The 54,499-nt window shown below is 64.5% G+C and carries 59 protein-coding genes (1 of these 59 cut by a window edge); 21 read left to right on the forward strand and 38 right to left on the reverse strand.

Features of this window, described 5'->3' with window-relative positions; all coding sequences use genetic code 11:
• Positions 1–869 (reverse strand): exodeoxyribonuclease VII large subunit (gene xseA, locus AC27VQ_RS03560; RefSeq protein ID WP_488715255.1); only part of this gene is annotated, 869 nt, incomplete at its 3' end.
• Positions 870–942: 73 nt separating this feature from the next.
• Complete coding sequence (locus AC27VQ_RS03565) at positions 943–1,719, reverse strand: helix-turn-helix domain-containing protein (RefSeq protein ID WP_488715256.1); 777 nt, start codon at positions 1,717–1,719, stop codon at positions 943–945.
• Positions 1,720–1,845: 126 nt separating this feature from the next.
• On the opposite strand from AC27VQ_RS03565, the gene AC27VQ_RS03570 reads away from it, so the two are divergent.
• The 4 genes from AC27VQ_RS03570 to AC27VQ_RS03585 all read left to right on the forward strand — a co-directional run bounded on the left by AC27VQ_RS03570 (position 1,846) and on the right by AC27VQ_RS03585 (position 5,163).
• Positions 1,846–2,256, forward strand: coding sequence for a hypothetical protein (locus tag AC27VQ_RS03570; RefSeq protein ID WP_488715257.1), 411 nt, complete (start codon positions 1,846–1,848; stop codon positions 2,254–2,256).
• A 139-nt stretch (positions 2,257–2,395) separates the two neighbouring features.
• Positions 2,396–3,421 (forward strand): histone deacetylase family protein, encoded by a 1,026-nt coding sequence (locus AC27VQ_RS03575; RefSeq protein ID WP_488715258.1) that lies wholly within the window; start codon positions 2,396–2,398, stop codon positions 3,419–3,421.
• Positions 3,422–3,520: 99 nt separating this feature from the next.
• Positions 3,521–4,426: an EamA family transporter gene (locus AC27VQ_RS03580; protein ID WP_488715259.1), complete on the forward strand. Its 906-nt coding sequence runs from the start codon at positions 3,521–3,523 to the stop codon at positions 4,424–4,426.
• 74 nt (positions 4,427–4,500) lie between these two features.
• Positions 4,501–5,163 carry a YiaD family glycine zipper/OmpA-like lipoprotein gene (locus AC27VQ_RS03585; RefSeq protein WP_313531584.1) on the forward strand — a complete coding sequence of 221 codons (663 nt, stop codon included), beginning with the start codon at positions 4,501–4,503 and terminating at the stop codon, positions 5,161–5,163.
• Between the two features lie 40 nt (positions 5,164–5,203).
• On the opposite strand, the gene AC27VQ_RS03590 is transcribed toward AC27VQ_RS03585, so the two are convergent.
• A complete protein-coding gene (locus tag AC27VQ_RS03590) occupies positions 5,204–5,983 on the reverse strand; it encodes a C40 family peptidase (protein ID WP_488715559.1) in 780 nt (259 codons plus the stop codon).
• A 164-nt stretch (positions 5,984–6,147) separates the two neighbouring features.
• Between AC27VQ_RS03590 and mbfA the strand changes: the two genes are divergently transcribed.
• A complete protein-coding gene (gene mbfA / locus AC27VQ_RS03595) occupies positions 6,148–7,131 on the forward strand; it encodes an iron exporter MbfA (protein ID WP_488715260.1) in 984 nt (327 codons plus the stop codon).
• Between the two features lie 250 nt (positions 7,132–7,381).
• Here mbfA and pheT read toward each other — a convergent pair whose 3' ends face one another.
• The 6 genes from pheT to infC all read right to left on the reverse strand — a co-directional run bounded on the left by pheT (position 7,382) and on the right by infC (position 13,269).
• Complete coding sequence (gene pheT, locus AC27VQ_RS03600; RefSeq protein WP_488715261.1) at positions 7,382–9,808, reverse strand: phenylalanine--tRNA ligase subunit beta; 2,427 nt, start codon at positions 9,806–9,808, stop codon at positions 7,382–7,384.
• Between the two features lie 24 nt (positions 9,809–9,832).
• Entirely contained in the window at positions 9,833–10,918 is a 1,086-nt protein-coding gene (pheS, locus tag AC27VQ_RS03605) for a phenylalanine--tRNA ligase subunit alpha (protein WP_488715262.1), read from the reverse strand.
• A complete protein-coding gene (locus AC27VQ_RS03610) occupies positions 10,911–11,777 on the reverse strand; it encodes a serine/threonine protein phosphatase (RefSeq protein ID WP_488715263.1) in 867 nt (288 codons plus the stop codon). The genes pheS and AC27VQ_RS03610 overlap by 8 nt, the downstream gene beginning before the upstream one ends.
• 87 nt (positions 11,778–11,864) lie before the next feature.
• Positions 11,865–12,269: a 50S ribosomal protein L20 gene (gene rplT, locus AC27VQ_RS03615; protein ID WP_119257270.1), complete on the reverse strand. Its 405-nt coding sequence runs from the start codon at positions 12,267–12,269 to the stop codon at positions 11,865–11,867.
• 38 nt (positions 12,270–12,307) lie between these two features.
• Positions 12,308–12,511 (reverse strand): 50S ribosomal protein L35, encoded by a 204-nt coding sequence (gene rpmI, locus AC27VQ_RS03620; RefSeq protein ID WP_117367528.1) that lies wholly within the window; start codon positions 12,509–12,511, stop codon positions 12,308–12,310.
• 221 nt (positions 12,512–12,732) lie between these two features.
• Positions 12,733–13,269, reverse strand: a complete 537-nt coding sequence (infC, locus tag AC27VQ_RS03625) for a translation initiation factor IF-3 (protein ID WP_117367530.1) — start codon at positions 13,267–13,269, stop codon at positions 12,733–12,735.
• A 237-nt stretch (positions 13,270–13,506) separates the two neighbouring features.
• Here infC and AC27VQ_RS03630 point away from each other — a divergent pair, with 237 nt between their 5' ends.
• Both AC27VQ_RS03630 and AC27VQ_RS03635 read left to right on the forward strand, forming a co-directional pair.
• Entirely contained in the window at positions 13,507–14,322 is an 816-nt protein-coding gene (locus AC27VQ_RS03630) for an alpha/beta hydrolase (RefSeq protein WP_488715264.1), read from the forward strand.
• A 125-nt stretch (positions 14,323–14,447) separates the two neighbouring features.
• Entirely contained in the window at positions 14,448–15,056 is a 609-nt protein-coding gene (locus AC27VQ_RS03635; protein ID WP_409530419.1) for a transglutaminase-like cysteine peptidase, read from the forward strand.
• A 59-nt stretch (positions 15,057–15,115) separates the two neighbouring features.
• Here the strand turns inward: AC27VQ_RS03635 and AC27VQ_RS03640 are convergent, their stop codons facing one another.
• Positions 15,116–16,114, reverse strand: a complete 999-nt coding sequence (locus AC27VQ_RS03640; protein WP_488715265.1) for an aldo/keto reductase — start codon at positions 16,112–16,114, stop codon at positions 15,116–15,118.
• Between the two features lie 149 nt (positions 16,115–16,263).
• Between AC27VQ_RS03640 and AC27VQ_RS03645 the strand changes: the two genes are divergently transcribed.
• Entirely contained in the window at positions 16,264–17,154 is an 891-nt protein-coding gene (locus tag AC27VQ_RS03645) for a LysR family transcriptional regulator (RefSeq protein WP_488715266.1), read from the forward strand.
• On the opposite strand, the gene AC27VQ_RS03650 is transcribed toward AC27VQ_RS03645, so the two are convergent.
• Positions 17,151–17,594 (reverse strand): GNAT family N-acetyltransferase, encoded by a 444-nt coding sequence (locus AC27VQ_RS03650; protein WP_488715267.1) that lies wholly within the window; start codon positions 17,592–17,594, stop codon positions 17,151–17,153. The genes AC27VQ_RS03645 and AC27VQ_RS03650 overlap by 4 nt on opposite strands.
• A 2-nt stretch (positions 17,595–17,596) precedes the next feature.
• Positions 17,597–18,547, reverse strand: a complete 951-nt coding sequence (locus tag AC27VQ_RS03655; RefSeq protein ID WP_488715268.1) for an aldo/keto reductase — start codon at positions 18,545–18,547, stop codon at positions 17,597–17,599.
• Between the two features lie 158 nt (positions 18,548–18,705).
• Between AC27VQ_RS03655 and AC27VQ_RS03660 the strand changes: the two genes are divergently transcribed.
• The gene (locus AC27VQ_RS03660) at positions 18,706–19,692 is read left to right on the forward strand and encodes a Gfo/Idh/MocA family protein (protein ID WP_488715269.1); all 987 of its coding nucleotides are present in this window, start codon (positions 18,706–18,708) and stop codon (positions 19,690–19,692) included.
• Between the two features lie 16 nt (positions 19,693–19,708).
• On the opposite strand, the gene AC27VQ_RS03665 is transcribed toward AC27VQ_RS03660, so the two are convergent.
• Genes AC27VQ_RS03665 through AC27VQ_RS03675 form a run of 3 tightly spaced genes read right to left on the reverse strand, consistent with a single transcriptional unit; the run spans position 19,709 to position 21,899 of the window.
• Positions 19,709–20,053: an ArsC family reductase gene (locus AC27VQ_RS03665; RefSeq protein ID WP_313530174.1), complete on the reverse strand. Its 345-nt coding sequence runs from the start codon at positions 20,051–20,053 to the stop codon at positions 19,709–19,711.
• Positions 20,054–20,100: 47 nt separating this feature from the next.
• Complete coding sequence (locus tag AC27VQ_RS03670; RefSeq protein WP_488715270.1) at positions 20,101–20,721, reverse strand: YitT family protein; 621 nt, start codon at positions 20,719–20,721, stop codon at positions 20,101–20,103.
• A gap of 8 nt (positions 20,722–20,729) precedes the next feature.
• Positions 20,730–21,899, reverse strand: a complete 1,170-nt coding sequence (locus tag AC27VQ_RS03675; protein ID WP_488715271.1) for an amino acid aminotransferase — start codon at positions 21,897–21,899, stop codon at positions 20,730–20,732.
• Positions 21,900–22,049: 150 nt separating this feature from the next.
• Between AC27VQ_RS03675 and AC27VQ_RS03680 the strand changes: the two genes are divergently transcribed.
• Both AC27VQ_RS03680 and AC27VQ_RS03685 read left to right on the forward strand, forming a co-directional pair.
• Positions 22,050–22,529: an Lrp/AsnC family transcriptional regulator gene (locus tag AC27VQ_RS03680; RefSeq protein WP_488715272.1), complete on the forward strand. Its 480-nt coding sequence runs from the start codon at positions 22,050–22,052 to the stop codon at positions 22,527–22,529.
• A gap of 62 nt (positions 22,530–22,591) precedes the next feature.
• Positions 22,592–23,461 (forward strand): endonuclease/exonuclease/phosphatase family protein, encoded by an 870-nt coding sequence (locus AC27VQ_RS03685; protein ID WP_488715560.1) that lies wholly within the window; start codon positions 22,592–22,594, stop codon positions 23,459–23,461.
• Here AC27VQ_RS03685 and AC27VQ_RS03690 read toward each other — a convergent pair.
• Together AC27VQ_RS03690 and AC27VQ_RS03695 are read right to left on the reverse strand one after the other, a co-directional pair.
• Positions 23,433–24,893 carry a phospholipase D-like domain-containing protein gene (locus tag AC27VQ_RS03690; protein WP_488715273.1) on the reverse strand — a complete coding sequence of 487 codons (1,461 nt, stop codon included), beginning with the start codon at positions 24,891–24,893 and terminating at the stop codon, positions 23,433–23,435. The two genes, AC27VQ_RS03685 and AC27VQ_RS03690, sit on opposite strands and share 29 nt — an antisense overlap.
• Before the next feature lie 130 nt (positions 24,894–25,023).
• Positions 25,024–26,082 (reverse strand): M14 family metallopeptidase, encoded by a 1,059-nt coding sequence (locus AC27VQ_RS03695; protein ID WP_488715274.1) that lies wholly within the window; start codon positions 26,080–26,082, stop codon positions 25,024–25,026.
• A gap of 145 nt (positions 26,083–26,227) precedes the next feature.
• Between AC27VQ_RS03695 and AC27VQ_RS03700 the strand changes: the two genes are divergently transcribed.
• On the forward strand, positions 26,228–26,788 hold the full coding sequence (locus AC27VQ_RS03700; RefSeq protein ID WP_488715275.1) for a methylated-DNA--[protein]-cysteine S-methyltransferase: 561 nt from the start codon (positions 26,228–26,230) through the stop codon (positions 26,786–26,788).
• On the opposite strand, the gene AC27VQ_RS03705 is transcribed toward AC27VQ_RS03700, so the two are convergent.
• The 15 genes from AC27VQ_RS03705 to AC27VQ_RS03775 form a co-directional block, all read right to left on the reverse strand.
• Entirely contained in the window at positions 26,785–27,648 is an 864-nt protein-coding gene (locus AC27VQ_RS03705; protein ID WP_488715276.1) for a sigma-70 family RNA polymerase sigma factor, read from the reverse strand. The two genes, AC27VQ_RS03700 and AC27VQ_RS03705, sit on opposite strands and share 4 nt — an antisense overlap.
• Positions 27,638–28,099: a carboxymuconolactone decarboxylase family protein gene (locus tag AC27VQ_RS03710; RefSeq protein WP_488715277.1), complete on the reverse strand. Its 462-nt coding sequence runs from the start codon at positions 28,097–28,099 to the stop codon at positions 27,638–27,640. The genes AC27VQ_RS03705 and AC27VQ_RS03710 overlap by 11 nt, the downstream gene beginning before the upstream one ends.
• Positions 28,100–28,242: 143 nt before the next feature.
• Positions 28,243–29,805, reverse strand: a complete 1,563-nt coding sequence (guaA, locus tag AC27VQ_RS03715) for a glutamine-hydrolyzing GMP synthase (protein WP_488715278.1) — start codon at positions 29,803–29,805, stop codon at positions 28,243–28,245.
• A gap of 53 nt (positions 29,806–29,858) precedes the next feature.
• Positions 29,859–30,503 (reverse strand): 5'-methylthioadenosine/S-adenosylhomocysteine nucleosidase, encoded by a 645-nt coding sequence (locus AC27VQ_RS03720; protein WP_313530198.1) that lies wholly within the window; start codon positions 30,501–30,503, stop codon positions 29,859–29,861.
• Positions 30,500–30,949, reverse strand: a complete 450-nt coding sequence (locus AC27VQ_RS03725) for a PaaI family thioesterase (protein WP_313530201.1) — start codon at positions 30,947–30,949, stop codon at positions 30,500–30,502. The genes AC27VQ_RS03720 and AC27VQ_RS03725 overlap by 4 nt, the downstream gene beginning before the upstream one ends.
• Positions 30,950–31,028: 79 nt before the next feature.
• Complete coding sequence (locus AC27VQ_RS03730) at positions 31,029–31,484, reverse strand: TspO/MBR family protein (RefSeq protein WP_421592157.1); 456 nt, start codon at positions 31,482–31,484, stop codon at positions 31,029–31,031.
• A 40-nt stretch (positions 31,485–31,524) separates the two neighbouring features.
• A complete protein-coding gene (locus AC27VQ_RS03735) occupies positions 31,525–32,628 on the reverse strand; it encodes a DUF1513 domain-containing protein (protein ID WP_488715279.1) in 1,104 nt (367 codons plus the stop codon).
• On the reverse strand, positions 32,628–33,755 hold the full coding sequence (locus AC27VQ_RS03740; protein ID WP_488715280.1) for an imelysin family protein: 1,128 nt from the start codon (positions 33,753–33,755) through the stop codon (positions 32,628–32,630). The genes AC27VQ_RS03735 and AC27VQ_RS03740 overlap by 1 nt, the downstream gene beginning before the upstream one ends.
• A complete protein-coding gene (locus AC27VQ_RS03745) occupies positions 33,755–35,293 on the reverse strand; it encodes a di-heme oxidoreductase family protein (protein ID WP_488715281.1) in 1,539 nt (512 codons plus the stop codon). The genes AC27VQ_RS03740 and AC27VQ_RS03745 overlap by 1 nt, the downstream gene beginning before the upstream one ends.
• A gap of 44 nt (positions 35,294–35,337) precedes the next feature.
• A complete protein-coding gene (locus tag AC27VQ_RS03750) occupies positions 35,338–36,615 on the reverse strand; it encodes an imelysin family protein (protein WP_488715282.1) in 1,278 nt (425 codons plus the stop codon).
• 199 nt (positions 36,616–36,814) lie between these two features.
• Positions 36,815–38,104, reverse strand: coding sequence for an RsmB/NOP family class I SAM-dependent RNA methyltransferase (locus tag AC27VQ_RS03755; protein WP_488715283.1), 1,290 nt, complete (start codon positions 38,102–38,104; stop codon positions 36,815–36,817).
• 77 nt (positions 38,105–38,181) lie between these two features.
• Positions 38,182–38,544 (reverse strand): septal ring lytic transglycosylase RlpA family protein, encoded by a 363-nt coding sequence (locus AC27VQ_RS03760; RefSeq protein ID WP_421592163.1) that lies wholly within the window; start codon positions 38,542–38,544, stop codon positions 38,182–38,184.
• Between the two features lie 363 nt (positions 38,545–38,907).
• Entirely contained in the window at positions 38,908–39,786 is an 879-nt protein-coding gene (locus AC27VQ_RS03765; RefSeq protein ID WP_488715284.1) for an SDR family oxidoreductase, read from the reverse strand.
• Entirely contained in the window at positions 39,783–40,925 is a 1,143-nt protein-coding gene (gene queG, locus AC27VQ_RS03770; RefSeq protein ID WP_488715285.1) for a tRNA epoxyqueuosine(34) reductase QueG, read from the reverse strand. Before queG ends, AC27VQ_RS03765 begins: the two co-directional genes overlap by 4 nt.
• 10 nt (positions 40,926–40,935) lie before the next feature.
• Positions 40,936–41,628, reverse strand: coding sequence for a glutathione S-transferase family protein (locus AC27VQ_RS03775; RefSeq protein ID WP_257949497.1), 693 nt, complete (start codon positions 41,626–41,628; stop codon positions 40,936–40,938).
• 187 nt (positions 41,629–41,815) lie between these two features.
• Here AC27VQ_RS03775 and AC27VQ_RS03780 point away from each other — a divergent pair, with 187 nt between their 5' ends.
• Positions 41,816–42,622 (forward strand): undecaprenyl-diphosphate phosphatase, encoded by an 807-nt coding sequence (locus AC27VQ_RS03780; protein WP_488715286.1) that lies wholly within the window; start codon positions 41,816–41,818, stop codon positions 42,620–42,622.
• 43 nt (positions 42,623–42,665) lie between these two features.
• Entirely contained in the window at positions 42,666–42,821 is a 156-nt protein-coding gene (locus AC27VQ_RS03785) for a hypothetical protein (RefSeq protein ID WP_488715575.1), read from the forward strand.
• A 241-nt stretch (positions 42,822–43,062) separates the two neighbouring features.
• On the opposite strand, the gene AC27VQ_RS03790 is transcribed toward AC27VQ_RS03785, so the two are convergent.
• The 6 genes from AC27VQ_RS03790 to dnaN form a co-directional block, all read right to left on the reverse strand.
• Entirely contained in the window at positions 43,063–44,043 is a 981-nt protein-coding gene (locus tag AC27VQ_RS03790; protein ID WP_488715287.1) for a complex I NDUFA9 subunit family protein, read from the reverse strand.
• A gap of 119 nt (positions 44,044–44,162) precedes the next feature.
• Positions 44,163–44,450 carry a DUF1330 domain-containing protein gene (locus AC27VQ_RS03795; RefSeq protein ID WP_226920884.1) on the reverse strand — a complete coding sequence of 96 codons (288 nt, stop codon included), beginning with the start codon at positions 44,448–44,450 and terminating at the stop codon, positions 44,163–44,165.
• A 17-nt stretch (positions 44,451–44,467) separates the two neighbouring features.
• Positions 44,468–45,166 carry an orotidine-5'-phosphate decarboxylase gene (gene pyrF / locus AC27VQ_RS03800; RefSeq protein ID WP_421592168.1) on the reverse strand — a complete coding sequence of 233 codons (699 nt, stop codon included), beginning with the start codon at positions 45,164–45,166 and terminating at the stop codon, positions 44,468–44,470.
• A gap of 2 nt (positions 45,167–45,168) precedes the next feature.
• Positions 45,169–45,750 (reverse strand): histidine phosphatase family protein, encoded by a 582-nt coding sequence (locus tag AC27VQ_RS03805; RefSeq protein WP_488715288.1) that lies wholly within the window; start codon positions 45,748–45,750, stop codon positions 45,169–45,171.
• A 9-nt stretch (positions 45,751–45,759) separates the two neighbouring features.
• The gene (pmtA, locus tag AC27VQ_RS03810; RefSeq protein WP_313530235.1) at positions 45,760–46,362 is read right to left on the reverse strand and encodes a phospholipid N-methyltransferase PmtA; all 603 of its coding nucleotides are present in this window, start codon (positions 46,360–46,362) and stop codon (positions 45,760–45,762) included.
• A gap of 216 nt (positions 46,363–46,578) precedes the next feature.
• On the reverse strand, positions 46,579–47,697 hold the full coding sequence (gene dnaN / locus AC27VQ_RS03815) for a DNA polymerase III subunit beta (RefSeq protein WP_313530238.1): 1,119 nt from the start codon (positions 47,695–47,697) through the stop codon (positions 46,579–46,581).
• 227 nt (positions 47,698–47,924) lie between these two features.
• Here dnaN and rsmI point away from each other — a divergent pair, with 227 nt between their 5' ends.
• The 7 genes from rsmI to AC27VQ_RS03850 all read left to right on the forward strand — a co-directional run.
• Complete coding sequence (gene rsmI, locus AC27VQ_RS03820) at positions 47,925–48,857, forward strand: 16S rRNA (cytidine(1402)-2'-O)-methyltransferase (protein ID WP_488715289.1); 933 nt, start codon at positions 47,925–47,927, stop codon at positions 48,855–48,857.
• Complete coding sequence (locus AC27VQ_RS03825) at positions 48,847–49,215, forward strand: YraN family protein (RefSeq protein WP_488715290.1); 369 nt, start codon at positions 48,847–48,849, stop codon at positions 49,213–49,215. Before rsmI ends, AC27VQ_RS03825 begins: the two co-directional genes overlap by 11 nt.
• A gap of 101 nt (positions 49,216–49,316) precedes the next feature.
• A complete protein-coding gene (locus AC27VQ_RS03830) occupies positions 49,317–50,615 on the forward strand; it encodes an extracellular solute-binding protein (protein WP_488715291.1) in 1,299 nt (432 codons plus the stop codon).
• A 69-nt stretch (positions 50,616–50,684) separates the two neighbouring features.
• A complete protein-coding gene (locus AC27VQ_RS03835; RefSeq protein WP_488715292.1) occupies positions 50,685–51,566 on the forward strand; it encodes an ABC transporter permease subunit in 882 nt (293 codons plus the stop codon).
• A 13-nt stretch (positions 51,567–51,579) separates the two neighbouring features.
• Complete coding sequence (gene ugpE, locus AC27VQ_RS03840; RefSeq protein WP_488715293.1) at positions 51,580–52,422, forward strand: sn-glycerol-3-phosphate ABC transporter permease UgpE; 843 nt, start codon at positions 51,580–51,582, stop codon at positions 52,420–52,422.
• A 12-nt stretch (positions 52,423–52,434) separates the two neighbouring features.
• Positions 52,435–53,544, forward strand: coding sequence for an ABC transporter ATP-binding protein (locus AC27VQ_RS03845; protein ID WP_488715294.1), 1,110 nt, complete (start codon positions 52,435–52,437; stop codon positions 53,542–53,544).
• Positions 53,544–54,499 carry the 5' portion of an endonuclease/exonuclease/phosphatase family protein gene (locus AC27VQ_RS03850; protein WP_488715561.1) on the forward strand. It continues 37 nt past the right edge of the window, so only the first 956 of its 993 coding nucleotides appear in the window; the start codon lies at positions 53,544–53,546; its stop codon lies beyond the right edge, outside the window. Before AC27VQ_RS03845 ends, AC27VQ_RS03850 begins: the two co-directional genes overlap by 1 nt.

Consider the following 54,499-nt stretch of genomic DNA (forward strand, 5'->3'; position numbering starts at 1 on the left):
GCAAGCGAGGCGACTTCGGCGTCGAGATCGGCCTTCACGGGCACGGCCATTTCGGCGGCTCCCGTCGGTGTCGGCGCGCGGCGGTCGGCGGCGTGGTCGATCAGCGTCCAGTCGGTCTCGTGGCCGACGGCCGAGATCAGCGGGATTTTCGAGGCGGCGGCGGCGCGCACGACGATCTCGTCGTTGAAGCTCCAGAGGTCTTCCAGACTACCGCCGCCGCGCGCGACGATCAGCACATCCGGGATGCGGATCGGCCCGAGCGGATCGAGCGTGTTGAAGCCCTCGATGGCGGCCGCCACCTCCTGTCCCGAACCTTCGCCCTGCACCTTGACGGGCCAGACGACGACATGGACCGGAAAACGATCGGCGATGCGGTGGAGAATGTCGCGGATGACGGCACCGGTGGGCGACGTGATGACGCCGATGACCTTCGGCAGGAAGGGCAGCGGCTTCTTGCGTTCGGTATCGAACAGGCCTTCGGCGGCAAGCTTGCGGCGGCGCTCTTCGAGGAGCGCCATCAGCGCGCCGGCGCCGGCGGGCTCCAGCGCCTCGATGACGATCTGGTATTTCGACGAGCCGGGGAAGGTGGTGATCTTGCCGGTGGCGATCACCTCCATGCCCTCTTCCGGCTTGAAGCGCAGGCGCGAAAAGCTGCCCTTCCAGATGACGGCGTCGATGCGTGCCTTGTCGTCCTTCAGCGAGAAATAGGCATGTCCCGAGGAATGCTGGCCACGATAGCCGGAAATCTCGCCGCGCACCCGCACCTGATCGAACGCCTGCTCGATGGTGCGCTTGATGGAGCCGGACAGGTCCGACACCGAATATTCGGTGAGGTTGGTCGGCGAATCAGTCTCGGAAAAGAAGCTCATGGCGCGAATGTAGTGCGTTTGGCGCCGCAGGACAGGGTGGAGGCGGCGGCATCCCCAGTCTGTTTGGACGCCTTTACGCGCCCTCGAAATGTGCCCGCGTCTCGGCATCGGCGGGGAAGAAGCTCTCGATCAGCACGCCCTGCACCAGCGCATCCTGCGCCGAGCCGAAGGAGGTCAGCGTGGTGATCCAGTTGAAGCGCTTCGTGCCGATCTTCATCTCGATGGGCAGGATCGGCAGGCGGTCGCCCTCCGGGAAGGTTTCGAGCGCCGCCTTGATGTCGTCCGCGGCGGCGAGCCGCTCGATGCGCTTGAGGAGCGGGCTGCGCGGCCCCTGCAGCCAGGCCTCCGCGCGGATGCGGTGCACGAGATCGGCGGCCGATTGCGCCCAGTTGACGACGATGGAGCGCAGCGGTGTCGGGCCAAGATAGGCATCGAGGAAATTGTCGCCGGGCGAGACGGCGATGCCCGCCATGCCGGCAAGGCCGAGAAAGGCCTGGTTGGCCGTCAGCACATTGTATTCATGATCGAAGACGACGCCCGGATAGGGATCGTGCCGACCGAGGATGAGGCCGATCGCCTCGGCGACGGCGGGCGGCACGGCGGCGAGGCTTTTGGCCGGCGCCGTGCCGAAGCGCGGGCGAAAGCCGGCGGCGGAAAACAGCAGGCCCTGATCGCGCGCGGGAATGTCGAGCACGGCGGAGAGCCGCAGGATCATGCCTTCCGAAGGGCGCGAGCGGCCGGTTTCGAGGAAGGAGAGGTGGCGCGAGGAAATGCCGGCCTCGCTCGCCAGTTCCAGCTGGCTCATGCGCCGGTGGCTGCGCCATTCCTTCAGGTGTTCGCCGAATTCCATCCTAGCCTCCGCTGATTGCCCGCATACTCAACACGAGGCGGGACATGATTTCCATTACCTCTGACGTAATTGGTTTGCCGCACGGCGACCGGCAGGATCGGCGCATCGAAACGAAAGGAGCCCATCATGTTCGCCACCCTCAACCGCAATCTCTTGAAGTCCATCATGCTGTTCGACGGCGTCTTCTCGCTCGCCACCGCCAGCCTGCTCTTCGCCTTTTCCGGCCCGCTCAGCGGCCTCGTCGGTCCGCTCGTTACACCCGGCATTCTCTTGGCCTTCGCCGTGTTCTTCGTCTTCTGGGGCGGTTTTCACCTCGCCGTCGGCCGGCAGGAGCAGCCATCGCCCGCCGCCGTGCGCTTCGTCATGATCGGCGATGCGCTTTGGGTGCTTGGCAGTGTGGCCGTGCTCGTTCTCGGCCATGGCAGCCTGACGGCCGTCGGCATGGGCCTCATCGCCGTCGCCGCCGTCGCGGTTGCCGATATAATGCTGATCAAGCAGATCGGCCTTGGCCGCCAGCGGAAGGCCCTGCTCGCCTGAAGCATGGATCGTCCCGCAATCCGCCCTGCCATCGGCCGGGGCGGATTTGCATTTTGGGCGAAAACCTACCCCGCGGGAGAGATTTCCCTTGCCGGAAAAATGCACTACCGTCGCGTCCAAATGACAATGGGGACTTTTCATGCGCGTTATCTTTTCCGAGGACCACAAGCTCAGGAACGCTCGCAGCGAGCTTTACGGCGGTGAGCTCGTGCCGCCCTTCGAGGCACCGTTCCGGGCCGAATGGATTCTAGCTGCGGTCAAGGAGGCCGGTTTTACTGACATCGCCGCGCCCGAGCGCCACGGCCTCGAAACCGCGCATAAGGTGCATGACGCCGGCTACCTGTCCTTCCTCCAGACCGCCTGGACGCAGTGGCAGGCCGCCGGCTACAAGGGTGAGGCGATCGCCACGTCCTTCCCCGTGCGCCGCACCTCGCCGCGCATCCCCACCCAGATCGACGGCCTGCTCGGCTACTATTGCAACGCCTCGGAAACGGCGATCTCGCCCGGCACCTGGGAGGCGGCGCTCTCCTCGATGCAGACGGCGCTGACGGCGGCCGATATCGTCGCCGGCGGCGCAAAGTCCGCCTTCGCGCTCTGCCGCCCGCCCGGCCACCATGCCGGCATCGATAGTTTCGGCGGCTATTGCTTCATCAACAATGCCGCCGTCGCCGCCCAGCGCTTCCTCGACAAGGGCGCCAAGAAGGTCGCGATCCTCGACGTCGATTTCCACCACGGCAACGGCACGCAGGACATTTTCTACGAGCGCGACGACGTCTATTTCGCCTCGCTGCATGGCGATCCGGCCGAGGCCTTCCCGCATTTCCTGGGTTATGCCGAGGAGACCGGCAAGGGCGCCGGCTTGGGTTCCACGCAGAACTATCCGATGCCGCCGGGCACGCCCTATTCCGTCTGGGAGGCGGCATTGAAGGATTCGCTGAAGCGCATCGAAGCCTTCGGCGCGGAGGTGATCGTTCTCTCGCTCGGCGTCGATACGTTCGAGGAGGATCCGATTTCCTTCTTCAAGCTGACCTCGCCGGATTACATCACGATGGGCAAGGTGGTCGCGGCGACCGGTGTGCCGGTCCTCGTCTGCATGGAAGGCGGCTACGGCGTGCCGCAGATCGGCCTCAACGTCGCCAACACGCTGAAGGGTATTACGGGCTGATATCTTGCATCAAAATTACTGAAGTAAGGCGTCACGATTATCCATTTGTCTGATGGCAGACCCTCCTCTAGGACTGGGTGCCCTAGAGGAGGAGTTATTATGGCAGATCAACAGGCGGCGGCCGGCGGCGGTCTCTCGGGCTCGGGCAATGCGGGGCTCTTCACGGGCATCCTGCTGTGCTTCGGCTCGATGTCGAGCATCCAGTTCGGCTCGGCCTTTTCGGCGACGGCGATCCATGCCTTCGGCCCCTCGACGACGACCTTCCTGCGCCTCGTCATGGCGGCAGTGATCCTCGCGCTGATCGTGCGCCCGCCGATGCGCTCCTACAGCCGCGAACAGTGGAAGAGTGCCGCCCTGCTCGGCGCTACCATGGCGGCGATGACGCTGTGTTTCTTCGCGGCGATCGCCCGCATTCCGCTCGGCCTTGCCGTCGCCATCGAGTTTCTCGGGCCGCTGGCGGTCGCCACCTGGTCGCTCGGCAAGGGCTGGCGGCTGATCTGGCCGGTCGCGGCCTTCATCGGCGTCGTACTGCTCTCCCATGACGGCTCGGGCTGGGTCGGCGATCCCGTGGGCATGATGTTCGCCTGCGGTGCCGGCGTCGGCTGGGGCACCTATATCATCCTCATGAAGAAGACCGGGGCGGTGTTCAAGGGGCTGGAGGGCCTCTCGATGTCGCTTCTCTTCGCCGCCATCGCCGCCGCCCCGTTCGGCCTGCCGCGCGTCGGTGATGCAATGAACCCGGAGGGGCTCGGCATGATGCTCGGCCTTGCCGTTCTCGTGCCGCTCTTTCCCTATGCGCTGGAGATGATTGCGCTGCGCCGCATGCCCATGTCGGCCTTCGGCATTCTGATGAGCCTGGAGCCGGCGCTCGGCGCACTGGCCGGCTTCCTCGTGCTCAGCCAGCCGATGACGCCGCTGCAGATGCTCGGCACGGCGCTGGTCGTGGCGGCGAGTGCGGGTGTCACATCGAGCGAAAACGGCGAAGGCGAGGGGAAAGCCGCCTGAAAACGGCCCCCTTTCATGTTCCTGCCGCAATCGCTAGGTTGAAGCAGAATCATCGACGTTTCCGGGGACATTCCATGTTGAAGAAAGTTGCGCTCGTTGCGCTCGCCGCGACCTACCTTTCCGCCTGCACGACGACGGACCCGTATACGGGCGAGCAGAAGGTTTCCAACACGGCCGGCGGAGCCGCCATCGGCGCCGGTGTCGGCGCGGTCGCGGGCCTGCTCATCGGCAACAACCCCGTGCAGCGCCGCAATGCCGCGCTGATCGGCGCGGGTGTCGGCGCGCTCGCCGGCGGCGCCATCGGCAATTACATGGACAACCAGGAATCGGAGCTGCGCGCGCAGCTGCAGGGCACCGGCGTTTCGGTGACGCGCGTCGGCGACCGCATCGTGCTCAACATGCCCTCGAATGTCACCTTCGCGACGGACCGCGACCAGGTTATCCCGCCGTTCTATCCGACGCTCGATTCGGTGGCGATCGTGCTGCGCAAGTTCGAAAAGACGCTGATCGACGTCGACGGCCATACCGATTCGGTCGGCAATGCCGGCTACAACATGGATCTCTCCAACCGCCGCGCCAATTCGGTCGCCAACTACCTCGCCTCGCGCGGTGTCGATCCGCGCCGCATGTCGGCCATGGGCTACGGCCTGGAGCGCCCGATCGCTTCCAACGCGACGGAAATGGGACGCGCGCAGAACCGCCGCGTGGAGATTGCGATCTCGCCGCTCAAGAACTGAGCCACGACGCTTTCATCGCCGGATGTTGCGAGGGGCCGTTTTACGGCCCTTCTCTGTTTGGCGCCCATTCCAGCCGCTTGTAGTCGAAGCCGTATTCCAGCGTCGGCTTGACGATCTCGAAATAGGGCGAGAGGTCGAAGTCGCGCGGCGTGTAGAGCGAGTGGTGGCGGATGTGCAGGATTTCCTCGCGCGAATAGGTCGAGGTGGCGGCGGCATGGCCGGGGGCGCGCGTCACGTCCGGCAGGATCGGGTAGCGGATGCGCTCGAAGGCTTCGGCGATCAGCGTCGAGCAGATCGCTCGCGTCGGATCGCCCGAGCCGAAGGCGATCATGCGGCGGCGCCAGCGCACCGGGATGGGCGGCGTGGGCAGGAAATAGCGCAGCATGTCGGTGATGTTCTTCAGGTCGTATTTCAGCCCAAGCCGCGAGACCATGAAGGAGACCAGCATGTCGCGGTCGTCGGGCGTCAGGCCGACGGGGCGGCAGATGCGGGTGTTGTAGGTGCGGTATTTGGTGAGCGGCACGGCCACGCAACCTTCGCCGAGATTGACCTCGATGAGCTGCGGCCGTTCGGTTGCGCGCAGGGCGGCCTGGTCGAGCGTCAGCGGCACCTGGTCACCGACGAAGAGGGCGGCGTGCGACCAGGTCGATTGCGTGAGGTATTTGATCGCCGCCGAGACCTTCTGGTTACCCTCGATCAGCAGGATATCGCCCGGTCGCAGCGTGCGCGCCAGGGTCTCGGGGTCTGAAGGCGTGTAGGGCTCGTAGCCGGAGGTCTGGCTTTCCAGCCGTTCGGCAAGTTTTCGGCCGAGACGGTCCATCAGCGTGTCGCGGCCTGCGGAAAGAGGCTTCAGTGCGGCGGTCACGTCTCATCCCTTGCAGTCTTTGCGATGGTCACTCTAGCGTCCCACGCGGCCTCCTGTCGAGGTTGACCAAATCCTATCGCTTGCTATATTTAGAATTATTCTAAACTGGATGTTTGACGATGTTCTCCAGCCTTCTCCGCCCCGGCAAACGCAGCCTCGAATCGCTGAGCGAACAGGAAATCCTGGCGCTCGCCATCACCTCCGAAGAGGATGACGGGCGCATCTATCTCGCCTATGCGGATGCGCTGCGCGACGCCTATCCCAATTCCGCCCGTGTCTTCGAGGAGATGGCGGCGGAGGAGAGCCATCACCGCCAGATGCTGATCGACCGGCACATCGCCCGCTTTGGCGACCGCATTCCGCTGGTGCGGCGCGAATTCGTGCGGGATTTTCCGGAGCGCAAGCCGGACTGGCTGATCGGCAACATGCCGCTGGAAAGTATCCGTGCGCAGGCGGAAGCCATGGAGGCGGCGGCGCACCGCTTTTACCTGATGGCGGCGGCGCGCACGCAGGATGCGGCGACGCGAAAACTGCTGGGCGATCTGGCGCTGGCGGAGAAATCGCACGAATCGCTCGCCCGGCGGCTCGGCGAGAAGCACACCCCTGCGGACGTGAAGGAAGAGGAAGACCAGACGGCGCGGCGGCAATTCGTGCTGACCTATGTGCAGCCCGGCCTTGCCGGCCTGATGGACGGCTCGGTCTCGACGCTCGCACCGATCTTCGCCGCGGCCTTCGCCACGCAGGATACCTGGCAGACCTTCCTCGTCGGCCTGTCGGCCTCGGTCGGCGCCGGCATCTCCATGGGGTTCACGGAAGCCGCCCATGACGACGGAAAACTCTCCGGGCGCGGCTCGCCGGTCAAACGCGGCCTTGCCTCCGGCATCATGACGGCGCTCGGCGGCCTTGGCCACGCGCTGCCCTATCTCATTCCGAACTTCATGCTGGCGACGAGCATCGCCGTCTTCGTCGTGTTCGTGGAACTGTGGGCGATCGCTTTCATCCAGAACCGCTATATGGAGACGCCGTTCTGGCGCGCGGCGATGCAGGTCGTGCTGGGCGGCAGCCTCGTGCTGGCAGCCGGCGTGCTCATCGGCAATGCGTGATCACGAACCTGCGGGGCGGTTCATGTCGCTGACGACCCAGCGGAAGAAAAGATAGATGCCGAAGCCCATGGCGGCGACAGGCAGAAGATTGGCAATGGATTCCATTTTGACCTCGTTATCCCTCCTGAGGAGGGAATTAAGGTCTCGCTAACCATTCCGCAATCCACCCGCCGATGACGGTGCGTTCACAAATTGCGACCACCCCTCACGAAACGAAAAACGGGGCGTTACCGCCCCGTTTTGATGTTGATCAGGCGCGTAGCGCGCCGCCCGTCGTCTTCACGACATTGCCGACGATCTTGGCGGTCAGCGCCTCGAAATCCTCATCCGTCAGCGTCTTGTCGGTCGGCTGGATGACGACCTCGATAGCGATCGACTTCTTGCCTTCCCCGACCGAGGCGCCCTCGAAGACGTCGAAGACGTTGACGGCGGAGATCAGCTTGCGATCGGCGCCGGTCGCGGCGCGCACGATGGCGCCCGCTTCCACCGTCTTGTCGACGACGAAGGCGAAGTCGCGCTTGACGGCCTGGAAGGGCGAGAGGTCGAGCGCCGGCTTGGTGCGGGTCGCCTTCCTCTTCGGGTCGGGCATGGCATCGACGAAGATCTCGAAGCCGGCAAGCGCGCCGGAGACGTCGAGCGCGCCGAGCGCCTTCGGATGGAATTCGCCGAAGTAACCGAGAACGATCTTCGGACCCATCTTGATCGTGCCGGAGCGGCCCGGATGATACCAGGCCGGGGCGCCGGGCTCGATCTGCACATTGCCCATTGGCAGGCCGCAAGCCTCGATCACGGCGAGCGCATCGGCCTTGGCGTCATAGACATCGACCGGCTTGCCACCGCCCTTGGCGGCATTCGACCACAGGCGGCCGGACCCGGCGAGCGACGCCGTGCCACGGCGGATACCGCCGGCCACGCGGCGCTGGCCCTCGGGCCGGTCGTTCTCATAGGTGCCGGACACTTCGAACAGCGCGACGTCGCCGTAACCCTTGTCGGCATTGCGCTGGGCGGCTGCGAGCAGGCCCGGCAGCAGCGAGGGGCGCATGTCCGACATGTCTGCCGCGATCGGGTTCGACAGGGCGAGCGAGGGCGCGCCGCCGCCGAACAGTTCGGCATGCGCCTTCGGGATGAAGGACCAAGTGACGGCTTCCAGCATGCCGCGCGCGGCAAGCGCCCGCTTGGCAACGCGTGAACGGATCTGCAGCGTGGTCAGGATGCGGCCGTTGACCGAACCGTGGCTTTCGAGCGGCGCCGGGCGGATGTTGTCGACGCCGTGGATGCGCATGACCTCTTCGACGAGGTCCGCCTTGCCGTCGACATCGGGACGCCAGGAGGGGATCGCGACAGAGACGCGCTCGCCCGAACCCGTCACGACGAAGCCGAGGCGGGTCAGGATATTGGCGCTTTCGGCTTCCGACACGTCCAGACCGGTCAGGCGCTTCACCTCGGCGAAGGGGAAGTCGACGATCTTGGCGTCATAACCCTTGTAGCCGACGACATCCGTCTTGGCCGGCGTGCCGCCACAGAGTTCGAGCACCAGTTCGGTGGCACGCTCGAGGCCGGGCACCATGTATTCCGGATCGACGCCGCGTTCGAAGCGGTAGCGCGCATCGGTGATGATGCCGTGCGAGCGGCCGGTCTTGGCGACGTTCATCGGATCCCAGAGGGCCGATTCGATCAGCACGTCGACGGTGTTCTCGTCGCAGCCGGAATGTTCGCCGCCCATGATGCCGCCGATGGATTCGACGCCATTGTCGTCGGCGATGACGACGTTGGCGGGGTTCAGCGTGTATTCGCGCGTGTCGAGCGCCAGCACCTTCTCGCCTTCCGCCGCACGGCGCACGACGAGATTGCCCTTCACCTTGGCGGCGTCGAAGACGTGCAGCGGACGGCCCTGGTCGAAGGTCATGTAGTTGGTGATGTCGACGAGCGCGTTGATCGGGCGAAGGCCGATGGCGAGAAGCCGCTGCTGCATCCAGCGCGGGCTCGGGCCGTTCTTGACGCCGCGCACGAGGCGCAGTGCAAAGCCGGGGCACAGATGATCGTCGCCGCCAAGCTCCAGCTTCACCTTGACCGGCGTCTCGCCCTCGACCGTGAAGGACGGGGCCTTCGGGGTCTTGAGCGTGCCGAGGCCGGAGGCGGCGAGGTCGCGGGCAATGCCGAAAATGCTCGTGCAATCAGGGCGGTTCGGCGTCAGGTTGATCTCGATGACCGGATCGTCGAGGCCGGCATAGGACGCGTAGCTCTGGCCGACGGGCGCATCGGCGGAAAGCTCGATGATGCCGTCGTGGTTGTCGGAGATTTCGAGTTCCTTCTCCGAGCACATCATGCCGCGGCTCTCGACGCCGCGGATCGTGCCGACGGCGAGCGTCACGTCGATGCCGGGCACATAGGTGCCGGGCGCCGCGAAGGCGCCGACGAGGCCGGCGCGGGCGTTCGGCGCGCCGCAGACCACCTGGATCGGATCGCCCTTGCCGGTATCGACCATCAGGACGCGCAGCTTGTCGGCATTCGGATGCTGTTCGGCCGAGACGACCTTGGCGATGACGAAGGGCTTGAACGCGGCCTTGTCGTCGACGTCTTCCACTTCAAGGCCGATCGCCGTCAGCTTCGCGCAGATGTCTTCGAGCGACGCGTCGGTGTCGAGGTGGTCCTTCAGCCAGGAGAGCGTGAATTTCATGGATAGTTTCTCCTTGGATGCCGGTTATGCGCTGAGGCCGCCGAACAAGGTCGGCATGTCGAGCGGGCGGAAGCCGTAGTGGCTGAGCCAGCGGACGTCGGCGTTGAAGAAGTCGCGCAGGTCGGGCATGCCGTATTTCAGCATGGCGATGCGGTCGAGGCCCATGCCCCAGGCAAAGCCCTGATATTCGTCGGGATCGAGGCCGCCGGCGCGCAGCACGTTCGGATGGACCATGCCGCAGCCGAGGATTTCCATCCAGTCGGTGCCTTCGCCGAACTTGACGATCGGACCCGACGAGCGGTCGCACTGGATGTCGACCTCGAAGGACGGCTCGGTGAAAGGGAAGAAGGACGGGCGGAAGCGCATGGTGACGCTGTCGACCTCGAAGAAGGCCTTGCAGAACTCTTCCAGCACCCAGCGCATGTTGGCGACATTCGCCTTCTTGTCGACCACGAGGCCTTCGACCTGGTGGAACATCGGCGAATGGGTCGCGTCCGAATCCTGGCGGTAAGTCTTGCCGGGAATGATGATGCGGATCGGCGGCTTCTGCGCTTCCATCGTGCGCACCTGCACCGGCGAGGTGTGCGTGCGCAGCACCTTGCGGTCGCCGTTCTCGTCCGCCGGGAAGAAGAACGTGTCGTGCATTTCGCGGGCCGGATGGCCCTCGGGGAAGTTCAGCGCCGTGAAGTTATAGTAGTCGGTCTCGACATCAGGGCCTTCGGCGATGGAAAAACCCATATCGGCGAAGATGGCGGTGATCTCGTCGACGATCTGGCTGATCGGATGGATGCGGCCGCGTTCGGCCGGCGACGAGCGGACCGGCAGGCTGACATCGACCGTCTCGGCCTTCAGGCGGGCGTCGATGGCGGCATCGCGCAGCGCGGTCTTGCGTTCGGTAATGGCGTCCGTGACGCGCGTCTTCAGCGCGTTGATGGCCGCGCCGCGCGTCTGGCGCTCTTCCGGCGACATGGTGCCGAGCGTCTTCAGGAGTTCCGAGACGGAGCCCTTCTTGCCAAGTGCGGAAACGCGCACGGCTTCGATCGCCGCCTCATCGGAGGCTGCGGCAACGTCGGTGAGGAGCTGCTTTTCCAGTGTGTCGAGTTCAGTCATCTTTACCTGCTTTGCTTGCGTCGGCCGGGCGGGGACCGTTCAGGAGAACGTCGGATAGGTAGCCAGTTGCGGCGAGGAAGCGCCTGAGATCACTACCCATGTGCACGCGCCCGATCAATCGGGTTGGCGACAAAAACTTGCCGAGGAACCGGAGCATTTTCACCAGTTCCCCGTCTATCCCGGCTGGCGCGGCATGGCGCCAGGCGGCAAAGGCCCTGTCGGCGGTCTCACGCCCGAGAAGGGCGCGGTCGGCGATCTGCAGGAAGAGCAGCCAGAGGTCGCGCGCCTGGGCGGTCGCAAGCGGCATGACCGCCTCCGGTTCCTCCTCGAAATCCATGAAGCCGATGGCCTCGCCCGCCAGGAAGAAATCGCGCGGATGCGGCCGTCCGTGACAGAGACCCTTGGCGTGCAGCGCGCCGAGATGGGCGGCACAGGCGACCAACAGGTCGTCATGGGCGGCGGGGTCGGTCGCGGCGAGCGCCTTGAGACGGGCCGTGACCGTCGGCGCGACATCGGACAGAACGAGTGCGCTGCCGGAGGAGTAAAGCACATCAGGCACCGGCACGCCGGCCTTTGCAAACGTCTCGATGCGGCGGATTTCTCGCGCGATCATGCCTTTGCTATCGAGCGCGGGGGAGGGGCGAAGGAAAGGTTGGCCGAGCAGGCGGGCGAGTGTCGTCTGCGCCCTAGTCCAGACCGGCGGGCGCTCGGTGCCGTAGCGCTTGATCCAGACCGCGCCGAAGGACAGGTCCACGCGCTCGACGCGGCGTGTTTCGCGCGTCAGCGCGGCAAGCAGCGTCTCGATGTCCCCGTCGGTCATCCGGGGGATCGTCTCAAGCGCGAGAAGCTTGCCGTCCATGGCTACAATCCTGGTTGAAAGCAAAAACCCGCACCGGTTCCCCGGCGCGGGTTTCACAACGAAGCGAAGATTTGTTGTGAGCGCCGGTTAGTTGACGGCGGTCTCAAACTCGTTCTTCGTGCCGGCGTCCTTGAGGTATTCCAGAGCCTTCTTGGCGGCTGCGACGAGCGCGCCGAAAGCTGCGGTCTCATGGATCGCCATGTCCGACAGAACCTTGCGGTCAACTTCGATGCCAGCCTTGTTCAGGCCGTCGATGAAGCGGCCGTAGGTCAGGCCGTGCTCGCGGACGGCAGCGTTGATGCGCTGGATCCAGAGAGCGCGGAAGTTGCGCTTGTTGACCTTGCGGTCGCGGTAGGCAAACTGCTTGGAACGGTCAACCGCTGCCTTGGCGGCGCGGATGGTGTTCTTGCGGCGGCCGTAGAAACCCTTGGCTGCCTTCAGCGTCTTCTTGTGCTTGGCGTGGGAAGTTACGCCGCGTTTTACACGTGCCATGTCATGATCTCCTTAACGTTTCAAAAGCGCGATTAGTCTCAGAGACCGTTCGGCAGGTAGTTCTTGACCACCTTCTTGCCATCCGGCTCGGCCAGCACCATGGTGCCGCGTGCGTCGCGAATGAACTTGTTGGAACGCTTGATCATGCCGTGGCGCTTGCCGGCAGCGGCAGCGACGACCTTGCCGGTCGCGGTGATCTTGAACCGCTTCTTGGCAGACGATTTCGTCTTCATCTTGGGCATTTTGCTACTCCATTCTTCTTGAATTCGAGAGGCACTGACGACGGCGCCTCTCCAGCGTAAAGAACGGCCACGGCATGCCCTGCCGGACCGTTCGGACGGCGGCTTGTAACCGAAGTCCCCTTAAAGCGCAACCGGATTCCGCAAAACGGGATTTCCGGGGGCGAAAATGGAAAAGCCGCCCCGAAAGGCGGCTTGATCCGTGCGGTCCGGGGACCGATGGCTCACTTCGGCGCGAGCACCATCATCATCTGGCGTCCCTCGAGCTTCGGCTCGGCTTCGACCTTGGCGATCGCCAGCGTGTCTTCCTTGACCTGAAGGAGAAGCTTCATGCCGAGTTCCTGGTGGGCCATTTCGCGGCCGCGGAACTTCAGCGTCACCTTCACCTTGTCGCCTTCTTCGAAGAAACGGTTCATCGCCTTCATCTTCACGTCGTAATCGTGCGTGTCGATGTTCGGGCGCATCTTGATTTCTTTGATCTCGACGATCTTCTGCTTCTTGCGCGCTTCGGCTGCTTTCTTCTGGTTGGAATATTTCAGCTTGCCGAGGTCAAGGATCTTGCAGACGGGCGGTTCGGAGTTCGGTGAAATCTCCACGAGATCGAGGCCGGCTTCTTCCGCCATGCGGAGCGCCTGATCGGTGGGAACGGTGCCGTGGTTGGTGCCTTCGGCATCGATGAGCTGGACGCGGGGAATACGGATTTCCCGGTTGGAACGCGGGCCGTCTTTGACGGGGGCTTCCGCTTTAAAGGGTCTGCGAATGGTCGTGTTCTCCTCGAACTGTTTCGAACGATATGAATCTGTGCGGCGACCGGGCCGTTTTGCCGGATAGACGGCGTTTTCGGCAATGTGTTGATCGCGCTTGTGAAGTCAATAGCACGCGGCGCGGAAAAAATCACCACCTGTCCTTGCGTGCGCGAATCTGGTCTAGCTCGAGGCCAAAGACCGGCAAAAAGGCGCTTTTGCATGGGGTCGGTGCACGGACAGGAGATAGGGACGATGGCGGCGAACGGCAACGGTGCGGGTGCGGATTTCATCACGGTCGGAATGGGTGATGCGGCCAGGAATATTGCCGTGGCGCTTCAGCCAGCCGCCTCCGGCAACGCGCTTGCCCATCTCGTCTGGCTCGGCGGCTACCGTTCCGACATGAGCGGCACCAAGGCTGTGGAGCTCGCAGCGCTGGCCGAGCGGATCGGCACGGCCGCAATCCGTTTCGACTATTCCGGCCATGGCATCTCGGGTGGGGCGTTCGTCGAAGGCACGATCTCGCGCTGGCTGGAGGAATCACTCGCCGTCATCGACCATGCGGCAACGGTGCTCGGCACGCGCCGCGTCGTGCTCGTCGGCTCGTCCATGGGCGGCTGGATCGCGCTGCGCGCTGTCGCCGAGCTGGCCAAGCACAAGGATATCGAGATCGCCGGCCTCGTGCTGATCGCGCCGGCGCCGGATTTCACCTCGGAACTGATCGAGCCGAACCTGACGGAAGCCGAGCGCACTGCCCTGGCCGAGCGCGGCCAGTTCGAGGAGCCGACGCCCTACGGTCCCGATCCGAACATCTACACGCTTGCTCTCATCGAGGATGGGCGGAAAAATCGCGTGCTCGACGGCGCCATCGAGACGGGCTGCCCCGTGCATATCCTGCAGGGCATGGCGGATCCCGACGTGCCCTATGCCCATGCGGTGCGGCTAATGGAGCATCTGTCCGGCGACGACGTGGTGCTGACCATGATCCGCGACGGCGACCACCGCCTGTCGCGCCCGCAGGATATTGCCAAGATTCTGGAAGCTGCGGAGGTTTTTGCGCGCCTCGCTTAAGGCGGGGGCGTGTCGTCGCGAACACATCTTAACCATATTCGCGCATCGCCAATTCTGATGATTGACGAGTAGGCCTCCTCACCGTTAACTCTTTGTTAACGATTAGGGGACGTTACATGGCACGAATGATTGGTGCGAAGGCTGGGGCGGCGGCGTTTTTTGCTCTGCTCATTTCTTCTTCCTCGGCTTTCACGGCGCCCGCGTCCGCCCTGTCCATGAAGACGGGCAGCGTGACCTCCCAGCCGATCGGCCATTACGAATTCTGCCAGACCAACAAATCCGAATGCCAGGCCGGCGTGCGCAACCAGGCGCCCGCCAAGGTCACGGAATTCGGCTGGTCCGTCGTTCGCCAGATCAATGCCAGCGTCAACCGCGACATCACGCCGATGACGGACAAGGAACTGCACGGCCGCGACGAATTCTGGTCCTATCCCGATGGCGCCGGCGACTGCGAGGACTTCGTTCTCCTGAAGCGCAAGAAGCTGATGGAAAAGGGCTTTGCCGTCGGCGATTTGCTGATCACGGTCGTGCGCAAGCCGGATGGCGAAGGCCATGCCGTGCTGACGCTGCGCACCACCGAGGGCGATTTCGTGCTCGACAACCTCAACAACGAGGTCAAGCTCTGGACGACGACGCCCTACCGCTTCCTGAAGCGCCAGGCCTCGTTCCATGCGGGCCGCTGGGTCTCCATCGAAAATGGCGATGCCGTCATGGTGTCGTCGGTCGGCCAGTAAACATTTTTCCGGCGGGGGGCTGCCGAAAGGCCGCGGAGCGATCCGCGGCCTTTGTCGTTTCAGCGGTTGGCCATTGCCGCCTGTTGCTGCGAATAGCGCCCGCCGGACACCTTTGCCGGCGAAAGCAGGTCGCCGAGACGGGCGGCTTCCTCCGGCGTCAGCGCCACATCCGCGGCCGCGGCATTCTGTTCGAGATGCGGCACCTTGCTGGCGCCGGGGATCGGCACGATGAAATCGCCCTGCGCCATAACCCAGGCAAGCGCCAGTTGCGCCGGGGCGACGCCCTTTTCCGCTGCCATCTCCTCGAGCGCCGCTACCAGCGCCAGGTTGGCATCGAAATTCTCCGCTTCGAAACGCGGCAGCGAGCGGCGGAAATCATCGGCCGAGAGGCCGTCGAGTTTCTTCAAGGCGCCGGTCAGCACGCCGCGGCCGAGCGGGCTGAAGGGCACGAAGCCGATGCCGAGGGTGCGGCAGGTTTCGAGCACGCCGTTCTGCTCCACGTCGCGGGTCCACAGCGAATATTCGCTCTGCACGGCGGCGATCGGATGCACGGCATGGGCACGGCGGATCGTTTCCGCACCGGCCTCGGACAGGCCGAGCGCCTTCACCTTGCCCGCGCGCACCAGGTCGGCCATCGCGCCGACCGTTTCCTCGATCGGCACGGCCGGGTCGACGCGGTGCTGGTAATAGAGATCGATGACATCGGTGCCGAGCCGCTTCAGCGACGCCTCGGCGACGGCCTTGACGTTTTCCGGCCGGCTGTCGGTGCCGGTCATCATCTGGGCAGCCGGCTTGGTCGCGTCGATGCGGAAGCCGAACTTGGTGGCGATGACCACCTTGTCGCGCACCGGCTTCAGCGCCTTGCCGACGAGGATTTCGTTCTTGTAGGGGCCGTAGACCTCTGCCGTATCGAACAGCGTGATGCCGAGATCGACGGCGCGGTGCAGCGTGTTGATCGCCGCCGTCTCGTCGTCGGCGGGGCCATAGGCATGGCTCATGCCCATGCAGCCGAGGCCGAGGGCGGAAACGTCGAGCGTGCCGAGATGTCTGTGTTTCATGACGGATTCCTTCTTGATGGGACCGATGGGAGCGGTCCGCGGGCCGGGCGGCGAAGCGGTCGCCGTCATCCGGTAGGTTCAATCTAGGGCACAGCACTTCCGCTGAAAATGGATGCAAAAGCCAATGGCTTGTTCTATCTGTTGGAACAATGAACCGGACCCAGCTTTCCCAGCTCGCCGTGCTGGCCATCGTCGCCGAGGCGCGCAGCTTCCGCAAGGCGGCGACCACGCTCGGTATTGCGCCCTCGGCCGTCAGCCATGCCGTCACCGCGCTGGAGGCGAGCCTCGGCGTGCGGCTGATCGCCCGCACCACCCGCAGCGTCGCGCCGACGGAGGAGGGGCGCCAGCTGCTCGACACACTGGCACCGGCGCTGGCCGATATCGACGCCGCCATGGAGGCGCTGGCCGAGCGCCAGACCCGACCCGCCGGCCCGCTGCGCATCACCATGCCGCTGATCGCGGCGGAAGACATCGTCATGCCGCGCCTCGGCGCCTTTCTCTTGGAGTATCCCGAGATCGAACTGGAACTGCGCACCGACGACCGTTTCGAGGATATCGTCGAAAAGGGTTTTGACGCGGGGCTGCGGCTCGGCGAGCATCTGGAGGCGGACATGATCGCGGTTCGGGCGAGCGGCCCGTGGCGCGGTCTCGTGGTCGGTGCGCCGGCCTATTTCGAGAAATATCCGAAGCCGCAGCAGCCGCGTGACCTCATGCAGCATCGCTGCATCCGCCGCCGCTTTTCCAGCGGTCGCATCTACCGCTGGGAGCTGGAAAAGGACGGGCGGCTGGTGACGGTGGATGTGTCGGGGCCGCTGATCGTCTCCGACCAGCGGCTGATGCGCGCCGCTGCGATGGACGGCGCGGGCCTCGCCTATGTCTTCGACCAGCGGGTGACCGAGGATATCGCCGCCGGCCGGCTGGTGGTGGTGCTGGAAGACTGGTGCCCCGCCTTCGACGGGTTCTCGATCTACTATCCCTCGCGTCGCCAGATGCGCCCGGCGCTGCGCGCCTTCGTCGATTTCTTCCGCTACCGGGGTTAGGTTTTCAACCGGTAGCGGATGTGCTCGTCGGTCTCGATATAGCTGTCATAGAGCTTTCGGGCGCGCGCATTGTCCCGCGCCGTGTGCCAGTAGATCCCGCTCCAGCCGTGGCGTTTCGAAATCGCGATGAGATCGTCGATCAGCGCGCGGCCGGCGCCCTTGCCGCGGACCGTGTCGTCGATGAAAAGGTCTTCGAGATAGCCCTCCGGCGCGATGCTCCAGGTGGAGTCGTGATAGTGGTGGATGGCGAAGCCGATCACCACGCCGTCCTCCTCGGCAAGGCGCATCGCCATGCGGGAGCCCGCGTCGAGGATGCGTGCCCAGGTGAAGGCGGTCACTTCCTCGGCCACCTCGGTCTTGTAGAAGGCAAGATAGCCGGCCCAGAGTTTACGCCAGGCCGCTTCGTCGCTTTCGAGCGGATCGCGGATGATGAGGGCCATGGTCAGGCTCCCGCTGCGTCGAGGGCAGCGACTTGCTCGGATGAGAGCGACAGTGCTGCCGCCTTCATCAGGCTATCGAGCTGGGAGAGGCTGGTGGCGCTGGCGATCGGCGCGGTGACGGCGGGTTTCGCCATCAGCCAGGCAAGCGAAATCTCGGCCGGCGTCGCACCCGTCTCCGCCGCCACCTGATCGAGCGCCTCAAGGATGCGCAGGCCCCGGTCGTCGAGATAGCGCGCCACATCCTCGCCGCGCGTCCTGCCTTCGGTATCGGCCGCCGTGCGGTACTTGCCCGTCAGGAAGCCGGAGGCGAGGCTGAAATAGGTGATGACGCCAAGGTCTTCCTTGCGGCAGAGATCGGCCAGCGCGCCCTCGAAGCCGGCGCGGTCATAGAGATTGTATTCCGGCTGCAGCGCGGCGTAACGCGGCAGGCCCGCCGCGTCGGCGGCATCGAAGGAGGCCTGCAGCTGGGCCGCATCGAGGTTCGAGGCACCGAAGGTCCGCACCTTGCCCGCCTTGACGAGACCGGCATGGGCTTCCAGCGTCTCCTCATAGGGCGTTTCTGGATCGGGCCAGTGCGAGAGGTAGAGGTCGATATGGTCGGTCTGGAGCCGGCGCAGCGAATTCTCGACCTCCTCGACGATCCACGACTTGCGCAGATCCCGCCGGCCCTGGCCCATGTCAGAGCCGACCTTGGTGACGATGACCACCTTGTCGCGCGACAGGCCCGAGCGCTTCAGCCATTTTCCGATGACCGTCTCGGATTCGCCGCCCTGATTGCCCGGCGCCCAGCTGGAATAGACGTCGGCCGTGTCGATGGCGTTGAAGCCGGCGCCGGTGAAGGCGTCCAGAAGATCGAAGGAGGTCTTCTCGTCGGCCGTCCAGCCGAAGACGTTGCCGCCGAAGACGAGGGGCGCGATGGAAAGGCCGGTCCGGCCGAGGGAACGAAACTGCATGGGCTTCCTCCAAGGGATACGTGCTGAAATGACGGGCCAGCATAGGCCGGGTGCACCCGCTTTGCACGCTGCCCCACAAGGCATTTTTTGCGAGCGTCCGCGCTTGCGAGGAACGTACCTCGCGACTAGTCTTCGGGCCAAATCAAGGAGACATCGCCATGCTGCGTTTCGGAATTCTGTCGACGGCCAAGATCGGCCGCGAGCTCGTCGTGCCGGCCATCCAGGATGCGGAAAACTGCGTCGTGACGGCCATTGCCAGCCGCGACCTCGCCAAGGCCCGCGCCATGGCCGACCGGTTTTCCGTGCCGCATGCCTTCGGCTCCTACGAGGAGATGCTGGCCTCCGATACTGTTGATGCCGTCTATATCCCGCTGCCGACGTCGCAGCATGTGGAATGGACGATCAAGGCGGCGGATGCCGGCAAACACGTGCTCTGCGAAAAGCCGATCGCGCTGCATGCCGGTGAGATCGATGCGCTGATTGCGGCGCGCGACCGCAACAAGGTGCTGATATCGGAAGCCTTCATGGTCACCTACAGCCCCGTCTGGCGCAAGGTGCGCTCGCTCTTGGCGGAAGGCGCGATCGGCAAGCTGCGCCACGTGCAGGGCGCCTTCACCTATTACAACCGCGACCCCGGCAACATGCGCAACGTGCCCGCACTCGGCGGCGGCGGCTTGCCGGATATCGGCGTCTATCCGACGATCACCACCCGTTTCGTCACCGGCAAGGAAGCGATCCGCGTGCAGGCGAGCACGGATCGTGACCCGGAATTCGGCACGGACATCTATTCGAGCGTGCGCGCCGATTTCGGCGATTTCGAACTGTCCTTCTATATCTCGACGCAGCTCGCTCAGCGCCAGATCATGGTCTTCCACGGCGACAAGGGTTTCATCGAGGTGAAATCGCCGTTCAATGCCGATCGCTACGGGGCCGAGGAAATCGAGTTGACCAACGCCTCGCACAGCGAGAGCCAGCTCTTCCGCTTCCAGGATGCGCGCCAGTACAAGCGTGAGGCGGAAGCCTTCACCAAGGCGGCGCTTGGCGAGAACGAGGAGATCGTGCCGCTGGAAAGCTCGGTCGAGAACCAGAAGCTCATCGACGCCATCTACCGCGCCAGCGAGAAGGACGGCTGGGAGCCGGTCTGAAGCCGGCCCCTGAAACTCAGAATAGCGTTTCGTAAATCTCCGGCTTGAAGCCGGCTGTGAGCGCCCCGTTGCGATCGAGCATGGGGCGCTTGATCATTGAGGGCTGGCCGAGCATGAGGGCTATCGCCTTCTTCGCGTCGAGGTCTTTCTTGTCTTCATCCGGCAGGGCGCGGAAGGTGGTGCCGGCGCGGTTGAGCACCGTCTCCCAGCCGAGCGCGTCGACGAAGCGCTTCAAGCTCTTTTCGTCGATACCTTCCGCCTTGTAGTCGTGGAACGTATAGGCGATGCCCTTGGCATCGAGCCAGGTGCGCGCCTTCTTCATCGTGTCGCAGTTCTTGATGCCGTAGATCGTGACGGTCACGCGTCTCTCCTTCAAGGTTTGGCCGTCTTCATAAGCCGGCAAAACGGTCACGTCACCCCGAGATAACGGCCGGGGCGGTGATTGATGGCGAGCGTCATGTTGACGACTACGGCGCCGAGCACGGAGAGCGCGAGCCGGTCGAGCGGGATGACGAAATAGGCGGCGGCGAGGATCGCGAGATCGACCGCCATCTGAAAATACCCGGCCCGCAAGCCGAACCGGTCCTGAAGATAGATCGCCAGCACATTGATGCCGCCAAGGCCGGTGCGATGGCGGAAGAGGATGAGCAGGCCGGTGCCCGACAGCGCACCGCCCATGACCGCCGCATAGAGCGGATCGAGATGAGAGAAGGTGACGAGCTCCGAGGTTAGCCGGCTAAAGATGGAAACCAGCGTGACGGCGGCGAAGGTGCGCAGCGTGAATGCCCAGCCGAGTTTTTTGACCGCGAGGATGTAGAAGGGCAGGTTGACGGCGAAAAACAGCCACCAGAAACCGATGCCGCTTGCATATTGCAGGAGGAGTGCCAAGCCCGCTGTGCTGCCGGCGAGCAGCACGGCCTTGGTGTAGATGACCACGCCCAGCGCCACGAACAGCGTGCCGATGACGATGGCAATAAGATCCTCATAGGCGGAGTGGCGCTCCGCCTGGCTGGCAGTTTCGACGGACATGGTGTCTCTCAGAGGCTCAGGAACTTGGCGATGACGTCATCGACTTCCGCCGTCTTCAGGCCGGCAATGTTGATGCGGCCAGAGGTCGGCATGTAGATGGCGTGCTCGGCACGCAGCTTCAGCACCTGCGCCTCTTCCAGCGGCAGCAGCGAGAACATGCCCTCCTGCTCACGGATCGCCGTCAGCACCTGCCAGCGGGCGGAAAGCCCGGCGGCAAGCCGTTCGCGGATCGCGGTGACACGCAGACGCATCGTCTCGATCTCGGCCATCCAGTCGGCCTTCAGCGCGGCGTCGCCGAGGATCATGCTGACAATGGCCGCGCCATGGTCCGGCGGCATGGAATAGCTTGTGCGGGCAAGCGCTGCGAGATTGCTGCGCACGGAGAGTGCCGTCTCGGCGTTGCTGCAAGCGGCGTAGATCGCGCCGGTGCGCTCGCGGTAGAGGCCGAAGGACTTCGAGCAGGAGACGGCGACCAGCGCTTCCGGCACGGCGGTCAGCAGTGTGTGCAGACCCGCAGCGTCCTCGTCGAGGCCGCGGCCATAACCCTGATAGGCGATATCGACGAGCGGCAGCAGGCCCTTTTCGGCGATGAGCGCGGAGACGGCGCGCCACTGCTCGTCCGTGAGGTTCGCGCCGGTCGGATTGTGGCAGCTCGCATGAAGCAGCACGGCGTCACCTGGGGCGGCACCGCCGAGCGCGTCCATCATGCGGTCAAACTGCACGCTTTGCGCGGGGATGTCGAAGAACGGATAGGTGATGACCTCAAGCCCGGCGGACTTGAAGATGCTGGCATGGTTCGGCCAGCTCGGCAGGCCGAGCCAGATGCCCTTGGTGCCCATGCGCGCCAGGAGATCGGCGGCAAGGCGTAGCGCGCCGGAACCGCCCGGCGTCTGAAGGCCGGCGGTGGCGCGGCCGCGACCGGCCTCGCCGGTGGTCAGCTCCCAGAGACGGTCGAGGAAGACGGGATCGCCTTCCGGGCCGACATAGGCCTTGGTCGGCTGCGTCTCGACGAGGCGCTTTTCGGCCTCCTTCACCGCGCGGAAGATCGGCGTGGCGCCCGTTTCGTCGCGATAGACGCCGACGCCGAGATCCACTTTGCCGGCACGCTCATCCGCCCGGAAAAGGCCGATCAGGGCGAGCAACGGGTCATCGGGCTGGCGGGTGAGGGCGTCGAACATGGCCGGGGTCCTGTCTGGGGTTGGTGTGAACGTGGTGTAAGTCAAAGTGCTCGCAAAATCGACCATGATATTGCGGAGAAAGCGCAAGAAGCTTTTGTCTTGTTGCGTTCATTCGCTAGATTGATGCAGATTTTTGCTGGAGTGGGCGGCGTGGACAAAAAGACGGCTGACGAAGTGGCGCTCGACCAGACCGACCGGCGTATCATTCGGTTGCTTGTCGAGGATGCCGGTCTCTCCAACAATCAGCTTGCGGAAAAGGTCGGCCTGTCGCCCGCACCGCTGTCGCGGCGCCTCGCGCGGCTGGAGGCGAGCGGCGTCATCCGCCACACCGTCATCGTCGATCCGCGCGCCGCCGGCATCGGCTTCCAGGCTTTTCTCGAGGTGACGCTGGAGCGCACGGCGCCGAAGGTCGGCGAGCGTTTCATCGATCTGGTGCGGCGCATGCCCGAAGTCGTCGAATGCCATACGGTGGCGGGCGATTTCGATTTCCTGCTGAAGATCGCGGTGAAAGACGTGGCGGATTACCGGCGGCTACTGTGGAGCGAATTCGAACGCATCGGCGAAATCAAGACGCTGCGCTCGACCATCCTGCTCGACAGCCCGAAGATGCAGGTCAGCCCGCTGCCCTGACCACGTTTTCCGGAACCTTCTTGCAGCTCCGCGGTTGCCCATGGCGCGGGGCGGCCCATATGATGCAGAGAACGCACGAGGAAGGACCTTTGGACAGGAACGGCAGGAACACATCGGCTGCGCTGCTGACGGCCATTCGCAACCGCCGCGGCCACCGGCCGCCGGAAAACAATCGTCCGGGTGACACCGTCATCGCCTCCTACAACGTGCACAAATGCATCGGCGTCGATCGGCGTTTCGATCCCGAACGCACGGCAAGCGTCATTGCGGAGATCGATGCCGACGTCATCGCCATCCAGGAGGCCGACAAGCGGTTCGGCGAGCGCTCGGGCCTCTTGAAGCTCGATATGCTGGAGCGCGATTGCGGCCTCGTGCCGGTGCCGATCACCGCACTTTCCTCCACCGGCCATGGCTGGCACGGCAATATGATCATGATCCGCAAGGGGGCGGTCGGCGGCGTACGCCAGCTGAAGCTGCCGGGCGTCGAGCCGCGCGGCGCGCTGGTCGTGACGCTCGATCTTCCCACCGGCAAGCTGCGCCTCGTCGCCGCGCATTTCGGCCTGTTGAAGCGCTCGCGCGAACAGCAGGCCATGGCCATCCTTGCGTCCCTCGCAGAGGACGAGGCGATGCCCACCCTGCTCGTCGGCGATCTCAACGAATGGCGCGTCGGGCGGGGTTCGTCGCTTGCCCGCCTGCATCCGACTTTCGATCCGGCCTCCGGCGCAGTGCCGAGCTTTCCCTCGCGCTTTCCCGTGCTGGCGCTCGACCGGGCGCTCGGCCATCCGCACGACTTGGTCACCTCGGTGGAGGTACATGATTCGCCGCTTGCCCGCATCGCGTCGGATCACCTGCCGATCAAGGCGCATATCGACCTGAAGGTCGTCTGGGAACGCTCGGCGGGCCCTAAAGATAGGGCGAGCCAAGCCATGTGATGCGTTCGACGAGGCGTTGCACGAAGGGCCGTGCCCGCAGATCCTCCAGTTTCACCTGCTCGGATCCGGCAAGGGCGGCGCCGATGCGTGCGCTGATCAGCTCGGCGAAATCGTGGTCTGTCACCTCGATATCCACCTCGAAGTTCAGCCGGAGCGAGCGCGGGTCGATATTGGACGAGCCGACATAGGACCAGGCGTCATCGACGACCATGAGCTTGGAATGGTTGAAGGCGCCCGATGCCCGCCAGATGCGGCAGCCGTGTTTCAGCATCTGGTCGAACTGCGCGGTCATGGCGAGATCGACGAGCTTCAGGTTGTTGGCCGAGGGCACGATGATGTCGATCTCCACCCCGCGCCGCGCCGCCGTGACGATGGCGCTGATCAGCTCCCGGTCAGGCAGGAAATAGGGCGACATGATGCGGATATGATGTTTTGCGACCGAGAGGGCGCCCATCAGCATGCGGTGATTGGTTTCCAGGCTCCTGTCGGGGCCTGAGGGAACGACGCGGGCAAGCATGCCGCTGTCGGGCGCATCAGGCGGCGGGGCGATCTGCCAGGCCGCGCCGGACAGTTCGCCGCCGCCGGAAAAGCGCCAGTCCTCGTAGGCGATACGGAAGAGATCGCTGACGACGGGGCCGGTGAGGCGAAAATGGGTGTCGAGTGCGGCCCCGTCTCCGGCAAATTCGGCGCAGAAGCCGGCGCGGATGTTGAGCCCGCCGGTGAAGGCCACGCTGCCATCGACGATCAGGATCTTGCGGTGGGTGCGCAGGTTGGCATAGGGCAGGCGCAGGCCCATGACGATATTGCCGTTGAACACATCGACCGGCACGCCCGCCCGCTTCAGCTCCGAGACGATGGAGGGAATGGAATAACGGGCGCCGACCGCGTCGATCAGCACGCGCACCTCGACACCGCGCGTCACGGCGGCCGAAAGGGCTTCCACGAAGCGTTGGCCGGCCGCGTCACGGTCGAAAATATAGGTTTCGAGCAGGATCGAGCGCTCTGCCGCGTCGATGGCGGAGAGCATCGCGGCATAGGCCTCGTCGCCGGTCGCAAGCAGCCTGATCCGGTTGCCGCATGTCAGCTTGCAGCGCCCGACCATATCGCCGAGCCGCTGCATGGCGGCGAGCGCCCGGCCGAAGGCCACCCGCATATGCTCGTTGGAAACGTCGTATTCGGCGCGGTGGTACCAGCCGGCGGCAATCAGCCCCTCGCGGCTGAGGTTCAACGTCTTGCGGCGGATGCGGTTCACGCCGCCAATGGCGTAGATGACGGGACCGACGACCGGCGAGAGCACGATGACGCCGACCCAGCCGATCGCCGCGCGCACCTCTTCCTTCGTCATCGTCGCATGAATGGCGGCGGGAATGCCAAGGATGATCGACAAGGCGACGAGGATATGCGGCCAGTAGGCGGAGAGCGTCTCAAACATGATGCGTGCCGGTCACCGCTTGCAGTCTCCTCACGCCATCGCCGCAATCCCGGCTGGCCTGTCCCTTCCTATATATTGCTCCCGACGGGGCGATTGCGAGGGGCCAAAACCCCTGGCGGAGAAGATTCTCTCAGTCCTCGAGCGTACCGGGCTTGCGATCCTTGCGGGTCGCCTCGTGGCAGGCGATCTTCATCAGGTCGTCGCCGCGCCGCGCATAACGGGCGGAGGCGCGGGTGGCGATCAGGCCGTCATGGGCTGCCGTGACGTCGATCGTGCCATCGGGTGTGCCCGGCCTGGTGATCAGCGTCGCCAGGAGATCGCCGGCCTTCACGCTGTCGCCGATGTCGCGGTGGAAGAGTACGGTGCCCGGCTCAGGTGCGCGCACCATCTCGATATTGTCGAGCGGGATGGCCGGACCGCTATAGGTTTTCGCCGTATGGGCGGGATCGGTCACAATGCCGCGGCCGGCAAGGAAATCCCAGAGGCCGTCCGCATCGCGTTTGGCCATGTCGGGATAGACATCGCGCCGGCCGCGCAGCTCGACGGTGACGGAGAGGCGGCCCGGAACGCTCTTCAGCTTGCCGCCGCCCTGATGCTTGAAGGCATGGCCGACGGCCTCCTCGAAGGCCGTGCTTTCGCCGTCGGAGAGGAACACGGCCTGCATGTCGAGGGCGGCCGCAAGATCGGCCGCCTCCGGCCAGAAGGCATCGTCGATATAGGCATATTGCAGGCTTTCGTCGTCGCAGTGCAGGTCGAGCATGAGGTCATGGCCGAGCGCCATGTGCAGCAGCGTGCGCTTCAGCCGGTCGGCAGCGCTGCGGCGGGCAAGGTTCTCCAGCAGGGTCTCGCGCTCGGCAAGCGCGATCAGCGGGTAGTCGCGGTTGAAATTGGTGCGCGATCCCAGATCGAAGCGGCCTTCCATCTCACCGAAATGGAACTGGGCGAGACCGATCGGATTGGCCTGCGGAATGACGGTGATGTCGCCGCGGATCGCGCCTTCGGCATCGGCCTTGCGCAGGCGTTCGAGCAGGAAGTGCAGCAGCGCCGTGCCGGGCAGTTCGTTGGCATGGAGCGCCGCCTGGATATAGACGGAGGGGGCGGCCGCATCGCTGCCCGTGAAGCGATAGACCGGCACGCGCCATTCGATGCCCGCCGTATCGCCGCCGATGATGATGTCCGAAATCTCCACGTCACGCCCTCGCTGAATCGTTTTTCGAAGGTTTATGCGAAGTGGACGCGGCGGAAGCAAGTCCCCGGCTACGCCGCGCAAGAAACGGGTTGAAACAAGCCGGGCAAAGCCCGATCTTGTGACAAAACGGGAACAGGAGTCGAAAATGACCGGCAAGACCCACTACCTGATCTTCGACACGGCGGGCGGTCCCTGCGGCATCGCCTGGACGCAAGCGGGCGTCGTGCGCTTCCAGTTGCCGGGCGAAGACGCCGCCACGACCCGCCGCCTGCTGCTGCGCCACCTGCCGGATGCCGAGGCCGCCGAGCCGCCGCCTGCCGTTCAGCAGGCGGTGACCGCTGCACAACGGTACTTCGCCGGCGAGGAAGCCGATTTCACAACCGTGCCGCTCGATCTCGCCGGCCAGAGCGATTTCTTCCTGAAGGTTTACGATGCCGCCCGGCGGGTGCATTGGGGCGAGACGACGACCTACGGCACCATCGCCCGCGATCTGGGTGCTGGCCCGGAAATGGCGCGCGAGGTCGGCCAGGCCATGGCGAAGAACCCCGTCGCCCTCATCATCCCCTGCCACCGCGTGCTGGCCGCCGGCGGCAAGGTCGGCGGCTTTTCCGCGCCGGGCGGTTCCATCTCCAAGGTGAAGATGCTGGCGCTGGAAGGCGTCTCCTTCGCCCCGCCGGAGCCGGCGCAGCAGTCGTTCGGGTTTTAACCGGGGAGCTTCGCCCCGGTCAGCTTGTCCGGATTGCGGGTGATATAGATGGCGGCGATGCGCCCCTCGACGATTTCCACGGCGGTCGTCTGCAGGTGGCCGTCTACCCGGCTCAAAAAACCCGGCAGGCCATCGATCACGACATGGCCGAGAAATTCCATCCGGGAACCGAGTTTTCGCGCAAGCCCGAGGTAGAGCCGGATGAGGCGATCGACGCCCTGAATGGCGTTGGGAAAGGTTAACACCTTGCCGCCCCCGTCCGAGCGCAGCGTCACATCCGACGCCAGCAGCGAACCGAGTGCCGCGGCATCGCCCAGCCGGCAGGCCTCGAAGAAGGCGCGCGTCAGCGCCTCGCCGTCTTCGCGGGCGATCTCGTAGCGCGGCTGATCGAGGCGCACATGGGCGCGTGCCCGTGCTGCCAGTTGCCGCGTGGCGGCCGGGCTGCGCTTCAGCGTCGCCGCCACGTCGTCGAGCGGCTGGTTGAAGACGTCATGCAGCAGGAAGGCAGCACGCTCCAGCGGCGAGAGGCGTTCAAGAGCCACCATCAGGGTGAGCGTGATGTTGTCGGCGCGCAGTTCGTCGTCTTCCGGTTCGATCAGCGGTTCGGGCAGCCATTGGCCCGGATAGGTCTCGCGGCGGACGCGCGCCGATTTCATCACATCGAGGCAAAGGCGCGAAACGATGCGGGTGAGCCAGGCGGCCGGTTCGGCGACTGCGTTGCGGTCGCTGCGGTGCCAACGCAGCCAGGCCTCCTGTACGACATCCTCCGCCTCCGCCCGCGAGCCGAGCATGCGATATGCCAGGCGCAGCAGCCGCGGCCGCTGCGCTTCGAAGATTTGCGTGGCCGGATCAGGCAGCATGACGCTGGTCGACCGGATGTTCGGCGCGAAACCCGACCTGTACCCGGTTCCAGACATTGATCGCGCCGATGGCGATGGTGAGCCAAGCCTGTTCGTCCGCGGTGAAGGCGGCTTCGAGGTCCGCCCAGTCGGTGTCGGGGGCATGGGTTTCAGCGACCAGCGTCAGCGCTTCGGTCCAGGCGAGGGCTGCCCGTTCACGCGCGGTGTACAGCGAGGAATCGCGCCAGCCGGCCAGAAGATGCAGGCGCATCGGATCCTCGCCGTCCTTCAGCGCTTCGCCGACATGCATGTGGATGCAATAGGCGCAGCCGTTGATCTGCGAGGCGCGCACCTTCACCAGATGCACCAGGATGGCATCGAGCGGGCTCGCCTTCAGGGCGGCTTCCAGCGCAAACATCGCCTTGAAAGCGGGTTCGGCGCGTTTGAAATAATCGGTCATGCGGGGTGACATTCCAGTCTCCTTTTCAATTCTACACCGCCATGACGAGGCCGGAACGGCAGATGTGACATCGGCGCGAAAATTTTTACAAAAAGAGAAAAGCCCCGGCGCGGGCGCCGGGGCTTTGAAATGTCACTGCGACGAGGAGGCTATCCTCATTCCCACTCGATCGTGCCCGGCGGCTTGGACGTTACGTCATAAACGACGCGGTTGATGCCGCGGACTTCGTTGATGATGCGGGTCGCGGCGCGGCCGAGGAAGTTCATGTCGTAGTGGTAGAAGTCGGCGGTCATGCCGTCGACGGAGGTGACGGCGCGCAGTGCGCAGACGAATTCATAGGTGCGTCCGTCGCCCATGACGCCGACGGTCTGGACGGGGAGAAGCACGGCAAAGGCCTGCCAGATCTTGTCGTAGAGGCCGGCCTTGCGGATCTCGTCGAGATAGATCGCGTCGGCCTCGCGCAGGATCTCCAGCTTGTCGCGGGTAATGCCGCCGGGGCAGCGGATGGCAAGGCCCGGACCCGGGAAGGGATGACGGCCGATGAAGCTGTCGGGCAGGCCAAGTTCGCGGCCGAGCACGCGCACTTCGTCTTTGAACAGCTCGCGCAACGGTTCCACGAGTTTCATGTTCATGCGGTCGGGCAGGCCGCCGACATTGTGGTGCGACTTGATCGTGACCGAGGGACCGCCGGTAAACGAGACGCTTTCGATGACGTCGGGATAAAGCGTGCCCTGGGCGAGGAATTCCGCGCCGCCGAGCTTCTTGGCCTCGTCCTCGAAGACTTCGATGAACAGGCGGCCGATGATCTTGCGCTTGGTTTCCGGGTCGGACACGCCTTCCAGCTCGCCAACGAAACGATCGACGGCATCCACATGGATGAGGTGCAGATTGTAGTGCTCGCGGAACATGGCGACGACGTCGGCCGCCTCGTTCTTGCGCATCAGGCCGTGGTCGACGAGGATGCAGGTGAGCTGCGCGCCGACCGCCTCATGGATGAGAAGGGCAGCAACGGACGAATCGACGCCGCCCGAAAGGGCGCAGATGACGCGCTTGTCGCCGACCTGCTCGCGGATCGCTTCCACGGCGCGGGCGCGGTAGGCCGACATCGACCAGTCGCCCTTGATGCCGGCGATCTTGTGCACGAAGTTCGACAAGAGCTTGGCACCGTCGGGCGTGTGCACCACTTCCGGGTGGAACATTGTCGTGTAGTAGCGCTTGGCTTCGTTGACGCAGATGGCGAAGGGGGCGTTTTCCGAGGTGCCGATGATCTCGAAGCCTTCGGGCGCGACGGTGACGCGGTCGCCGTGGCTCATCCACACCGGATACTTGTTGCCGACTTCCCAGAAGCCTTCGAACAGCGGGCTAGCCTTCAGGATTTCCACATCGGCGCGACCGAATTCGCGGGCGTGGCCGCCTTCGACGGTGCCGCCGAGCTGGGTGGCGAGCGTCTGCTGGCCGTAGCAGATGCCGAGGATCGGCAGGCCGGAATCGAAAGCGATCTGCGGCGCGCGGGGGCTGCCCTGATCGAGCACCGAGGCCGGGCCGCCGGAGAAGATGATCGCCTTCGGCTGCATGCGGTGGAAGGCTTCTTCCGCCGACTGGAAGGGGATGATCTCGCAATAGACGCCTGCTTCGCGCACGCGCCGCCCGATGAGCTGGGTCACCTGGCTGCCGAAATCGATGATGAGAACGCTGTCGGGATGAGCTGTCTGGGTCATGGCGAGCCTTTAATGAAAAACCTCGCGCCGCGCAACCGGGGACGGCCGGATTTTCAGCCGTTGCGCACGATCGTGCCGCTGGCGACGACCGCTTCCAGCACATCGACCGCAGCGGCGAGCTTTTCGTCGATGACGTGGAGGTATTCTGTCCAGTCACCGATATGGGTGAGCTCGGCCTTGCCATCGGAAATGCCGCGCAGGCCGATGAGCGGCACGCCGAAAGCCTGGCAGGCGCGCAGCGCGCCAAAGGTTTCCATCTCCACCATGTCGGCGTCGATGCCGGCATAGGCTGCGCCCGAGACGATGTTGGCGCCGGTGGAGAGCCGTGCGGCGGGAATGCCGGGAATGATGCAGGAAAGAGGAACTTCGGCCGGCAGGTCGAGGAAGGGCGTCGCGCCCCTGGTGAAGCCGAGCGGCGAGGCATCCATGTCGCGATAGGAAACGGAGGCCGCCTGATAGATCTCCGTCTGCTCCAGCGTGGCGGAGCCGGCCGAGCCGAGTGAGACGACATAATCGGGCAGGTCGCCATCCGCCGCCAGGTGGCAAAGCGCCAGCGTCAGCTGCACGGCGGCCTCGACGGGGCCGACGCCGGTCATGAGCGGCGTGATGCGGGCCTTGAGACGCGGGCCGTATTCGGGGCTGGCGGCCATGACATAGAGGATGCGCTTCGTACCGACGGTCTTGAGGGCGAAACTCATTCGGCGATGTCCTCGCGGCCGCGCACCACCATCATCGTGCCGGTCATCGAGGCGATCAGCTTGGCCGGTCCGTCGGAAATGGCATAGCCGCGCCCGTCGGCGACGATGATGTTGGAGCCCGGCTTGGTGACCTCGCCGCGGAACAGGAACCGCTCGCCACGCCCCGGCGACATCAGGTTCACCTTGAATTCGATGGTGAGGATGGAGGCATCCGCGTCGATGACGGAATAGGCGGCGTAGCCGCAGGCCGTGTCGAGGGCCGCTGAAATGACGCCGGCATGGAGGAAGCCGTGCTGCTGCGTCAGCTTCTCGTCAAAGGCCAGCTCGATTTCCACGGTGCCGTGTTCGACGCGGGTCAGCTCGGCGCCGATCAGCTTCATGGCCGGCTGCCGGCCGAAACTTCTGGTAATGCGGCCGGCGGAATCCGGCGGTGGAAAGCCTGTCATGATGCCCACATGGTGCGGGCACGCGGCCCGAAGGAACGGACCGACGTTTGCACGGCCTATGCTGCGCTGCAAGCACCTTTCAGTTCAGCGCGACGATTGCGCCGTTGAGCGCGGTCGCGAAGGCGACCCAGGCGAGATAGGGCAGGAAGAGCAGTGCCGCCGTGCGGTCCTGCCGCCACGACGCGAGGATGAAGCCCACGACCGTGACGAGAAGGCCGAGGATGACGATCAAGGCCGAGGTCGGGTCCTGAAGGCCGAAGAAGATCGGCGACCAGGCGAAGTTGAGGACGAGCTGGGCAACCCACAGGCGCATGGCCATGGAATTGCGGAGTGAAAGCCAGGTGCGTGCGCCGACAAACGCGATGACGACGTAGAGCAGGCTCCAGACCGGGGCAAAGAGCCAGTTCGGCGGATTGAACCAGGGCTTGGCGAGCGATTGATACCAGTCGCCCGGCACGTTGTTGGCGCCGATCAGAAGGCCGCCGCCGAGGACGAGGATAAGGAAGGCGAGATAGACGAGGGGCTTGTTGTTCATGCCCCTGACCTAGGGCACGCGTTGCCGCCGTCCAGAGGCATCAGCCGGCAGATTTCAGGCTGGCGATATGCTGGTCCCAGGCGACGTCTTCACGGCGTCCGGCAAAGTGGCCGTCGTAGGAGGAGACGGCAAAACCATGCGGCCCGGCAGCGATGCCGGCCGCGTCCGCGACGCTTTCGTCACGCATGACCTGTCCGCTTTTTCCGTCGAGCACGACGAAACGGCCGCCATTCGGCGAGGTGAGGCCGACGAGGCCCTCGCGGCGGTTGACGGCGATGGCGCCGACATAGTTGGCAAGGCCGACCGTGGTCTCCTCGGGCAGCGACAGGAAGGTCAGGTCCTCGCCCTTGCCGAAATGGCCGACGAGCGGCGGCAGGTCGTTGCGCGGGCCTTCATACTGACAGGCGAACCAGATGCGGCCCTTGTCGTCGAGGTCGATATGGCGGGTGGAAAGCTGGCGCAGCTTTTCCGGCAGCGCATGGCGCTCGACAAGCGCACCGCTTGCCGCGTCGATCAGAGCGAGCGAGGGCTCCATATGGTCGAGATTGAGCTTGGTGCGGCCGAAATCCGGATGGGTCTCGATCCCGCCATTGGCGGCGATCAGCAACGAGCCGTCGTCGCTGACGGAGAGGTCATGCGTGCCGATGCCATAGGTGGAATATTCACCGATGCGGCGATAGTTTTCCCGCGCATCGTAGAGACCGACGACGCCGCGATTGGCGTCGAAATCGTTCTCGCTGGCATAGAGCAGCCGGCCATCAGGCGAAAAGCAGCCGTGGCCGAAGAAGTGCCGGTTTTCGGCAGCGGCGATAGTTATCGGCTGCTTCTGGCCGTTGCGGTCGATCACCAGCGCGAAGGTGCCGGGGCGGCGGGCGAAGGCGACGAGGTGGTTGGTGGCAGGCGAAAACGCCATGCCGTGGCTGCGGGCGGGCAGCGGCGTGCGCTCGATCACGCTGCCGTCTTCGGCGAGCACCGCAATGCCGAAACTGCCGTCCGGGTCCTTGTAACCGGAGGCGAAGACGGCGTCGGTGCGCGACAGCGCGAAGGCGGCGCGCGGGGTCAGCGCCGCCGCCCAGGCCGCACCCGCCATGCGCAGGAAGGCGCGCCGGTCGAGAAGCGCGCTCTGGCCGCCCAGGTTTCTCATCAGTCGCCGTCCGAGAAGGAGAAGCCGGAGCCAAGCCCGATGGCGCCGCCATAACCGCCGTCGAGGGCGAGGATCAGCTCGCGCGTGTTGACGAGCAGGAAGTTGATCTTCTGCTGTTCCTCAGGCGTCGAAACCGCCTTCTCCATGTCGGTGTCGATCGTCGGGATGATCCGGCGCAGCGCTTTCAGGATGAAGTCGATATTGCCGTTGACCGAGGCGATGCTGGGATCGATGAGATCAGCCATGCCGGATTTGTCGAAGAGCGTTTGCAGGCCTTCAAGATTGGCTTCGATCGACGTCCAGGTGTTTCCCGAGCGCCAGAAGACCGCCGATTTCGGCCGGGCGATGCCGCCATTGCGGTAGAAGGTCTCGATGCGCTGGTCGCGCACCGCCTCCGTGCCGTGCACGAGAATACCGAGCAGCGCCGTCATCGCCTCCTTGCCGGTGCGGAAGACGGGATTGTCGGGGCCGGGATGTTTCCAGTCCTTCTGCACGCCGTCGGGCGCATCCCAGGCGGCTGCAAGCGCGCCGGCCGTCGTCTGGATATGGGTGGCGACAGCGACGGCATAGCGGCAGCGGAAGGCGTTCGGCGCTTGGGCGACCGCTTCCGAGCCGGTGCCGTAAAGCGCGAATTCGATGGCGCCGAACCCCTGGATCGCGACGCTCTTGCTGCCCATGGTCGCGGCGTCGGCATCCGCCTCGTTCGCCTTCTGCAGCAACGCCTGCACCTGCTTCAGGCCGGTGCCCTTGCGGTCGGGATAAAACAGAATGCGCTCGAAGCGGTTGTCGTCGATGACGGGGCCGATGCGCACGATTTCGATGCGGCCCCAGTCGATAACGGCCTGGCGGAAGGCCGCATCGACGGCCTTGCGGCCATCGTCGGAGGGCGCCTTGCAATAGGCTTGCGTCGTTTCGGCGAGCTTGCCGGCGGAAGCCTCGAAGGTTCGGTAGCCCGGCCGGATCACGTCGTCGATGGCGCGCGTCATGATGCCGGTGACGATCTCTTCGGTCAGTTCGGGCACGGCGGGGGCGCTACCTTCCTGTGCAAAGGCCGGCAGGCTCGTCGCGAACAGGAGAGAGGCGGCAAGTAGGGAGCCGAACCGAAGGAAAGACGGGCGCTGGGTCATCAGAGGCTCTCCAGGAAGGTCAGAAGGGCGTCGCGGTCATGTTTGTCCAGCACAGCGAAGCGGTCGCGTGCCTTCTGGCCCTCGCCGCCGTGCCAGAGAATGGCTTCGGTGAGGGAGCGCGCGCGCCCGTCATGCAGGAAGAACGTATGGCCGTTGACGGTTTTTGTAAGGCCGATACCCCAAAGCGGCGGCGTGCGCCACTCCCGCCCGGTCGCTACCCCCACCCGCTGCCCGTCGGCAAGGCCTTCGCCCATGTCGTGCAGCAGGAAATCGGAATAGGGCCAGACGAGCTGGAAGGCCTGCGCCTTGTTGGCGGCATCGCGGCGGGTCACGAATTTCGGATGATGACAGGAGACGCAGCCCGTCTCGTAGAACAGGCGCTTTCCGTCGAGCGTCTCGGCGAAACTCGCCTTGCGCCGGGCCGGCACGGCAAGGTTTTCGGCATAGAAGGTCACGAGGTCCATGACCGGCGGCGGCGCTTCTGCGTCACCAAGCCGTTTCTGCACGCCGTTGGGGCGCTCGATGCAGGCGGTCTGCGCCGGCATGCAGTCGCCCTGGTGCAACGGCACCTCCGGCGTCGAGATGCCGATATCGAAGGCGAAGGCATCCGCGCTCTGCTGGCGCACGGTGGCGGATTGCGCCTTCCAGCCGAAGCGGCCGAGCGCCTGCTTACCTGTCGTCGGATCGATGGCGACCGCCGCCTTGCCGCTGATGCCGTCTCCATCCGCATCGTCGGGGTCGGTAAGCGCGAGGATATCCGCTTCGTGGATGGCCTCGACCAGGCCGAGGCCGAGCATGGGCTGAGTGACACGCGGCGAGAGCGTCGTCGTCGCGTCGAGTTCGCCATAGGCGCGGTCGGCGACGGCGTAGGTCGGGCGGCGGAGATGGACGACCTCGCCGCCGGCCAGCGTCACCGGCTCGTCTTTGTAGTCGATGACCATGCGGCCTTCGGCCTTGAGGCCGGGAATGGCCTGATCCTGCAACTGCCGGCCATAGATCGGATCGGGCAGGCTCATCGCGTGAAAGCTCTTCAGCGCCGCCTCTTCCTCGGGCGTCTTTGCCGGGCGGGCAAGGCGCAGGAACATCGAGGTGGCGTCCGCCGTGTTGTCCTCCGGCGGATGACCGCGACCGTCCTTGATATGGCAGGATTGGCACGAGCGGGCATTGTAGAGCGGCCCGAGACCATCGGAAGCCTGCGTGGAGGAGGGCGAGGAAACCCAGAGTTTCTGGAACAGCGCGTTGCCGAGCTTGAAGGTCTCGCGCTCCTCGAAGGTGATGTTTTCGGAAAAGTGAGAGAAGCTGTTGCGGTCGATTTTCGCAAGCGAGGTCGCCGCACCGGCGGACATCGCCTCGTAGGGCTCGGCTTTGGAAAAATCCGTCGTCAGGGCCGTGACGGCCTTAACACGTTTCATGTCTTTGTCCGAAAGATCATCGCGGCCGCGTGTCTGCGAATGCGCGCTCCCCAGAACGAAAACGCCTGCGGCGACGGTGAACGCGGCGGAAACCGCGAGCAGGCGACGGGCAGGGCGTTCTGTCATGCAGGAAATCGGGCCGCATCCAAGGGAAGCGGCCCGCCTTCTTTCTATTGGAAGACAGCGGTAGGATTATCCAGGCTGTCGGAGCCTTCAAGCTCGATTTTGCCGAGGTCCAGCGACCCGATGACGCGTTCGATCGTCTTGGTCTGGTCGATCAGGCTGTCGATGGCGGTCTGGACGACCTTGTTGCCGGCCTCATTGCCTTCGCCGATCATCTGGTCATAGGCTTCGCCGCCTTCCGCACGGTCGACCAGCGCCTTGAAGGCGGCATGGCTGGCGTCGAGCTTCGCCTTCATCTCCTTATCGAGCGCGGCGTCCTTTTCCGCGACGAGCTCGGAGAGCGAGGGGCCGGTCAGCTTGGAACCGTCAGGGCGGGTATATTCGCCCGTATAGACGGTCTGGATGCCGGCGACGTCGTAATAATGCGAGTTGTGCGTGTTGTCGGAGAAGCAATCGTGTTCTTCTTCCGGATCATGAAGCAGCAGGCCGAGCTTCATGCGCTCGCCGGCGAGTTCGCCGTAAGAGAGCGAGCCCATGCCGGTCAGCATGGCGGTGATGCCGGCCTTCGGGTCGGCCATGACATTCTTGGTGGCGTCGCCATCGGCGGCCCAGGCCTTCACCATCTCTTCGAGATCGGTGACGAGCAGCGAGGACGCGGCCTTCAGATAGGCGGCGCGGCGGTCGCAATTGCCGTTGGTGCACTTGTCCTTGTCGTAATCGGTCGCCTGGCGGTTGCCGGCACCCGGACCGGTGCCGTTCAGGTCCTGGCCCCAGAGCAGAAATTCGATGGCGTGGTAGCCGGTGGCGACGTTCGCCTCGACTTCGCCGGCCTCATGCAGCTCCTGCAGCACGGCGGGCGTGATCGTCGTCGCATCGATCGTCTTGCCGGCGATTTCCAGCTTCGGATTGGCGATGACATTGCCGACGAACAGCGCGTTCTCGTCACTCTCCGTGCCATAGCTCGGGTCGACATAGTCGATCAGGCCTTCGTCGAGCGGCCAGGCGTTCACCTTGCCTTCCCAATCGTCGACGATCGGGTTGCCGAAGCGATAGGCTTCCGTCTGCTGGTAGGGCACGCGCGCCTTCAGCCAGGCTTCGCGCGCTGCCTTCAGCGTTTCGTCGCTCGGCTTGGTGATGAGGGCGTCGACCGCCGCGTCGAGGGCTTTCGCCGCGTCGAGCGAGTCGGAGAACTTGGCGTGCGCGATTTCGGCATAATGTTTGACGATCGCAGCCGGATCGGCCGCCGCATGGGCGGAGCCGATGGCAAGGCTCGACGTCGCGGCAGCAAGCACGAAGGCGGCCGCGCGAAGGAAGGAAGTGGTCATGACGTCTCCTGGTGTCCTGTTTTGGCGTGTCCCCCGACACCGGACGTCGCGACCGATGGCGACCGCCCGGATGGACCAGCGCGAAGCCGGGCCGGGTTTATTCAGGCCTTGGTGTCATGGACCAAATAAAAACTGGTGTCAAAGTGTATAGTTTAGAACGATTTCAAGTTCATCGTCGCTTTTGACGGATCGCAAGGCTTCACGCCTTGCGGCCCATCGCGCAGAAGAAGAAACCGTCCGTATCGGTCGAGGCCGGGGTCAACGTCACGGTCTTGCCGTCGCGTGAACGGGGCTGCGGTTTTCCGCTGCCGAAGAGGTTCTGCCAGGTGTCCGACGCCGAGAGGATTTCGAAGTCGGGATTGGCCTTGCAGAAGCCGTGGACCTGTTCTTCGTTTTCCTGCGGCAGGATCGAACAGGTGACATAGAGCAGGAAGCCGCCGGGGCGCACGAAGGTGCTGGCATTGGCAAGCGCTTCCTGCTGCTGGCTGATACGCTCTTCCAGGTTCTTTTCGGTGAGGCGCCATTTGGTGTCCGGGCGGCGTCGCCAGGTGCCGGTGCCGGTGCAGGGCGCATCGACCAGCACGCGGTCGAAGCGGCCCGTCATCGGCGCAAGGCTCGAAAGCGCCTCATGGACCTGCACATTGCGGGTGCCGGCGCGCTTCAGGCGCTCGATGATCGGGGCGAGGCGCTTGCGGTCGGTGTCGTAGGCGTGCACCTGGCCCTTGTTGTTCATCGCGGCCGCCATGGCGAGCGTCTTGCCGCCGCCGCCCGCGCAGAAATCGAGCACCTGCTCGCCCTCCTGCGGGAAGACGAGGTCGGCAACGATCTGCGAGCCTTCATCCTGCACCTCGAACCAGCCCTTCTGGAAGGCGAGGTCGGCGGTGACGTTGGGCAGGCGCGACGGACCTTCGCCGGCGGGGATGCGGACGCCCTGGCGGGCGATCGTCGAGGCGACGGCGCTGTTGCGCTCCAGCGCCTTCAGCACCTTGTCGCGGCTGGCCTTCAGCGTGTTGGCACGCAGGTCCAGCGTCGGCCGGTCGGCCAGCGCCTTGGCTTCCGCCAGCCAGTCGTCCGAAAAATTTGCCTCGAAGGCCGGCTGGATCCAGTCCGGGATGTCGCCCTGCACATGCGGGGCGGCATCGTCGAGATTACGGGCGTGGAATGCGGCGAGCCTGTCTTCCGATGGGGGCTCCGGCGCGAACCGGTCGCCGTCGAATTCAGCGGCGAGCGCCTCGGGCGAAAGGCCCCATTGGCGCAAGAGCACGGCGTAACCGAGGGCGGTCGGGCTGTCGTCGTCCATCAGGAAGGCGTGCGACAGTTTCATGCGCAGCGCGTCATAGACGATGTTGCCGATCGCGGCGCGGTCGCCGGAGCCGGCGAACCGATGGGCGAGGCCCCAATCCTTGAGCGCATCGGCGACCGGGCGCCGCCGCGTCTCGATATCCGAGAGAACCTCGATGGCTCCCGAGAGCCGCCCACCCAATCGCATCCGTTTACTCCGTTTTGCGTCGTGGTAGCGGCGGAACGCGCCGAGAGCAAGCCGGCGCGGTCAGAATAGAGGCTGGATCAGCCGATGACCTCATAACAGATCTTGGCGTGGCCGGCGCCGATCATGCCGATGTTGGACGCTGCAGCCTTGGAAAGGTCGAGCACACGGCCACGGATGAACGGGCCACGATCGTTGATGCGCACCACGACACTGCGGCCGTTGTTGGAATTGGTGACCTTCAGCTTGGTGCCGAAGCGCAGGCTGCGATGGGCGGCCGTCATGAGGTTGGGGTTCATGCGCTCACCGGAAGCGGTGCGGGAGTGCAGCGCATACCAGGAGGCGCGGCCACAACCGGCTGCCTGGGCATCGGAGAAGGAAACGAAGGAAGAGGAAGCGACGACGAGAGAAGCGAGCGCGAGGCTGGAGAATTTTGACAGCATGTATCGTGTGACCCTTACGGCGAGTTGCGGAAATCCCCTGTGATTGATCGCCCTATGAGGAAGCAAAAATGGCAAAAACGTGCCTCAACCGGCCACACTTGCTGTCGAAGTGCTGCCGGATATACAGTCCATCGCCCGCGATGGATTTTTAATCTTCGTTAACGAGGCCGGAAAGAGTCTTGCGAATCAGTCACTAAACTCATTCGACTTGTCACTTGGAATAGTCGTGCAACATTTCCGCAAATTTTCGGAAAAAACTTTCAATATTAGCAGTTGCTGCGCAGGAATTCGGCGGCAAAAATCGGGCAGATAAATTTATGGTTGTGCAAAATCGCAAAAACCGTCTCTTCCGGCCGCACTCCACTAGCCCCGCCAGCGCCCGGAAGCCTTGAGCTCGGCGAGCGATTGACGGTAGTTCGGGAAGCGGAATTCGAAGCCGGCAGCATGTAGCTTGGCGTTCGAGACGCGCTTGTTCTCCCCGTAGAAAGACCGCGCCATGGGAGAAAGTTCCGCCGTTTCGAAGGGAATATCGGGCGGGGTCGGCAGGCCCATCAGGCGGGCGGCCTCCGCCACCACGTCCTGTGGCGGGCCGGGCTCGTCGTCGGTGATGTTCCAGAGGCCGCCGAGACGGTTCTCCGACAGGAACAGCGAGGAGCCGCCGATATCCTCGACGCGGATGCGGTTGAACACCTGATCCTTCTTGATGAGACGGCGGGCGCTGCCCTCTTCCACGTTGCGCAACGCATTGCGGCCGGGTCCGTAGATGCCGGCAAGGCGCAGCACGGCGACGGGGATACCCGAGGCCGCGCCAAAGGCCAGCCAATGGTTCTCCGCTTCCACACGCTCGACGGAGCGGGCGGAGACCGGGTTCAGCACCGTCTCCTCATCCACCCAGGCGCCCTTGTGATCGCCATAGACGCCGACGGTGGAGAGATAACCGGCCCATTCGAGCTTCGGCATCAGGGTGGAAAGGGCCGGGCTTCCGGCACGAAACAGCGGATCGCCATCCTTGCCGGGCGCGATGGACTGCACGACATGCGTTGCGCGCGCCATGTCGGCGGCGAGATCGGAGGAAATCGCGCTGCCGTCAAACACGATGGGTGCGATGCCGAGGGCGCGCAGGCTTTCGGCCTTCTCCACGGAGCGCGTGGTGCCCGAAACGGTAAAGCCCCCCGCCTTGAAAACCTCGCCGATGGCCTTGCCGGAAAAACCGGCACCGAGGATCAGGAGGTGTTTCGTCATGGGGTGGCCCTCGCTCTCTTATATTCCGCGCGTACATCCTCGTCCGCGTCGTCAGTCCTTCCTGCCGCAAATCTTGCGAATTCGGAAGCGTCCATCAGCCGGGAAAGCGCCCACGCGGCCATGCCGCGCACCACGGGGGATGCATCATCGGCAAGCCGGATGCACTGCGCGATCAGGCCGCGGTCTCCGGAATTGCCGGCGGCGATCAGGACGTTGCGCACGAAGCGGTCGCGGCCGATGCGCTTGACCGGCGAGCCGGAGAAATGGGCGCGGAAGCCGGGATCGTCGAAGGTCAGGAGATCGCCGAGCGCGGGCGCCTTCAAGTCGTCGCGGGCGACGAGCTTCATTTCCGAGGCGCTGGCGGCGAATTTGTTCCACGGGCAGGCGGCGAGGCAATCGTCGCAGCCATAGATGCGGTTGCCGATCTTTTCGCGGATGGCAGGGTCGATCGTGCCCTTGTGCTCGATGGTCAGATAGGAGATGCAGCGGCGCGCATCGATCTTGTAGGGCGCGGGGAAGGCGCCGGTCGGACAGGCATCGAGGCAGGCGCGGCAGGAGCCGCAATGGTCGCGCTCCGGCTCGTCCTTATAGAGGTCGGCGGTGGTGAAAAGGCTACCGAGGAAGAGCCAGGAGCCGTGCGTGCGGCTGACCAGGTTGGTGTGCTTGCCCTGCCACCCAAGCCCAGCGGCGGCGGCGAGCGGCTTTTCCATGACGGGCGCGGTATCGACGAAGACCTTGACATCCGCCCCGCCGCGCGCGGCAAAGCGGGTGGCGATCTCCTTCAGCCTGCCCTTGATGATGTCGTGATAGTCGCGGTTCTGCGCATAGACGGAGATCGCTGCCCGGTCCGGCTTTTCCAGCACGGCGCGCGGGTCGTGCTCGGGACCGTAGTTCATGGCGAAGACGACGATGGAGCGCACCTCGCTCCACAGCACGCGCGGATCGGCGCGGCGGGCCTCCGTCTCGGCCATCCAGTCCATCGTGCCGTGATAGCCATTGGAGAGGAAATCGGCGAGGCGGGCAGGGGCCTGCGGGATAGAATCGGGACCGGTGATACGACAGAGATCGAACCCCTTGTCGGCCGCCTCCGCCTTGATGAAATCGGTCAGGCGGCGCCGGATCTTTTCGTCGCCCGACATGGCCGCGTCCTCAGAAGTCGAGGTCCGCATAGTGCGAGACCGGGGTGACGCCGCGCACGCGCTCCGCCAGCAGCGGGCGGAAGGACGGGCGCGACTTCAGCCGCTGATACCAGTCCTTGGCCTGCGGCGCGTCCGCCCAGTTGATCTCGCCCATATAGTCGAGCACCGAAAGACAGGCCGCGGCGGCAAGGTCGGCATAGCTCAAGCGGTCACCAGCGAGATAGGTGCGCGAACCGGCAAGCCAGGAGAGATACTTCATGTGCTGGCGGATATTGGCGCGCGAATTGCGCAGGATCTTGCTGTCCGGCGGGCCGCCGCCCTGGTCGGACGTCATCTGCAGCTTGAAGATCCGCTCGCGCACCAAGGGGCGCGTCACGTCCTGCTCCATCTTCTGCAGGAACCATTCCGTCAGGCGGCGGATTTCGGCGCGCTGGAAGGGATCCTCCGCCAGAAGACGGCGGTCACGCTTCAAAACGCCGTGCGTCTCGTCGAGATATTCCGAGATGATGCTGGCGCCGCAGAGCGCGCGCATGCTGTCATCGACATAGACGGGCAGCGTGCCGGCCGGGTTCAGCGCCAGGAAATCGCGCCGGTTTTCCCAGGGCTGCTCCTCGGCAAGCTCCGTCTGGAAGCCGTATTCCGACAGGATGAGCCGGACGAAGCGGGAGGCGGCGGACATCGGGTGATGATAGAGTGTGGGCATTCGGGCTGCTTTGCTGATCTTGCGGAAGGAGCTTTGCCGGGCCTGTCGCTTCGTTGGGAGCTGATTTGGTCGCGGCTGATTTGACGAACCTATAGAAATTTGGTGGTACAAACACAAGCGAATCGGGCTTTTTGCCGTACGCCTGCTTCGTATCATGCCTTCCTTTCCCAATTCCCAAGGAACCTTCATGGCAGACCAGTCTATCGTCAGCGCCCTCATTCTCGGTCTTATCGAGGGCCTGACCGAATTCATCCCGGTGTCTTCCACCGCCCATGTCGTGCTGGCGCAGCATTTCCTCGGCTTCAAGTCACCGGGCAACGCCTTCGCCGTCCTGATCCAGCTCGGGGCCATCCTCGCCATTCTCTCGGTGTATTTCTCCAAGCTCCTGGGTATCGCGCTCTCGCTGCCGTCGAGCCCGCAATCGCGCCGCTTCGTGCTGTCCATCCTGCTTGCGTTCCTGCCGGCGGCCGTCATCGGCGCGCTCGCGCATGACTTCATCAAGACGGTGCTGTTCGAAACGCCGATGCTGATCTGTATCGTCCTGATCGTCGGCGGCGTCATTCTCTATGTGGTGGACCGCCTGCCGCTGAAGCCCCGCTATACGGATGTCATGCAGTATCCGCCGTCGCTCGCCTTCAAGATCGGCCTCTGCCAGTGCCTGGCCATGATCCCCGGCACCTCGCGCTCGGGCGCAACGATCGCCGGCGCCCTGCTGATGGGCACCGACAAGCGGTCTGCTGCGGAATTCTCGTTCTTCCTGGCGATGCCCACCATGGTCGGCGCCTTCGCGCTCGATCTCTACAAGAACCGCGATGCGCTCTCGTCGGATGACCTCGTCGTCATCGGCGTCGGTTTCATCGCCGCCTTCGTGGCGGGCCTCTTCGTCGTGCGCTCGCTGCTCGACTTCGTGTCGCGCCGCGGCTTCACGCTGTTCGCCATCTGGCGCATCGTCGTGGGCACGCTGGGCCTGATCGCCCTTCTGATCTGGGGTTGAAGGACCGGCTTCGGCCGGTCTCTTCAGGCTGGCCGAAGCTTACTTGACCGAAGCGGTCGTGCACGGATCGACGCCGTACGCCGGCGAGCAGCCGTGCTTGCTGGCGGACACCGTCGAGGGCGCGGCAAAGGATCCGGCCACGATGATCAGAGCCGAAAATCCGAAGAAGATTGCAATTGCCTTGCCCATGGGCGGATAAGCCTCTCGAAGTCCTGAAAAACGTCGCTCTCTGCCTTGCGTGCAGGACGCGACGGGGGCGGTGTTATTCGCTGGCCCGACGACAAGCAATAACGCGACATGTTGAATCGTGCGTAAATGCCGCAACGCTTTTTTTAACCGCTGCATAAGTGCAACAGCTGGCTCAAAGCCCTTTCGAAAAAACGAAACGGCCGCCGCGGGAAAAGCCCTGCGGCGGCCGTTTTCATATCCGGAAAAGCGGCTCAGGCGGTCTTATCGACCTTCGTGAACTGGCCCTGCACCCGGTAGCGCACGAGATAGCTCGGCAGGATCGCCTCTGCGAGAACCGGCTCGATACCCATGGCATCCAGCGTGCGGCCTTCTTTGCGGGCAGCGTCGGAAACGATGTTGTCGGCGCGCAGCAGCGTCACCTGATCGGATGTGAGCGGCGGTTGGACGAAGGGAATGAGCGAGGCGACGGAGCCGATCAGCGAGGCGATGCCGAAGGGCAGCGGGACGAGCGGGTTCTTACGGTCGACGACGCGCAGCATCAGCTCGAGACACTGGCGGAAGCTCAGGACCTCGGGGCCGCCGAGTTCGTAGGTGCGGCCGGGTTCAATAACGCCATCCACCGAGCGGGCGACCGCTTCGGCAACGTCGGCGACATAGACCGGCTGGAATTTCGTATGGCCGCCGCCGATCAGCGGCAAAGCCGGTGCATAACGCGCCATGGTGGCGAACTTGTTGAAGAAGCCGTCCTCCGGGCCGAACACGATGGAGGGGCGCAGGATCACGGCATCCGGCACGGTGCGCAGCACGGCCGCTTCGCCGCGCGCCTTGGTACGGGCATAGCTGGAGCCGGAGTTTTCATCCGCGCCGATGGCCGAGATATGCGTGAGCTTCGCGCCGACACTGCGGGCGGCTTCCGCCACGGCGCGGGCGCCAAAATCCTGCACGGCATCGAAGGTGTTGCGGCCGGTCTCGAACAGCACGCCGACGCAGTTGATGACATGGTCGGAGCCTTCGACGGCACGGTCGACCGACTGGCGGTAGCGCAGGTTCGCCTGGACGAAGGAGATCTGGCCGACGCCGCCGATCGGCTGCAGGAAGCCGGCGAGATCGGGACGACGCACGGCGACGCGGATGCGGTAGCCGCGGCGCGCCAAGGCGCGCACCACATGACGTCCGACGAAGCCCGAGCCGCCGAAGACGGTGACGAGCGGCGGAAGGTTGGACAAGGTCATATGGCTGCTCCTGAAGAACATTGTCGGTAGGTAGCGCCTACATAGCCCAAACAACCGGCAAGGTGAAGCGCGGCGAAGCGTCTCTTTTGCCGGTTTTGCGCGGCTTCTGCGCGTGGAGGTCAGAGACCCTCGACGACCACCATTTCCGCGTCGGCCACTTCCTGGCGGATGGCGGCGGCGATCTGGTATTCCGGCGAGTTGTAACAGTCGACGGCGGCCTGCAGGGAGGGGAACTCGATGATCACGTTGCGGGCGCGCACGCGGCCTTCCAGCTGCGCATAGGCGCCGCCGCGGGCGACGAAGTTCGCGCCGTATTTCTCGAAGGCCGGCTTGGCGGCGGCGACATAATCCTTGTAGCGCTCGGGGTCACGCACATCGACCTGTGCAATCCAGTAGCCCTTGGGCATGTCTCACTTCCTCTCTGTTATGCTTGCAGCGCGCCGTCCATCTCGGCAAGGATCGCTTTCGTCGCAGCGAGCGGGTCGTCGGCCTTGACGATGGGGCGGGCGACGACGAGGTGGCTGGAGCCGGCCTTCAGCGCATCGGCCGGCGTCATCACGCGCTTCTGGTCGCCGAGCTCGGCGCCCGCCGGGCGGATGCCGGGGGTCACGATCGCCATGTCGGCACCGACGATTTTCCGCACGGCCTTGGCTTCCTCGGCGGAGCAGACGACGCCGCCCATGCCGGCGATGCGCGCCTGTTCGGCGCGGCGCAGAACGAGCGTGTGCGGATCGTATTCATAGCCGGCGTCGATGACGTCCTTGGCATCCATGGAGGTGAGCACGGTCACGCCGAGCAGGCAGAGGTCGGAGCCCTTGGCAGCGGAGACGGCGGCGGCCATGGCCTTCGGATAGGCGTGCAGGGTGAGCATGGACATACCCATCTTGACGATGTTCTCGACGCCCTTCGCCACCGTGTTGTCGATGTCGAGCAACTTCATGTCGAGGAAGACCTTCTTGCCGTCCTTGGCGAGGTCGCGGGCGAATTCAAGGCCGCCGGCAAAGACCAGCTGGTAGCCGATCTTGTAGAAGAGGGCTGTGTCACCCAATGTCCTGACCACCTTTTCCGCCTCCGCGATGGTCGGTACATCGAGGCCAACGATCAGGCGGTCGCGCGCGGACATGGTCAAAACCCTTTCCAAGATTCCATTGCCGTCCAGTCGCATGTGACGGCGCGGTCTGCAAGACGGAACGCAAAAAGATTGCCGCCGCCGGCCGGCTGGTCGCCGTCGCGGGCAATCGGCTTACCCATGAGATGACATTTCAGCAGCGTGCCGACACCGCCATGGCCGACGAAGGCGATGGGTGTTTCGGGATCATGGCCGGCCAGCAGCCGCTCGACCGCGCCAACAATGCGCGCCTGCGCATCCACCGCCCGCTCCCAGCCTTTGAAGCTTTCCTGCGAGTGCGCGAAAAACCAGTTGGCGGCGTCTTCGAAGGCATCGGGCGGCAGGAAGCCGGTGGCGGAGCGATCGCTCTCGCCCATGGCGTGATCGGTTTCGACCGAAAGCCTTCCGGCAGAGAGGATATCGGCAGTTTCGATTGCCTTGCGTTCTGCGCTTGCCACGAAGCGGGCGATTTCCTTCGCCCAGTCCGCAGACGCGGCAAGCGACGCCCGTTCTCGGCCGCGTTCGGAAAGCCCCCAGTCGGGCACCGGCACGGCCGGGTCGATCTGGACCTGCGGATGGGTAATGTAGAGCGCGTACATGGCCGCACCTCAATGGGTGCGGCGATAGGTCCACAGCTGCGCCGGCGGGATGTTGCGCACGACGAAATCGTAATGGCTGATCTGGTAGCGGTCCGGCATGGCGACGACGGGCGAGAGCGGCCCATAGGAAATCTGCATCACGGGCCGGCCGACGGGAATGCGCGACAGGAGATCCTCGATCATCGACACGCGCATATGCATCGGGAAATTCAGGAGCGGCACGGCGGAGACGACGCTGTCGAAGGTCGTGTCGCGCAGTTCGCCGAGCGTTTTATCGAGATCGAAGGCATCGCCGTTGATGAAATTGACGCCGTCGAAGCGGGCGACGAGGTGGTTGTAGAAATCCGTCGAGAATTCGATGGAGGTCAGTTTTTCCGGGGCCAGGCCGGTTTCCAGGATCGCCTTGGTGATCACGCCCGTGCCGGGACCGAGTTCCAGAACGGGAAGGCCGGACTTGGGGTTTACGACGCTCGCCATGCGGCGCGCGGTGATCGAGGAGGTGGGGATGATCGAGCCGACGGCCCGCGTATTGCTCATCCAGCCCTTGAAGAAGCGGATTTCGTCGCCGAACTTCCTGCCGAGCCGTTCCTTGACCTTCACGCGCAACGTCATGCCATCCCCCTTCATGGTGTATTTCCTGGCCGGCAGCGGGATTCATTCCCATCCGCGTCGTCGGCCATGGCGAATATGTGACGCGGTTTGCGTCAAAAACAAGTCTAATTGCGCCGCCGCATTCAAGTTTCCCCGACATGCGAAAGCGTCTGCTTACAAAAGAACCCGCCGGCGGCCGGCGGGTTCCAGAACGGTTTCCCAATGCCGCGCGGTATCCTAGACGCGCATCGGCATGAGCACGTAGAGCGCGTCGTCGCCGGCAAGGTCGCGAACCAGCGTCGGCGAGCCCGGATCGGCGAGCATGAAGACCGCTTCGGAGCCCGAAAGCTGCGACGTGATGTCGAGCAGGTATTTCGCGTTGAAGCCGATTTCCAAGGGGTCGTTGTCGTAGCCGACAGCCAGTTCTTCCGTCGCACTGCCCGAGTCCGGATTGTTGACCGTCAGCGTCAGCTGGCCGTCACCAAGCGCCAGCTTCACGGCGCGGCCGCGCTCGGAGGAAATGGTGGAGACGCGGTCGACGGCCTGTGCGAAGGACTGGCAGTCGATCTTCAGTTCCTTGTCATTGTTGGTCGGGATCACGCGCTGGTAATCCGGGAAGGTGCCGTCGATCAGCTTGGAGGTCAGCACGATCGAGCCGATCGTGAAGCGGATTTTTGCGTCGGAGACTTCGACCGTCACCGTCAGGTCGGGATTGTCGACCAGCTTCTGCAATTCGCCGACCGTCTTGCGCGGAATGATGATGCCCGGCATGCCCTCGGAGCCCGAGGGGGCCTCGACATCGGCGCGGGCGAGGCGGTGGCCGTCGGTGGCGACGGCGCGCAGCTTCAGCTGGCCGGCGCTTTCGATCGTGTGGATGAAGATGCCGTTGAGATAGTAGCGGGTCTCTTCGGTGGAGATCGCAAACTGCGTGCGATCGATCAGCATCTTGAGGTCCGTCGCCTTGAGGCGGAACGTGTGCGAGAAGCTGCCGGCGGTGAGATCGGGGAAATCCGACTGCGGCAGGCATTGCAGCGAGAATTTCGAGCGGCCGGAGGCGACCGTCATGGAGGCCCCGTCGGCGCTGGTGGCGAGCAGCACTTCCGACCCGTCGGAAAGTTTGCGCACGATGTCGTAAAGCAGATGGGCGGGAACGGTCGTGGCGCCGGCTTGCTCGACCTGGGCGGGCGTCGCCTCGGTGATTTCAAGATCGAGGTCGGTCGCCTTCATGTCCAGGCTCGCGCCGTCGGAGCGCAGCAGCACGTTCGAGAGGATCGGGATCGTGTTGCGCCGCTCGACCACGCGGTGAACGTGGTTCAACGACTTCAGAAGATTGGACCGCTCGAGAGTAATGCGCATGAACTGTACCGCTTTCGACCGCTGGCACGCCGGAAACCGGCGCGGCATTGCCTTGAAACTCCGGCGAGGCCGGAAAGATGGGACGGGCAAAATGGCAGAATTTCCCGCCCGATTGCAAGTGCTAACGGCGCCGGACGCGCGATAGTCAACCGTCGTCTCTTGCGAGGGCATTGGTGCTCGCCCATAAGGGGTGACGAAGTGCGGCCGTTCACCCGGCCGGAAAGGGAATGGCAATGCGGGACGAAACGGTGGCAGGCGGCACGGGCGAGGGCGGCAAGACATTCCGCCTGCACAATGCCGTCATCCCCGCCCGGCCGCTGGAGCCGGCGCTCTATCTCGTCGCCACCCCCATCGGCAATCTCGCCGACATCACGCTTCGTGCATTGGAAACGCTGGCCGGTGCCGATGTGCTGGCCTGCGAGGACACCCGCGTCACCCGCGTTCTGCTCGATCGCTACGGCATCGTCAACCGGCCCTATGCCTATCACGAGCACAATGCCGACGAAGCGGGGCCGCGCCTGATTGCGGCGCTCGAGGCCGGAAAATCCGTGGCGCTGGTGTCCGATGCCGGCACCCCGCTCGTCTCCGATCCCGGCTATCGCCTCGCGCTGCTTGCCATCGCTGCCGGCCACCGTGTCGTGCCGATCCCCGGCGCCTCCGCGCCGCTGGCCGCGCTCGTCGGTTCGGGTCTGCCGAACGATGCCTTCTTCTTCGCCGGCTTCCTGCCGACCAAGGACAAGGCAAAGCGCGACCGCCTCGCCGAACTGGCAAATGTGCCCGCAACGCTGCTGTTCTTCGAATCGCCGCATCGCATTGCCGCGACCGTTGCCGCCGCCGCCGACGTGCTGGGCGAGGGGCGGGCGGCCTGCGTCAGCCGTGAGCTGACGAAAACCTTCGAGGAATTCCGCCGCGGCACGCTCGGCGAACTCGCCGCCCACTATGGCGACGGCCACACCGTGAAGGGCGAGATCGTCTTCGTCATCGGCCCGCCCGGCGAGGCGGCCGCGCCCGAAGCCGAGGATGTCGACCGCCTGCTCTCAGCGCTGGTGAAGGACATGTCCGCGGGCAAGGCGGCGACGGAGGCTGCGCGCCAGACGGGCCTGCCGCGCCGCGACCTCTACCAGCGTCTTATCGATCTCAAGGGTGGCGATGCGGAATAAGGCGACGGACCCCAACCGGCTGAAAGCCTTCCGCCGGGGCCACGTCTCCGAATATTTCGCCGCGCTCTATCTTCTCGCCAAAGGTTACCGTATCCGCGCGATCCGCTACCGCACGAAACTCGGCGAGATCGACATCATCGCGCGGCGCGGCGATCTCGTCGTCTGCGTCGAGGTCAAGGCGCGGCGCGATGTCGACAGCGCCGTCTTCGCCGTCACCGGAACCGCCCAGCATCGTATCCGTGCGGCGAGCGACATCTGGCTCTCCCGCCAGCCGGACGCCCATCGCCTCTCCTTGCGATATGATATCGTTGCGGTCTTGCCGTGGCGACTTCCAAAACACTTTGTGGATGCGTTTTGAGCAAAAGGAAAATGTAACGAAACTGACATGAAAGCGTAACGCGCCTGTCACGGTCGCTGCTTAGGCACGCATCACACCAAGTCCGGTGAAGAGGAGCTCCCATGTTCAAGCCGCTTTCCCTCGCAGGTTTCGCACTCGCCATGTCCGCCACGGCATCGATGGCCGCCACCAACATCACCTGGTGGCACGGCATGGCCGGCCGCAATGGCGAAGTCATCAACGAAGTCGCTAAGAAGTTCAACGAGGCCCAGTCGGCCTGCGCGATCACGCCGGTTTCCAAGGGCACCTATGAAGAGGCGCTCGCTTCCGGCATCGCCGCCTTCCGCGCCGGCGAACAGCCGAACATCCTGCAGGTCTTCGACGCCGGTGCGGCGACGATCATCAACGCGCCGGGCGCCGTCATTCCGGCCGAAGACCTGATCACCCAGGCCGGCTACAAATTCGACCGAGAAGCCTTCATCGAAGGCGTGCGCTACTTCTACGCCGCCCCTGACGGTAAGTTCGTCGGCATGCCGTTCAACTCCTCGGCGCCGATCATGTATGTCAACACCGAAGCCCTCGAAAAGGCCGGCGTCGAGGCACCGAAGACCTGGGAAGACTTCGAGAAGATCGCCCCGAAGCTCAAGGAAGCCGGCTACCTGCCGCTCGTCCAGTCGCAGCTGACCTGGCAGTTCACCGAAAACTTCTTCTCGCGCCACAACATCCCGTTCGCGACGAACAACAACGGTTACGACTCGGTGGTCGATACGAAGATCAACATGACGGACCCGAACCTCGTCATGATGTTCACCAAGCTCAAGGCCTGGGCTGACGAAGGCTATTTCGGCTATTACGGCGCCGGCTGGAACGACAACCAGAAGCTCTTCGAAGACGGCAAGGCCGCCTTCTGGATCGGTTCCTCGGGCTCGTTCGGCGGCCTCCAGAAGACCGCACAGAAGCCGTTTTCCGCAACCTTCCTGCCCTATTGGCAGAGCGTGAAGGGTGCCGGCACCAACACCTTCATCGGCGGCGCTGCCCTCTTCGCAATGTCCGGCAAGCCGGACGCCGAAAACAAGTGCACGGCCGATTTCTTCCAGTTCCTGACCTCGCCGGAAGTGCAGAAGTTCTATCACGAAGCCACCGGCTACGTGGCCATCACCAAGGCGGCCTATGAGCTTGCCAAGTCCGAAGGCTACTACAAGGAAAAGCCGGCAGCCGAAGTCGGTATCCAGCAGCTGATGCTGCCGTCGGGCGACTGGTCGAAGGGCTACCGCCTCGGCTTCTATCCGCAGATCCGTGAAATCATGGAGCGCGAATACGGCCGCATCTTCGCCGGCGAAACCTCCGTCGAGGATGCCCTGAAGACCATCGAGACCGAAGCGAACGACCTGCTCGCCCGCTTCGCCAAGACCGCCGGCTGATCCGTCGCCTACCTTGAAATCCGTGCCGGGGGCTCAGCGCTCCCGGCACGCCGCTATGAAGGTGGCCTCATGAAGCGCGTGCAATTCTCCTCGCCTTTTCTGCCCTATCTCTTTATCGCGCCGCAGATGGCGATCATCTTCGTCTTCTTCTACTGGCCGTCCGTGCAGGCGATCCAGTCGTCCTTCTATCTGGAAGACCCCTTCGGCTTCGGCGCGACCTTCGTCGGCCTTTCCAATTATTCCGATGCGCTGGGTTCTGTGCAGTACCAGTCGATTGCCCGCTTTACGGTGGTCTTCACCGCGCTCGTCACCTTCCTGTCGCTCGGCATCGGCATGCTGCTCGCCGTCAAGGCCGATGCGGTGCTGAAGGGCAGTCCCACCTACAAGACGCTGCTGATCTGGGTCTATGCCATCGCCCCGCCGGTCGCCGGCCTGATGGGCATGATGTTCTTCGACCAGCATATCGGCCCGCTGGTGAAGTTCGCCGCGCTGTTCGGCTGGGACATGAAGGTCGGCCTGAACTATTACGACACCGCCTTCGCGATGATCGCCGTCTCGGTCTGGAAGCAGATCCCGTACAATTTCATCTTCATCCTCTCGGGCCTCCAGAGCATTCCCGTCTCGGTGCGCGAAGCCGCCGCCATCGATTGCCGCTCGGATGTCCGCCGCTTCTGGACGATGACGCTGCCGCTGCTTGCGCCCACCGCCTTCTTCCTGCTCATCATCAACATGACCTACGCGCTGTTCGACACGTTCGGCGTCATCGACGTGATGGTGAAGGACAAGGCCGCCAACAACCCGATCACGCTGGTTTACAAGGTCTATATGGACGGCTTCCGCGGCAACGATCTCGGCGGCTCCTCGGCCCAGTCCGTCATCCTGATGATCGTCGTCTTCGTGCTCACCATCTTCCAGTTCCGCTTCATCGAGCGGCGCGTGCACTACAATTGAGAGGGCGAGACCCATGACCCGCATCCGCCTTTTCGATCATCTCGTGCTTATGCTCGGCGTCTTCATCATGGTGGCGCCCGTCGTGGTCGCCTTCATGACCTCGACCCACGAGGCCGCCGACATCCATCGCAACGGCCTGTCGCTGACCTGGGGCGGCCATTTCACCGAGACCTACGACAAGGTTCTGACCCGCAAGGGCGGCTTTACCGGCGAGATCACCGGTGCGCGCATGATCTGGAATTCGCTGATCCTCGGCATCGGCTTCGCCGCCGGCAAGATCGTGCTGTCGATGCTCGCCGCCTATGCCATCGTCTATTTCCGCTTCCGGCTCGGCACGCTGTTCTTCTGGATGATCTTCACGACGCTGCTCCTGCCGCTCGAAGTGCGCATCGTTCCCTCCTACGAGGTGATGAACAAGCTTGCGCTCACCAACACCTATACCGGCCTCATCGTGCCGCTTCTGGCGTCCGCCACGGGCGCCTTCTTCTTCCGCCAGTTCTTCAAATCCGTGCCGGAGGAACTGCTGGAAGCCGCCCGCATCGACGGGGCGGGGCCGGTGAAATTCTTCATCGACATCCTGGTGCCGCTCTCGCGCACCATGATCGCGGCGATCTTCATCATCATGTTCGTCTATGGCTGGAACCAGTATCTCTGGCCGACGCTGATGACGACCGACGAGCGCTTCTTCACGCTGGTGCGTGGCATCAAGCAGATCCTGCTCGTCTGGGTCGGCTCCAACATTCCCGATTACAACGAAGCCTTTGCGCTAGCGATCCTCGCCATGCTGCCGCCGGTCATGATCGTGCTGATCTTCCAGCGGTGGTTCATCAAGGGCCTCACCGAAAGCGACAAGTAAGGAGACAGTCCGATGGCATCGATCGGCATTCGTGACGTATCCAAGATCTACAATGGCGGCGTGACCGCGGTCAGCGCCGTCGATATCGACATCGCCGATGGCGAGTTCATCGTGCTCGTCGGCCCCTCCGGCTGCGGAAAGTCGACGCTGCTGCGCATGGTCGCCGGGCTGGAGACGATCAGCCGGGGGGAGGTGACGATCGGCGGCCGCACCGTCAACGATGTCGATCCGGCCGACCGCGACATCGCCATGGTTTTCCAGAACTATGCGCTCTACCCGCATATGACCGTCTACGAAAACCTCGCCTACGGCCTGAAGAACCGCCGCACGCCGAAGGCCGAGATCGACGCGCGCGTGACGGAAGCCGCCCGCATGCTCGAACTCCAGCCCTATCTGGAGCGCAAGCCGCGTGCGCTCTCGGGCGGCCAGCGCCAGCGCGTCACCATGGGCCGCGCCATCGTCAGAAAACCCTCGGCCTTCCTGTTCGACGAGCCGCTGTCGAACCTCGACGCAAAACTGCGCGTCTCCATGCGCGGTGAGATCAAGCGCCTGCAGCGCCGCGTCGGCACGACCTCGATCTACGTCACCCATGACCAGCTCGAAGCCATGACGCTTGCCGATCGGCTCGTCGTGCTCTCGGCCGGCAGGATCGAGCAGATCGGTCGTCCGCTCGAAGTCTATCACCGCCCGGCGACGACCTTCGTCGCGAGCTTCATCGGCTCGCCGGCCATGAACCTCGTGAGCGGCGAGCTGCATGGCAGCAGGCTGGCGCTCGGCCCCGCCCTCATCGATCTCGGCACAACGGTGCCGACGCAGGGCGCCGTCACCGTCGGCCTGCGCGCCGAGGACCTGCGCCTGCACGAAGGCACCGAGGGCGGCCTGCCGTTCCGCATCGATTATGTCGAGGAACTCGGTTCCCAGCGCCTCGTGCATGGCATGGTCGGCGATCAGGTCATGGTCGCAGCCCTCTCGTCCGAAATCCCGTTGCCCGAAACGGCGTCGCTCTCGATTGCCCCATCGCGGCTGCATTTCTTTGATACTGCCAGCGGCCAGCGCATCGACTGGTCGGGCGAGGCTGTGGGGCCGGGTGCCGTGGCCGCTCTCCCGGAGGCCGTCGCATGATGATCCGCACCACCGTCGACCGGCTTGCCGCACCGAGCCAGGAGGATCGCGCCGCGATCGCCACGCTGGAAAAATCCATCGCCGCTCATGATGACCGCATGGCCGAACTCGCCTGCATGAATGCGGTGGAAGCGGGCGGCCGCGCCGAACGCGCCGAGCCGCTGCCGTTCCCCTTCACCGTAGCCGCCTGGAACCTCGAACGCTGCCTCTTCCCCAAACCGAGCGCCGAGCATTTGGGAATGACAGGCGCCGAGATCGTGCTGCTGTCGGAAATGGACGACGGCATGGCCCGCACCCGCCAGACAAACACCACGGCCGAACTCGCCGATGCACTCGGCATGGCCTATCTTTACGGCGTCGAATTCATCGAGCTCGGCCTCGGCTCCGAGACCGAACTGGAATTCTGCAAGGACGATTTCAACAGCCGCGGCTTGCATGGCAACGGCCTCCTCTCCACCGTGCCGCTGCACCGGCCCTTCCTGCTGCGCCTTGAAGGCGAACGCCTGTGGTTCATGGGCGCGGTCGACCAGCCCAGGCTCGGCGAGCGCATGGCGATCGGCGCCGTCATCAACACCGAAGCCGGCTCGCTTGTGCTGGTCTCCACCCATCTGGAAAGCGCCACCACCGCCGCCTATCGCGAACGGCAGGTGGTCGGCCTGATTGATGCGCTCGACGCCGCCTTCCCCGGCCTGCCCGTCCTCATCGGCGGTGATCTCAACACCGGCAACCATGCCGGCGGTGATTTCGAAGCCGAGGGTCTTTTCGCCCGCGCCGCCGAGCGTGGTTTCACCCGCCACGGCGGCCCGCTGGATGTCATGACGACGCGTCCGAGCCTCATTACCCGCTGGCCGGAGCGTGCCATGAAGCTCGACTGGTTCCTGTCGCGCGGTCTTGCCGTCTCCGCGACGGCGATCGTTTCGTCGCTCTCGCCTGCCGGCCGCCCGCTCTCCGACCA

The sequence above is a fragment of the Shinella sp. 20P9.1.1 genome (assembly GCF_057798995.1).

Excerpts from the sequence above, each read along its gene's own strand:
- AC27VQ_RS03585 (WP_313531584.1), top strand. The coding sequence starts at position 4,501 with ATGTTGAAGAAAGTTGCGCTCGTTGCGCTCGCCGCGACCTACCTTTCC.
- queG (WP_488715285.1), bottom strand. The coding sequence starts at position 40,925 with ATGTCGGGCGACGAAAAGATCCGGCGCCGCCTGACCGATTTCATCAAG.
- AC27VQ_RS03830 (WP_488715291.1), top strand. The coding sequence starts at position 49,317 with ATGTTCAAGCCGCTTTCCCTCGCAGGTTTCGCACTCGCCATGTCCGCC.
- AC27VQ_RS03835 (WP_488715292.1), top strand. The coding sequence starts at position 50,685 with ATGAAGCGCGTGCAATTCTCCTCGCCTTTTCTGCCCTATCTCTTTATC.
- AC27VQ_RS03660 (WP_488715269.1), top strand. The coding sequence starts at position 18,706 with ATGCTGCGTTTCGGAATTCTGTCGACGGCCAAGATCGGCCGCGAGCTC.
- rsmI (WP_488715289.1), top strand. The coding sequence starts at position 47,925 with ATGGCAATGCGGGACGAAACGGTGGCAGGCGGCACGGGCGAGGGCGGC.
- AC27VQ_RS03775 (WP_257949497.1), bottom strand. The coding sequence starts at position 41,628 with ATGCCCACACTCTATCATCACCCGATGTCCGCCGCCTCCCGCTTCGTC.
- AC27VQ_RS03750 (WP_488715282.1), bottom strand. The coding sequence starts at position 36,615 with ATGACCACTTCCTTCCTTCGCGCGGCCGCCTTCGTGCTTGCTGCCGCG.
- guaA (WP_488715278.1), bottom strand. The coding sequence starts at position 29,805 with ATGACCCAGACAGCTCATCCCGACAGCGTTCTCATCATCGATTTCGGC.
- AC27VQ_RS03590 (WP_488715559.1), bottom strand. The coding sequence starts at position 5,983 with ATGGACCGTCTCGGCCGAAAACTTGCCGAACGGCTGGAAAGCCAGACC.
- AC27VQ_RS03740 (WP_488715280.1), bottom strand. The coding sequence starts at position 33,755 with ATGACCCAGCGCCCGTCTTTCCTTCGGTTCGGCTCCCTACTTGCCGCC.
- AC27VQ_RS03635 (WP_409530419.1), top strand. The coding sequence starts at position 14,448 with ATGATTGGTGCGAAGGCTGGGGCGGCGGCGTTTTTTGCTCTGCTCATT.
- AC27VQ_RS03790 (WP_488715287.1), bottom strand. The coding sequence starts at position 44,043 with ATGACCTTGTCCAACCTTCCGCCGCTCGTCACCGTCTTCGGCGGCTCG.
- AC27VQ_RS03795 (WP_226920884.1), bottom strand. The coding sequence starts at position 44,450 with ATGCCCAAGGGCTACTGGATTGCACAGGTCGATGTGCGTGACCCCGAG.
- AC27VQ_RS03710 (WP_488715277.1), bottom strand. The coding sequence starts at position 28,099 with ATGTCACCCCGCATGACCGATTATTTCAAACGCGCCGAACCCGCTTTC.
- rpmI (WP_117367528.1), bottom strand. The coding sequence starts at position 12,511 with ATGCCCAAGATGAAGACGAAATCGTCTGCCAAGAAGCGGTTCAAGATC.
- AC27VQ_RS03690 (WP_488715273.1), bottom strand. The coding sequence starts at position 24,893 with ATGTTTGAGACGCTCTCCGCCTACTGGCCGCATATCCTCGTCGCCTTG.
- dnaN (WP_313530238.1), bottom strand. The coding sequence starts at position 47,697 with ATGCGCATTACTCTCGAGCGGTCCAATCTTCTGAAGTCGTTGAACCAC.
- AC27VQ_RS03735 (WP_488715279.1), bottom strand. The coding sequence starts at position 32,628 with ATGAGAAACCTGGGCGGCCAGAGCGCGCTTCTCGACCGGCGCGCCTTC.
- AC27VQ_RS03700 (WP_488715275.1), top strand. The coding sequence starts at position 26,228 with ATGACCGGCAAGACCCACTACCTGATCTTCGACACGGCGGGCGGTCCC.
- AC27VQ_RS03655 (WP_488715268.1), bottom strand. The coding sequence starts at position 18,547 with ATGCAGTTTCGTTCCCTCGGCCGGACCGGCCTTTCCATCGCGCCCCTC.
- AC27VQ_RS03565 (WP_488715256.1), bottom strand. The coding sequence starts at position 1,719 with ATGGAATTCGGCGAACACCTGAAGGAATGGCGCAGCCACCGGCGCATG.
- AC27VQ_RS03730 (WP_421592157.1), bottom strand. The coding sequence starts at position 31,484 with ATGAACAACAAGCCCCTCGTCTATCTCGCCTTCCTTATCCTCGTCCTC.
- pyrF (WP_421592168.1), bottom strand. The coding sequence starts at position 45,166 with ATGTCCGCGCGCGACCGCCTGATCGTTGGCCTCGATGTACCGACCATC.
- AC27VQ_RS03675 (WP_488715271.1), bottom strand. The coding sequence starts at position 21,899 with ATGTTCGACGCCCTCACCCGCCAGCCCGATGACCCGTTGCTCGCCCTG.
- pheT (WP_488715261.1), bottom strand. The coding sequence starts at position 9,808 with ATGAAATTCACGCTCTCCTGGCTGAAGGACCACCTCGACACCGACGCG.
- AC27VQ_RS03670 (WP_488715270.1), bottom strand. The coding sequence starts at position 20,721 with ATGTCCGTCGAAACTGCCAGCCAGGCGGAGCGCCACTCCGCCTATGAG.
- AC27VQ_RS03645 (WP_488715266.1), top strand. The coding sequence starts at position 16,264 with ATGAACCGGACCCAGCTTTCCCAGCTCGCCGTGCTGGCCATCGTCGCC.
- AC27VQ_RS03575 (WP_488715258.1), top strand. The coding sequence starts at position 2,396 with ATGCGCGTTATCTTTTCCGAGGACCACAAGCTCAGGAACGCTCGCAGC.
- AC27VQ_RS03630 (WP_488715264.1), top strand. The coding sequence starts at position 13,507 with ATGGCGGCGAACGGCAACGGTGCGGGTGCGGATTTCATCACGGTCGGA.
- rplT (WP_119257270.1), bottom strand. The coding sequence starts at position 12,269 with ATGGCACGTGTAAAACGCGGCGTAACTTCCCACGCCAAGCACAAGAAG.
- AC27VQ_RS03650 (WP_488715267.1), bottom strand. The coding sequence starts at position 17,594 with ATGGCCCTCATCATCCGCGATCCGCTCGAAAGCGACGAAGCGGCCTGG.
- pheS (WP_488715262.1), bottom strand. The coding sequence starts at position 10,918 with ATGACTGAACTCGACACACTGGAAAAGCAGCTCCTCACCGACGTTGCC.
- AC27VQ_RS03705 (WP_488715276.1), bottom strand. The coding sequence starts at position 27,648 with ATGCTGCCTGATCCGGCCACGCAAATCTTCGAAGCGCAGCGGCCGCGG.
- AC27VQ_RS03640 (WP_488715265.1), bottom strand. The coding sequence starts at position 16,114 with ATGAAACACAGACATCTCGGCACGCTCGACGTTTCCGCCCTCGGCCTC.
- mbfA (WP_488715260.1), top strand. The coding sequence starts at position 6,148 with ATGTTCTCCAGCCTTCTCCGCCCCGGCAAACGCAGCCTCGAATCGCTG.
- AC27VQ_RS03725 (WP_313530201.1), bottom strand. The coding sequence starts at position 30,949 with ATGACAGGCTTTCCACCGCCGGATTCCGCCGGCCGCATTACCAGAAGT.
- AC27VQ_RS03745 (WP_488715281.1), bottom strand. The coding sequence starts at position 35,293 with ATGACAGAACGCCCTGCCCGTCGCCTGCTCGCGGTTTCCGCCGCGTTC.
- AC27VQ_RS03570 (WP_488715257.1), top strand. The coding sequence starts at position 1,846 with ATGTTCGCCACCCTCAACCGCAATCTCTTGAAGTCCATCATGCTGTTC.
- AC27VQ_RS03780 (WP_488715286.1), top strand. The coding sequence starts at position 41,816 with ATGGCAGACCAGTCTATCGTCAGCGCCCTCATTCTCGGTCTTATCGAG.
- ugpE (WP_488715293.1), top strand. The coding sequence starts at position 51,580 with ATGACCCGCATCCGCCTTTTCGATCATCTCGTGCTTATGCTCGGCGTC.
- AC27VQ_RS03845 (WP_488715294.1), top strand. The coding sequence starts at position 52,435 with ATGGCATCGATCGGCATTCGTGACGTATCCAAGATCTACAATGGCGGC.
- AC27VQ_RS03805 (WP_488715288.1), bottom strand. The coding sequence starts at position 45,750 with ATGTACGCGCTCTACATTACCCATCCGCAGGTCCAGATCGACCCGGCC.
- AC27VQ_RS03610 (WP_488715263.1), bottom strand. The coding sequence starts at position 11,777 with ATGGACGGCAAGCTTCTCGCGCTTGAGACGATCCCCCGGATGACCGAC.
- AC27VQ_RS03685 (WP_488715560.1), top strand. The coding sequence starts at position 22,592 with ATGCAGAGAACGCACGAGGAAGGACCTTTGGACAGGAACGGCAGGAAC.
- AC27VQ_RS03580 (WP_488715259.1), top strand. The coding sequence starts at position 3,521 with ATGGCAGATCAACAGGCGGCGGCCGGCGGCGGTCTCTCGGGCTCGGGC.
- AC27VQ_RS03720 (WP_313530198.1), bottom strand. The coding sequence starts at position 30,503 with ATGAGTTTCGCCCTCAAGACCGTCGGTACGAAGCGCATCCTCTATGTC.
- AC27VQ_RS03760 (WP_421592163.1), bottom strand. The coding sequence starts at position 38,544 with ATGCTGTCAAAATTCTCCAGCCTCGCGCTCGCTTCTCTCGTCGTCGCT.
- AC27VQ_RS03755 (WP_488715283.1), bottom strand. The coding sequence starts at position 38,104 with ATGCGATTGGGTGGGCGGCTCTCGGGAGCCATCGAGGTTCTCTCGGAT.
- AC27VQ_RS03765 (WP_488715284.1), bottom strand. The coding sequence starts at position 39,786 with ATGACGAAACACCTCCTGATCCTCGGTGCCGGTTTTTCCGGCAAGGCC.
- pmtA (WP_313530235.1), bottom strand. The coding sequence starts at position 46,362 with ATGACGTTGCGCGTGAAGGTCAAGGAACGGCTCGGCAGGAAGTTCGGC.
- AC27VQ_RS03825 (WP_488715290.1), top strand. The coding sequence starts at position 48,847 with ATGCGGAATAAGGCGACGGACCCCAACCGGCTGAAAGCCTTCCGCCGG.